Source organism: Luteibacter sp. UNC138MFCol5.1 (assembly GCF_900110505.1).
Taxonomy (GTDB): Bacteria; Pseudomonadota; Gammaproteobacteria; order Xanthomonadales; family Rhodanobacteraceae; genus Luteibacter.
The window spans coordinates 229,668-284,197 of the sequence record NZ_FODZ01000005.1; the positions used below are offsets into that span (position 1 = coordinate 229,668).

General features: G+C 68.1%; 57 protein-coding genes (2 of these 57 cut by a window edge). 33 read left to right on the forward strand and 24 right to left on the reverse strand.

From position 1 onward, the window contains the following. The 3 genes from BMY69_RS15195 to secB all read right to left on the reverse strand — a co-directional run. On the reverse strand, positions 1–708 hold the start of the coding sequence (locus tag BMY69_RS15195) for a DEAD/DEAH box helicase (RefSeq protein ID WP_090057545.1). Its footprint begins 2,304 nt before the window's first position; 708 of the gene's 3,012 nt are visible here — the first part of the coding sequence; it begins with the start codon at positions 706–708; its stop codon lies beyond the left edge, outside the window. Between the two features lie 126 nt (positions 709–834). Further along, complete coding sequence (locus BMY69_RS15200; protein ID WP_090179773.1) at positions 835–1,869, reverse strand: NAD(P)H-dependent glycerol-3-phosphate dehydrogenase; 1,035 nt, start codon at positions 1,867–1,869, stop codon at positions 835–837. 4 nt (positions 1,870–1,873) lie between these two features. After that, a complete protein-coding gene (gene secB / locus BMY69_RS15205) occupies positions 1,874–2,365 on the reverse strand; it encodes a protein-export chaperone SecB (protein WP_090057550.1) in 492 nt (163 codons plus the stop codon). A gap of 304 nt (positions 2,366–2,669) precedes the next feature. Between secB and rpmB the strand changes: the two genes are divergently transcribed. Both rpmB and rpmG read left to right on the forward strand, forming a co-directional pair. Continuing rightward, the gene (gene rpmB / locus BMY69_RS15210; protein ID WP_089981369.1) at positions 2,670–2,906 is read left to right on the forward strand and encodes a 50S ribosomal protein L28; all 237 of its coding nucleotides are present in this window, start codon (positions 2,670–2,672) and stop codon (positions 2,904–2,906) included. 11 nt (positions 2,907–2,917) lie between these two features. Continuing rightward, the gene (gene rpmG, locus BMY69_RS15215) at positions 2,918–3,082 is read left to right on the forward strand and encodes a 50S ribosomal protein L33 (protein ID WP_036109728.1); all 165 of its coding nucleotides are present in this window, start codon (positions 2,918–2,920) and stop codon (positions 3,080–3,082) included. Between the two features lie 101 nt (positions 3,083–3,183). Here rpmG and BMY69_RS15220 read toward each other — a convergent pair whose 3' ends face one another. After that, positions 3,184–4,098: an aromatic alcohol reductase gene (locus tag BMY69_RS15220; RefSeq protein ID WP_090180024.1), complete on the reverse strand. Its 915-nt coding sequence runs from the start codon at positions 4,096–4,098 to the stop codon at positions 3,184–3,186. Positions 4,099–4,245: 147 nt separating this feature from the next. Here BMY69_RS15220 and BMY69_RS15225 point away from each other — a divergent pair, with 147 nt between their 5' ends. Then, positions 4,246–5,148 (forward strand): LysR family transcriptional regulator, encoded by a 903-nt coding sequence (locus BMY69_RS15225; protein WP_090057553.1) that lies wholly within the window; start codon positions 4,246–4,248, stop codon positions 5,146–5,148. Between the two features lie 70 nt (positions 5,149–5,218). Here BMY69_RS15225 and BMY69_RS15230 read toward each other — a convergent pair whose 3' ends face one another. Further along, on the reverse strand, positions 5,219–6,412 hold the full coding sequence (locus tag BMY69_RS15230; protein ID WP_090057555.1) for a DesA family fatty acid desaturase: 1,194 nt from the start codon (positions 6,410–6,412) through the stop codon (positions 5,219–5,221). Positions 6,413–6,433: 21 nt separating this feature from the next. Here BMY69_RS15230 and BMY69_RS15235 point away from each other — a divergent pair, with 21 nt between their 5' ends. The 6 genes from BMY69_RS15235 to BMY69_RS15260 all read left to right on the forward strand — a co-directional run bounded on the left by BMY69_RS15235 (position 6,434) and on the right by BMY69_RS15260 (position 11,838). After that, the gene (locus tag BMY69_RS15235; RefSeq protein WP_255364573.1) at positions 6,434–7,378 is read left to right on the forward strand and encodes an ABC transporter ATP-binding protein; all 945 of its coding nucleotides are present in this window, start codon (positions 6,434–6,436) and stop codon (positions 7,376–7,378) included. Next, positions 7,375–8,130: an ABC transporter permease gene (locus BMY69_RS15240; RefSeq protein WP_090179778.1), complete on the forward strand. Its 756-nt coding sequence runs from the start codon at positions 7,375–7,377 to the stop codon at positions 8,128–8,130. The genes BMY69_RS15235 and BMY69_RS15240 overlap by 4 nt, the downstream gene beginning before the upstream one ends. Further along, complete coding sequence (locus BMY69_RS15245) at positions 8,130–9,476, forward strand: GldG family protein (protein WP_177191196.1); 1,347 nt, start codon at positions 8,130–8,132, stop codon at positions 9,474–9,476. The genes BMY69_RS15240 and BMY69_RS15245 overlap by 1 nt, the downstream gene beginning before the upstream one ends. A gap of 1 nt (position 9,477) precedes the next feature. Then, positions 9,478–9,966 (forward strand): hypothetical protein, encoded by a 489-nt coding sequence (locus BMY69_RS15250; RefSeq protein ID WP_090179783.1) that lies wholly within the window; start codon positions 9,478–9,480, stop codon positions 9,964–9,966. A gap of 39 nt (positions 9,967–10,005) precedes the next feature. After that, positions 10,006–10,818, forward strand: coding sequence for a bifunctional DNA-formamidopyrimidine glycosylase/DNA-(apurinic or apyrimidinic site) lyase (mutM, locus tag BMY69_RS15255; protein WP_090179785.1), 813 nt, complete (start codon positions 10,006–10,008; stop codon positions 10,816–10,818). 93 nt (positions 10,819–10,911) lie between these two features. Further along, positions 10,912–11,838: a PI-PLC domain-containing protein gene (locus tag BMY69_RS15260; protein ID WP_090179787.1), complete on the forward strand. Its 927-nt coding sequence runs from the start codon at positions 10,912–10,914 to the stop codon at positions 11,836–11,838. 4 nt (positions 11,839–11,842) lie between these two features. Here BMY69_RS15260 and BMY69_RS15265 read toward each other — a convergent pair whose 3' ends face one another. Next, complete coding sequence (locus BMY69_RS15265; RefSeq protein ID WP_090057573.1) at positions 11,843–12,616, reverse strand: hypothetical protein; 774 nt, start codon at positions 12,614–12,616, stop codon at positions 11,843–11,845. Further along, complete coding sequence (locus BMY69_RS15270; protein WP_090179790.1) at positions 12,613–13,266, reverse strand: thymidine kinase; 654 nt, start codon at positions 13,264–13,266, stop codon at positions 12,613–12,615. The genes BMY69_RS15265 and BMY69_RS15270 overlap by 4 nt, the downstream gene beginning before the upstream one ends. Before the next feature lie 104 nt (positions 13,267–13,370). Here BMY69_RS15270 and BMY69_RS15275 point away from each other — a divergent pair, with 104 nt between their 5' ends. Beyond that, positions 13,371–15,362: a UvrD-helicase domain-containing protein gene (locus BMY69_RS15275; protein WP_090179793.1), complete on the forward strand. Its 1,992-nt coding sequence runs from the start codon at positions 13,371–13,373 to the stop codon at positions 15,360–15,362. Positions 15,363–15,413: 51 nt separating this feature from the next. Here the strand turns inward: BMY69_RS15275 and BMY69_RS15280 are convergent, their stop codons facing one another. Continuing rightward, on the reverse strand, positions 15,414–16,433 hold the full coding sequence (locus tag BMY69_RS15280; protein WP_090057581.1) for an AI-2E family transporter: 1,020 nt from the start codon (positions 16,431–16,433) through the stop codon (positions 15,414–15,416). A gap of 66 nt (positions 16,434–16,499) precedes the next feature. After that, a complete protein-coding gene (locus BMY69_RS15285; protein WP_090179795.1) occupies positions 16,500–17,519 on the reverse strand; it encodes an AI-2E family transporter in 1,020 nt (339 codons plus the stop codon). Positions 17,520–17,663: 144 nt separating this feature from the next. Between BMY69_RS15285 and BMY69_RS15290 the strand changes: the two genes are divergently transcribed. The 7 genes from BMY69_RS15290 to BMY69_RS15320 all read left to right on the forward strand — a co-directional run bounded on the left by BMY69_RS15290 (position 17,664) and on the right by BMY69_RS15320 (position 29,580). Further along, complete coding sequence (locus tag BMY69_RS15290) at positions 17,664–18,575, forward strand: 5'-nucleotidase, lipoprotein e(P4) family (RefSeq protein ID WP_090179798.1); 912 nt, start codon at positions 17,664–17,666, stop codon at positions 18,573–18,575. 206 nt (positions 18,576–18,781) lie between these two features. Then, the gene (locus tag BMY69_RS15295; protein WP_143070491.1) at positions 18,782–19,750 is read left to right on the forward strand and encodes a hypothetical protein; all 969 of its coding nucleotides are present in this window, start codon (positions 18,782–18,784) and stop codon (positions 19,748–19,750) included. Between the two features lie 17 nt (positions 19,751–19,767). Beyond that, a complete protein-coding gene (plsB, locus tag BMY69_RS15300) occupies positions 19,768–22,380 on the forward strand; it encodes a glycerol-3-phosphate 1-O-acyltransferase PlsB (protein ID WP_255364574.1) in 2,613 nt (870 codons plus the stop codon). A gap of 150 nt (positions 22,381–22,530) precedes the next feature. Beyond that, positions 22,531–25,743, forward strand: a complete 3,213-nt coding sequence (locus BMY69_RS15305) for a dermonecrotic toxin domain-containing protein (protein WP_090179806.1) — start codon at positions 22,531–22,533, stop codon at positions 25,741–25,743. 82 nt (positions 25,744–25,825) lie between these two features. Next, positions 25,826–26,575: a bifunctional demethylmenaquinone methyltransferase/2-methoxy-6-polyprenyl-1,4-benzoquinol methylase UbiE gene (gene ubiE, locus BMY69_RS15310; RefSeq protein ID WP_090179808.1), complete on the forward strand. Its 750-nt coding sequence runs from the start codon at positions 25,826–25,828 to the stop codon at positions 26,573–26,575. 58 nt (positions 26,576–26,633) lie between these two features. Next, complete coding sequence (locus tag BMY69_RS15315) at positions 26,634–28,484, forward strand: M1 family metallopeptidase (protein ID WP_090179810.1); 1,851 nt, start codon at positions 26,634–26,636, stop codon at positions 28,482–28,484. Between the two features lie 97 nt (positions 28,485–28,581). Beyond that, entirely contained in the window at positions 28,582–29,580 is a 999-nt protein-coding gene (locus BMY69_RS15320; RefSeq protein WP_090179812.1) for an alpha/beta fold hydrolase, read from the forward strand. 36 nt (positions 29,581–29,616) lie between these two features. On the opposite strand, the gene BMY69_RS15325 is transcribed toward BMY69_RS15320, so the two are convergent. From BMY69_RS15325 to ttcA, 4 genes are all read right to left on the reverse strand, one after another. After that, positions 29,617–30,384, reverse strand: coding sequence for a M48 family metallopeptidase (locus BMY69_RS15325; RefSeq protein WP_090179814.1), 768 nt, complete (start codon positions 30,382–30,384; stop codon positions 29,617–29,619). 73 nt (positions 30,385–30,457) lie between these two features. Then, the gene (locus tag BMY69_RS15330; protein ID WP_090179817.1) at positions 30,458–31,366 is read right to left on the reverse strand and encodes a recombination-associated protein RdgC; all 909 of its coding nucleotides are present in this window, start codon (positions 31,364–31,366) and stop codon (positions 30,458–30,460) included. A 78-nt stretch (positions 31,367–31,444) separates the two neighbouring features. Continuing rightward, positions 31,445–32,632 (reverse strand): amino acid aminotransferase, encoded by a 1,188-nt coding sequence (locus BMY69_RS15335; protein ID WP_090179819.1) that lies wholly within the window; start codon positions 32,630–32,632, stop codon positions 31,445–31,447. Positions 32,633–32,666: 34 nt separating this feature from the next. Continuing rightward, positions 32,667–33,539, reverse strand: coding sequence for a tRNA 2-thiocytidine(32) synthetase TtcA (gene ttcA / locus BMY69_RS15340; protein WP_090179821.1), 873 nt, complete (start codon positions 33,537–33,539; stop codon positions 32,667–32,669). A 100-nt stretch (positions 33,540–33,639) separates the two neighbouring features. Here ttcA and BMY69_RS15345 point away from each other — a divergent pair, with 100 nt between their 5' ends. Both BMY69_RS15345 and BMY69_RS15350 read left to right on the forward strand, forming a co-directional pair. Next, a complete protein-coding gene (locus tag BMY69_RS15345) occupies positions 33,640–33,846 on the forward strand; it encodes a YdcH family protein (protein WP_090057611.1) in 207 nt (68 codons plus the stop codon). A gap of 5 nt (positions 33,847–33,851) precedes the next feature. Then, positions 33,852–34,448 carry a GNAT family N-acetyltransferase gene (locus tag BMY69_RS15350; RefSeq protein ID WP_177191197.1) on the forward strand — a complete coding sequence of 199 codons (597 nt, stop codon included), beginning with the start codon at positions 33,852–33,854 and terminating at the stop codon, positions 34,446–34,448. A gap of 7 nt (positions 34,449–34,455) precedes the next feature. On the opposite strand, the gene BMY69_RS15355 is transcribed toward BMY69_RS15350, so the two are convergent. The 6 genes from BMY69_RS15355 to BMY69_RS15380 all read right to left on the reverse strand — a co-directional run bounded on the left by BMY69_RS15355 (position 34,456) and on the right by BMY69_RS15380 (position 40,048). After that, positions 34,456–35,466 (reverse strand): HlyD family secretion protein, encoded by a 1,011-nt coding sequence (locus BMY69_RS15355; protein WP_090057616.1) that lies wholly within the window; start codon positions 35,464–35,466, stop codon positions 34,456–34,458. A 12-nt stretch (positions 35,467–35,478) separates the two neighbouring features. Next, positions 35,479–35,676, reverse strand: coding sequence for a DUF1656 domain-containing protein (locus BMY69_RS15360; RefSeq protein ID WP_090057619.1), 198 nt, complete (start codon positions 35,674–35,676; stop codon positions 35,479–35,481). Beyond that, positions 35,666–37,792 carry an FUSC family protein gene (locus tag BMY69_RS15365; RefSeq protein ID WP_090179825.1) on the reverse strand — a complete coding sequence of 709 codons (2,127 nt, stop codon included), beginning with the start codon at positions 37,790–37,792 and terminating at the stop codon, positions 35,666–35,668. The genes BMY69_RS15360 and BMY69_RS15365 overlap by 11 nt, the downstream gene beginning before the upstream one ends. 11 nt (positions 37,793–37,803) lie before the next feature. Beyond that, positions 37,804–38,295, reverse strand: coding sequence for a MarR family winged helix-turn-helix transcriptional regulator (locus BMY69_RS15370; protein ID WP_090179828.1), 492 nt, complete (start codon positions 38,293–38,295; stop codon positions 37,804–37,806). 936 nt (positions 38,296–39,231) lie between these two features. After that, complete coding sequence (locus BMY69_RS15375) at positions 39,232–39,822, reverse strand: NUDIX domain-containing protein (protein WP_090179830.1); 591 nt, start codon at positions 39,820–39,822, stop codon at positions 39,232–39,234. After that, a complete protein-coding gene (locus BMY69_RS15380; RefSeq protein WP_090179833.1) occupies positions 39,815–40,048 on the reverse strand; it encodes a hypothetical protein in 234 nt (77 codons plus the stop codon). Before BMY69_RS15380 ends, BMY69_RS15375 begins: the two co-directional genes overlap by 8 nt. A 299-nt stretch (positions 40,049–40,347) precedes the next feature. Between BMY69_RS15380 and BMY69_RS15385 the strand changes: the two genes are divergently transcribed. Further along, complete coding sequence (locus BMY69_RS15385; RefSeq protein WP_090179835.1) at positions 40,348–40,839, forward strand: SRPBCC domain-containing protein; 492 nt, start codon at positions 40,348–40,350, stop codon at positions 40,837–40,839. A 12-nt stretch (positions 40,840–40,851) separates the two neighbouring features. Here BMY69_RS15385 and BMY69_RS15390 read toward each other — a convergent pair whose 3' ends face one another. The 3 genes from BMY69_RS15390 to BMY69_RS15400 form a co-directional block, all read right to left on the reverse strand. Next, on the reverse strand, positions 40,852–41,619 hold the full coding sequence (locus BMY69_RS15390; protein WP_177191198.1) for an alpha/beta hydrolase: 768 nt from the start codon (positions 41,617–41,619) through the stop codon (positions 40,852–40,854). 135 nt (positions 41,620–41,754) lie between these two features. After that, positions 41,755–42,402 carry a DUF1109 domain-containing protein gene (locus BMY69_RS15395; protein ID WP_090179839.1) on the reverse strand — a complete coding sequence of 216 codons (648 nt, stop codon included), beginning with the start codon at positions 42,400–42,402 and terminating at the stop codon, positions 41,755–41,757. Beyond that, complete coding sequence (locus BMY69_RS15400; protein ID WP_218143205.1) at positions 42,399–43,097, reverse strand: sigma-70 family RNA polymerase sigma factor; 699 nt, start codon at positions 43,095–43,097, stop codon at positions 42,399–42,401. The genes BMY69_RS15395 and BMY69_RS15400 overlap by 4 nt, the downstream gene beginning before the upstream one ends. A 142-nt stretch (positions 43,098–43,239) precedes the next feature. Here BMY69_RS15400 and BMY69_RS15405 point away from each other — a divergent pair, with 142 nt between their 5' ends. The 6 genes from BMY69_RS15405 to BMY69_RS15430 all read left to right on the forward strand — a co-directional run bounded on the left by BMY69_RS15405 (position 43,240) and on the right by BMY69_RS15430 (position 46,747). After that, the gene (locus tag BMY69_RS15405; protein WP_090180029.1) at positions 43,240–43,521 is read left to right on the forward strand and encodes a BufA1 family periplasmic bufferin-type metallophore; all 282 of its coding nucleotides are present in this window, start codon (positions 43,240–43,242) and stop codon (positions 43,519–43,521) included. After that, entirely contained in the window at positions 43,443–44,276 is an 834-nt protein-coding gene (locus BMY69_RS15410) for an HvfC/BufC family peptide modification chaperone (protein ID WP_090179842.1), read from the forward strand. The genes BMY69_RS15405 and BMY69_RS15410 overlap by 79 nt, the downstream gene beginning before the upstream one ends. 11 nt (positions 44,277–44,287) lie before the next feature. Further along, positions 44,288–44,758: a DoxX family protein gene (locus BMY69_RS15415; protein WP_090179844.1), complete on the forward strand. Its 471-nt coding sequence runs from the start codon at positions 44,288–44,290 to the stop codon at positions 44,756–44,758. Positions 44,759–44,847: 89 nt separating this feature from the next. Then, positions 44,848–45,117 carry a BufA2 family periplasmic bufferin-type metallophore gene (locus BMY69_RS15420; RefSeq protein ID WP_090057651.1) on the forward strand — a complete coding sequence of 90 codons (270 nt, stop codon included), beginning with the start codon at positions 44,848–44,850 and terminating at the stop codon, positions 45,115–45,117. A gap of 47 nt (positions 45,118–45,164) precedes the next feature. Beyond that, positions 45,165–46,004, forward strand: coding sequence for an MNIO family bufferin maturase (locus tag BMY69_RS15425; protein WP_090180031.1), 840 nt, complete (start codon positions 45,165–45,167; stop codon positions 46,002–46,004). Beyond that, a complete protein-coding gene (locus BMY69_RS15430; protein WP_090179846.1) occupies positions 46,001–46,747 on the forward strand; it encodes an HvfC/BufC N-terminal domain-containing protein in 747 nt (248 codons plus the stop codon). Before BMY69_RS15425 ends, BMY69_RS15430 begins: the two co-directional genes overlap by 4 nt. Positions 46,748–46,778: 31 nt before the next feature. Here BMY69_RS15430 and BMY69_RS15435 read toward each other — a convergent pair whose 3' ends face one another. Both BMY69_RS15435 and BMY69_RS15440 read right to left on the reverse strand, forming a co-directional pair. Then, a complete protein-coding gene (locus tag BMY69_RS15435; protein WP_090179848.1) occupies positions 46,779–47,189 on the reverse strand; it encodes a DUF4156 domain-containing protein in 411 nt (136 codons plus the stop codon). Between the two features lie 86 nt (positions 47,190–47,275). Then, positions 47,276–50,185, reverse strand: a complete 2,910-nt coding sequence (locus BMY69_RS15440; protein ID WP_090179850.1) for a M16 family metallopeptidase — start codon at positions 50,183–50,185, stop codon at positions 47,276–47,278. 220 nt (positions 50,186–50,405) lie between these two features. Here BMY69_RS15440 and BMY69_RS19945 point away from each other — a divergent pair, with 220 nt between their 5' ends. The 7 genes from BMY69_RS19945 to arfB form a co-directional block, all read left to right on the forward strand. Beyond that, on the forward strand, positions 50,406–50,537 hold the full coding sequence (locus BMY69_RS19945; RefSeq protein WP_255364576.1) for a hypothetical protein: 132 nt from the start codon (positions 50,406–50,408) through the stop codon (positions 50,535–50,537). A 33-nt stretch (positions 50,538–50,570) separates the two neighbouring features. Continuing rightward, positions 50,571–50,765 (forward strand): hypothetical protein, encoded by a 195-nt coding sequence (locus BMY69_RS15445; protein WP_090057661.1) that lies wholly within the window; start codon positions 50,571–50,573, stop codon positions 50,763–50,765. Positions 50,766–50,772: 7 nt separating this feature from the next. After that, positions 50,773–51,240, forward strand: a complete 468-nt coding sequence (locus tag BMY69_RS15450; protein WP_090179853.1) for a tRNA (cytidine(34)-2'-O)-methyltransferase — start codon at positions 50,773–50,775, stop codon at positions 51,238–51,240. A 64-nt stretch (positions 51,241–51,304) separates the two neighbouring features. Next, positions 51,305–51,973, forward strand: a complete 669-nt coding sequence (locus BMY69_RS15455; protein ID WP_090179856.1) for a ubiquinone biosynthesis accessory factor UbiJ — start codon at positions 51,305–51,307, stop codon at positions 51,971–51,973. Further along, on the forward strand, positions 51,970–53,619 hold the full coding sequence (ubiB, locus tag BMY69_RS15460) for a ubiquinone biosynthesis regulatory protein kinase UbiB (protein WP_090179859.1): 1,650 nt from the start codon (positions 51,970–51,972) through the stop codon (positions 53,617–53,619). The genes BMY69_RS15455 and ubiB overlap by 4 nt, the downstream gene beginning before the upstream one ends. Positions 53,620–53,622: 3 nt before the next feature. Beyond that, positions 53,623–54,342, forward strand: a complete 720-nt coding sequence (locus BMY69_RS15465) for a pseudouridine synthase (protein ID WP_090179863.1) — start codon at positions 53,623–53,625, stop codon at positions 54,340–54,342. Positions 54,343–54,489: 147 nt separating this feature from the next. Continuing rightward, on the forward strand, positions 54,490–54,530 hold the start of the coding sequence (gene arfB, locus BMY69_RS15470) for an alternative ribosome rescue aminoacyl-tRNA hydrolase ArfB (RefSeq protein ID WP_090179865.1). It continues 382 nt past the right edge of the window; the window shows 41 of its 423 coding nt (coding positions 1–41); the start codon lies at positions 54,490–54,492; its stop codon lies beyond the right edge, outside the window.

Consider the following 54,530-nt stretch of genomic DNA (forward strand, 5'->3'; position numbering starts at 1 on the left):
GAACACCTGCGGTTCCGGAAGACGATTGCCGAAGCGCGTGCCGTCGCGGCCGGCGATGAACGCAGCGGTGCTCTCCGGCGGCAGCGCCGGGAGGTCGAGCCACGCGCTCTCGGACGGGTCGCCCTCGAGCGGGCCGACCTCGGCGTGTTCGGCATCGAGGTACCAGAGAGAACCCACGCGGAACAGACGCTGGCTCGCAGGCACGTCGGGTAGCAACTTCTGGCTGCCGTCCTTCTCGAGGCTCCAGCGCCAACGCAACGCGTGCGGTTTGCCGCGCGAGAGCTGCAGGCCGGCGACGCCGCCGAAGAAGCACGGTGCGTTGTCGAGCACCTCGGCCAGCAGCTGGTCGCCGAGCGTACCGGTGAAACGGGCGTAGCTCCGGCTCTTGCGCAACGTCTGGGGCAGTCCGAGCAGCGTCGCGGCGAGCCGCTTCTCGGTCACCGTGAGCGCGGATTCCGGCAGGTGGCGACTGTCGAGCGGCAAGGGGCGCGAGTAACGGCCGTCGGCGCTGACGGAAAGCAACACGGGCGCGACGTCCAGCCGGGCGGCCGGCTCGTGGTCGTCGTTGACCGCCTCGACGAAAAAGCCGAGCACGGTGCGGTCGGTCGGCGCCGCCGGGGCCGCGCCGTCGAGCGCGCGCCGCCACGCCTGCGGCAGCGAACCGGCCGGCTCGTCCCCCCTGCTGCGCTTGTCGTCCGGTTGATGCATCCGTACCGATCCTGCCCGCGCGATCAAAACAGGAAGCTTAGCAAACGCAGGATGAGGAACCCGTAGGACTTTTTACCCAGTGGACCGGCCCGGTTCAGCGAGCCGGGCGTCGGCCTGGCCCGCGTCTCAGCGCCGGTTGGCGAACAGGTCGACCGGGTACTCGGCCTTCTGCTCACGGCCCATCAGGCTGCGCAGGCCCTCGGCGGGTGTGACTTCACCATGCAGCACGGCACGCACCGCGGCCGAGATCGGCAGATCCAGCCCGTGGAAGCCGGCGAGCCGGGCCACCTCGTCGGCCGTGACGACACTCTCGACCACCTGGCCGATCTGGCGCACGGCCTCGTCGAGCGGAATGCCCTTGCCGAGGGCGAGGCCCAGCCGGCGGTTGCGCGAGAGGTCGCCCGTGCACGTGAGCACGAGGTCGCCGAGGCCCGCCAGTCCCATCAGGGTCTCGGCGCGCGCGCCCAGCGCCACGCCGAGCCGCAGCATTTCGTTCATGCCACGGGTGATGAGGCCCGCGCGCGCATTGAGCCCAAGCTCCATGCCGTCGGCCACGCCCGTCGCCACCGCGAGCACGTTCTTCATCGCGCCACCGAGCTCGGCGCCGAGGATGTCGTTGCCCGTGTAGGCACGGAAGTTCGGCGCGTGCAGCAGCACGGCGAGCTCCTTGCCGAAGGCTTCGTCGGTCGCGTGCACCGTGACCGCGCTGGGCAGGCCCGCCGTGACTTCGCGCGCGAACGAGGGTCCGGTGACGACCGCCGCGGGGCGTCCCGGCAGCTTCTCGTTGACGAGCTCGTGCAGGAAACGGCCGGTGCCGGTCTCGAAGCCCTTGGTCGCCCAGGAGATCTTCGCTCCGGCCTCGAGCAGCGGCACGATCTGGTCGAGCATCGCCGCGAAGGCGTGGCTCGGCACCACCATGAGGACGATGTCCGCGCCGCGCAGCACCGCCGCGAGATCGGACTCATAGGCAAGCTCGGGCGGAAGGTCGAGATCGGGCAGGTAACGCAGGTTGCGGCGCGCGGCGGCCATGGCCGCGAGCGCGTCCGCGTCGCGCCCCCACAGTCGCGTGGGGACGTCGTTGCGCGCCAGCAGCGCGGCCAGCGCGGTACCCCAGGACCCGGCGCCGAGAACGGCGACGGTGGGTCGGGAAGCGGCGCTCATCGCGTCAGCTGTTGAGGGTATGGGCACCCACGCCTTCGACCTGCTGGCGCTGCTGCTCCGCGTAGAGGGCGTCGAAGTTGATCGGCTGCAGCAGGAACGGGGGGAAACCACCCTCCTGGATCATCGCCGAGACCATCTGGCGGCCGTACGGGAACAGCAGGTTCGGGCAGTAGGAGCCGAGGATGCCGTCGCGGTCTTCGTCGCTGAAGCCGGCGATGCCGAAGATGCCGGCCTGATGCACTTCGGCCAGGTACGCCGTGCGCTCGCCCAGGTTGCAGGTGAGGGTCAGGCTGAGGACGACTTCGAACAGATCGTTGCCCAGGTCCGTCGCCTTGTGGCCCAGATTGAGCTGGACCTGCGGCTGCGCCTCGGTCTCGCCCATTTCCTGGAACACCTGCGGGGCGTTCGGGGCTTCGAAGGAGGCGTCCTTCACGTAGATCTTCTGCAGCACGAGCTGCGGCTGGCCGGCCTGGCCGTTGGCGGTGATTTCTGCCATTGCGTTGTCCTCGGGAAGGCGTCGTCTGGAGTGGGCGTGTGCCGGGGGCACGAAAGCCGGGATTGTTTCATACAACACGGCGCGGCGCACAGTCCGGCTTGCGCGGGCACGTGGGATTCTGAGAGAATGCCCGGCTTCCCTATGCCAACCCGATGCGTCGGGCAGGCCCGTCACGCGATGCGGGCCCTCAGCGGCGGAAGCGCTCCACCCTCCAGCCATCGCGTGGCGCCCGGTCGAACGGCGCGTCGCTGGGCCGTCGCCGTCCTGGCCAAAGGATGGTCCAACGAATCTAGAGGAGGTCATCATGGCCCGTAGATGCCAAGTCACCAACAAGGGTGTGCAGACCGGTAACAACGTCTCGCACGCGAACAACAAGACCCGTCGCCGCTGGCTGCCGAACCTGCACGAGCGTCGCTTCTGGGTCGCTAGCGAGAACCGCTGGGTGAAGCTGCGCGTTTCCAACCACGCGCTGCGCACCATCGACAAGAACGGCATCGAAGCCGTGCTGGCCGACCTCCGTTCCCGCGGCGAAAAGATCTAAGGAGATCGAACATGGCAAGCAAGCGCGATAAGCACCGCCTGATTTCCACCGCGGGCACCGGTCACTTCTACACGACCACCAAGAACAAGAAGAACACCCCGGAAAAGATGGTCTTCATGAAGTACGACCCCGTCGTCCGGAAGCACGTCGAATACAAGGAAGGCAAGATCAAGTGATCTCGCGAAGAAAGCCGCCGAAAGGCGGCTTTCTTTTGCCTTGATAAAAGCTTGCCATCTCGCGATGGCCGGAGCCGCCGAAAGGCGGCTTTCTTTTTGCTTCAACACTCGAGGCGGGATCGCAGGTAGCCCTCGACGTCGACCGTCTCGTAACCGTGCCGCCGGTTGAACGTCCGCGACATCTCCCACCACATCCCGTCACCGCGCGCGAAGGCGGCCCGGTATCGCGCCATCACGTCGTCGGGCGCGTTGGCGAGATCGGCGTGCAGCCTGTCGAGCGTCCACAGCGTCCTTTCGACCTTCTTCCCCGTGACGCGCTCGACCACGTCCGCCAGCTCGCCGTACGAGATCGTGTCGCCGGCCAGGTAGACGACCTCGTTCGCGATCCGAGGCTCGGCCAGAAGAATCTCCGTCGTGAGCCTGCCGATATCGTCGGGCGTGGTGACGGTGACTCGTGTTTCCCAGCTGCCGAGGCCGTTGACCTTTCCCGCGTCGAGGCCGACCACGCCGAACGCCGGCTCGAACAGGAAACTCGTGAACATGCCCGTCGACACGATCACCCATTCGGTTCCCCGCTGCGCACGCAGCACCTGACGGACGTCGTATTGCTCGTCGAAGACGGGCTGCCCACTGCCACGTCCGACGACGTCGTAATCCACCCCGAACTGCCACGGGAAGTAACGGCGAACCCCTGCCGCCAGCACGGCGCGCGTGATCTTCATCTGCGTTCCCGGACCCGCGACGAACCCGGTCGCGTTCAGCACCGTGCGGTACCGCGAGAAGAGCGCCGCCAGCGATGCTTCGTCCGCCATGAGGTCGAAGCCGATGACGTCGACGCCCAACCGTTCGAGCGCCTCCTGCCCCGACGGCTCGGTCAGGCTCGCCGGCGACACCAGCACCGTCAGTCGGTGGCCCGCCGCCCGAGCGCGCGGCGCCAGCGCGCGCAGCACCGCCATGCCCAGCTGTCCCGCGCCGAGGACGAGGACGTCCTTGAGCACTTCGCTTTCGTTCACCATGTTGTTCGCCCTCTTCGATGCAATGACCAAGCCAGCCACCATGGTGCTCGATGAGAAGCCGGTGATAGGCTGCGCGCGCACGACTTCATAGTTCGTCATCGCGCAACAATCCTGGTCGGTGCGCCGGCCGCGCCACGGAGCCCCCGCATGGATCGTCTGCAGGCGATGGAGACCTTCATTCGCGTGATCGAGGCCGGCAGCTTCCGCGGGGCCGCCGAGACGATGCACGTCCTTCCGTCGACGGTGACGCGCACCATCAAGGAGCTCGAAGCGCATCTGGGCGCGCGACTGCTTAACCGGACGACCCGCTCCCTGAGCCTCACGGACGCGGGCCTGCGCTACTTCGACAGCTGCAAGGCGATCCTGCACGACGTGCGGGCGGCGGAGGCCACGGCTCAGCAGGCCGGCGCGCCCCGAGGATCGATCACGATCGGCACCACCCCGTCGCTCGCGACGCATTTCATCATTCCCGCCCTGGGCGGCTTCCACGCACGGTATCCGGGCATCGACCTCGACCTGCACCTGGCGGACGCCACCGTCGACGTCATCCAGCGCGGCATCGACTGCGTGATCCGGGCCGGCGAGCTTCGCCCCTCGCGCCTCGTCGCCCGTCGCCTCGGCGCGTTCCGATGGTACGTGTGCGGTTCACCGGCGTACTTCGAACGTCACGGCATGCCCGACTCCATCGAGGCACTGGGCCGGCACACGGCCGTTGGCTACGTGAACAGCCAGACGGGCCGCTCGATCGCGTGGCCGTTCCGGCAAGGGACGGAGACGGTGAGCATCGCGATGAAGGAACGCGTCCGCGTCAACGACACCGATGCGTATGTCGCGGCCGGCATGGCCGGGCTGGGCCTGATCCGTGCCGCCAGCTACATGGTGCGCGAGCCGCTCGCGGAGGGGCGTCTGATCCGGGTGCTCGCCGATGTCGATGCGCCCCTGGAACCGGTGTCGGCCCTCTATCCGCAGAGTCGCCACCTCGCCCCCGCCGTGCGCGCCTTCATCGACTGGGCCGTCGAACTGTTCGCCGACGCGGCACGACACTGGTGATCGTCCACGCATGAAAAAGGCGCCGACCCTCCCGAGTCGGCGCCCTTTCGGACCCGCGTGGCGCTTCGATTCAGACGCCGACCGCGGAGTACCCCTTCAGGCGCTGCGCGAACTGCTGGAGCGAACGAATGCCGCTCTGCTCCGCCTCGACGATCCACTGCTGGAGCGCCTTGAGCGACTTCTCCGCACCGCGCTCTTCCATCAGCGCGACGAGGCGAGCGCGGAACTCGCACACGGTCTGCAGCGCGGGGCGATTGGCGAGCGCGGCATGCATGCGCTCGCGGGCGTCGTTGTCCAGCCAGCGGCCGCCATCGGCCAGCGCGCGGCGCAGGCGACGCGGAATGGCCTTGATGCTCTCGCCGGCCTGGCCGACTTCCTCGCGCATCGTCGGCAGGATGACGTTGCGGTAGTAATCGGTGGTGGCCTGGAACCGCAGCGCGAGCACGCCCTTGAGCGTCTCGGCGTCCGGCAGGTGGACGTTCGGGCGGATGTTCAGCGTCGGCGCGACGCGGAGCACCTTTGCGAGGCCGAGGAAGCGCAGGCCGCAGATGGCCGCCCAGCCGATGTCGAACTCCCACTTGCGCAGCGCGAACTTCGCCGAGCTCGGGAACGCGTGGTGATTGTTGTGCAGCTCTTCGCCACCGATCCAGAAGCCCCACGGCGAGATGTTCGTGGCCGTGTCGGAGCTCTCGAAGTTGCGGTAGCCCCACCAGTGGCCGATGCCGTTGACGAAACCGGCGGCCCAGAACGGGATCCAGATCATCTGCACCGCCCAAAGCGCCATGCCGACCACGCCGAACAGCGACAGGTCGATCACGGCCATGAGGACCGGACCCCAGTACGGGTGCTTGCCGAACAGGTGACGCTCGAACCAGTCGTCGGGCGTGCCGCGACCGTACTTCTCCATGTCGGCCTTGTTTTCGCTGGCCTCACGGTAGAGGGAGACGCCGTCGAGGAAGACCTTCTTGATGCCGAAGATCTGCGGGCTGTGCGGATCCTCCTCGGTCTCGACCTTGGCGTGGTGCTTGCGGTGGATGGCCACCCACTCCTTCACCACCATGCCCGTGGTCAGCCAGCCCCAGAAACGGAAGAAGCCGTTGAGGGTCCAGTGGAAATCCACGCCGCGATGGGTCGCGCTACGGTGGTAGTAGAGCGTCACCGTGAAGATGGTGAGCTGGGTGACCACCAGCATGTACACGACGATCTCGCCCCAGCTTGCGCGGGTGAGGCCGTTGGACAGGAAATCGAGCAGGGTGTCGAGCATTCAGTCGGTACCGCGCGGGAAGTGAAGGGATCGTGCCTGACCAGTCTAACCAGCCGGTTCCATACCCACCAGCACGGTTTCCGGCGATTTGTGAAAACGGCGGTTGTCGGATCCGGCGGCCATTCCGCACAATCGCGGGATGACACCGACGCCCACCGTTCATCCGCCCGCCGCCCCGTCGACACGATGGGAGCAGGATTCTGCAAGAAGCGCGGCGATGGGCGACGTACGGGCATGATCGGAGACGGCTTGCTGAACGTCGAAGGCGTTTCACGCCGCCGCGCCGGCCGCGCGGCGGTCGCCGACGTCTCGTTCCGCCTGAACGGCGGTGAAGTGCTTGGCCTGCTCGGCGTCAATGGCGCGGGCAAATCCACGACGCTTTCGATGCTCGCGGGCGCCCTGCGACCCGATCGCGGACGGATCCTCCTGGCCGGAAAGGATTTCGTGGCCCACCCCGGCCTGGCACGCACGCTCGTGGGCTGGCTCCCCGAAAGCGCCCCCTTGTGGCCCGAACTTTCGGTCGACGAGCACCTGCTGGCGTTCGCCCGGCTGCGCGGGGCGACGCGCGCGGCCGCTCGCCGGGCGGCCGATGCGATGGTCGCGCGCCTCCAGCTGGAGCCGCTGCGGCGGCGGATGGCCGGAGTCCTTTCCCAGGGCCAACGCCAGCGGCTGGGGCTGGCGTGCGCCCTCGTGCACGATCCGGCGTTGATCATCCTCGACGAACCGGCGAACGCGCTCGATCCCGTCCAGGTCGGCGAGTTGCGCAAGCTCATCCGCGAGCGCGCCGCCGCCGGAGCGGCAATCATTCTTTCCACGCATGTGCTCGGCGAGGTCGTCGCCGTGTGCGACCGGGTGGCGATCCTCCACCAGGGCTCGCTCCGCCATGACGCCCCGCTGCAGGGCGACGAAGGCGGCAAGGCGCTGGAGGCCACCTTCTTCGGCATCGCCACGGGGAACGCGGCATGACCGTCCTCGCCGTCACGCGACTCGAACTCCGCCGCCTCGCGGTCCGTCCGCTGGCCTGGGCGCTCGCCGCGCTCACCATCGCCTGGCTCGCGTGGACCTTCATCCTCGGCCTCGGCCAGTTCGTCGCCCAGCAGGTGAAATACGCCGCGGTGGCCGACGCGCCGGGCTTCACCGATCTCGTCGCCATTCCGCTGCTGGCCGAGCTCGCCAAGCTCGCCTTCCTCGTCGTGCCGCTGATGACGATGACGCAGCTCGCCGGCGAGCGCCGGAACGGCACCCTCGCCCTCCTCGCCTCGACCGGCCTGCCGCCGTGGCGGATCGTGCTCGGCAAGTACCTCGCGGTGCTCGTGTGGCTCGCCCTGTGGCTGATGGCGACACTCGCCATGCCGCTTGTCGTCGGCCTCGAGTCGACCGCCGACTGGGGCAAGCTGGCCTCGGCCACCCTCGGCACGGCGCTGATGCTGGCCACGCTCGCCGCCATCGGCATCGCCTGCTCGGCGGCGACGAGCTTTCCCGCCATCGCCGCCGCCATGGCGCTGATCGTCACGCTCGCCTTGTGGACGATCGACCGGGGCGCCCAGGCGGCCGGCGTGAACGGTGGGTTCCTCGAGTGGCTGACGATGGCGACGCACCTGCAGAACCTCCTGCGCGGCCTCGTGACCACCGCGGACCTCGCATGGTTCGCGCTCGCGATCGCATTCGCCCTGACCCTCGCGATCCGTCGCCTGGGCGCCGACCGGGAGCGCCAGTGATGCGCCGTCTCGACCGCTGGTTCGTGCTCCTCGGCCTGATCGTCGCGACCGGCTGCCTCGGCTTCCTCAGCGCCCGGCACAGCTGGACGTGGGACTGGACGCGCGGCGCGCGCGCCAGCCTCGCGCCGGAGAGCGTCGCCGTGCTCGGAAAACTTCCGGGCCGCGTCGAGGTCGTCGGCTACCTGTCGCCAGCCGGCCCGCTGCGCGAGCAGATCGCCGGGGTGATGGAGCGCTACACGCGCGCGAAACCCGATCTGGTCCTCTCCTTCGTCGATCCCGACCTCGATCCGGCGGCCTCGCGGCAGCTGGGCATCGCCGGCGACGGCGCGCTGCTGATCCGTTACCACGGCCGCGAGGAACGCGTCGAAAGCCCCATCAACGAACGCAACCTGTCCAACGCGCTCGAACGCCTCGCGCGCGGCGGCCAGCGCATCGTCGCCTTCGTCACCGGCGACGGCGAGCGCCAGGCCGACGGTCGTGCGAATGCCGACCTCGGCACGTTCATGCGCCAGGTGGAACGGCGCGGCATCCGGGCCGTGCCCCTCAACTTCAGCCAGACGCGCGGCGTTCCCGAGCACACCGACCTCGTGGTGCTGGCGAGCCCGGTGGCCGCCCTGCCCGCCCAGAGCGTGACGGCGCTCGTCGACTACGTGCGCGACGGCGGCAACCTGCTCTGGCTCACCGAGCCCGCGAACGACGACCTCGGCACCGGCGCGCTCGCCGACGTGCTCGGCGTGCGCGTGCTGCCCGGCGTCCTCGTCGATGGCCAGGGCAGCACGCTCAACGTCAACGATCCGCGCCTCGTGGTGGTCGGTGATTATCCTTTCCATGCGATCACGCGCGCGTTCCGCGAAACGACGCTGTTCCCCCAGGTCGCGGCGCTCGCGCAGGTATCCGATCACGACTGGGCCGTGGTGCCCTTCCTGCGTTCCGGCGAACGCAGCTGGACCGCGTTCGGAGGCATCGACAACGACAAGCCGTCGACGGTCGCCTTCCATCCCGAAGCCGGCGAACTGAAGGGACCGCTCGATTTCGCGTTCGCGCTCAACCGCCTCTCGCCCAGCCCGGCGAAGAGCGAACAGCGAGCGGTCGTGATCGGCGATGGCGACTTCCTCTCCAACACCTATGTCGGCAACGGCGGCAATCGCGCGCTCGGCGAGCGCATCCTCGACTGGCTGCTCGGCGACGACGTGCTCGTCGATCTGCCCGCGCGCGGCGCGCCCGATCGCGTGATCTCGCTCTCGCAGGACGGCCTCAACGCCGTGACCTTCGGCTTCCTCGTCTTCCTGCCCCTCGTGCTGCTGGCGCTCGGCGTCGGCATCGCATGGCGGCGCCGGCGGCGCTGACGTGCTCGCACGCGTCGCCGGCATCGTCGCGTTGATCGCGCTCGTGGGCGCGGTGGCCTGGCAATGGCATGCCGACGATGCCGAAGCGCGCGCGCATCTGCTGACGCCGCTCGATCCGGACGCCGTGGCGCATGTCGAGGTGTCGCTCAGAGGCCTGCCCGTCCAGCGGTTCGACCGCCACGACGGCCGCTGGACGAACGGCACCGGCGCCGTCGATCAGGGTCGCGCCGACGAACTCGCGTCGCTGGCGGCCACGCCCGTCGCGGACTGGCGGCCGGCGAGCGCCTTCGACCCCGCGAAGATCGGCCTGGCGCCCCCGCTGGCCGAGTTGCGCCTGGACGATACACGGATCGAGTTCGGCGAGATGACCGCCCTGGGCAAGCAGCGCTACGCGCGCATCGGCGACCGCATCGCCATCGTCCCCGCGCAAGCCCTGCCGAGGGCGCCGCGCACGTCGTCCTTGCCCACATCGGCCTCGACGGCGCCGTGACCGCTTGCCCGGAACGCCGCGAAACCCCATCTTTCGCGCATGCCTGAACTGCCCGAAGTCGAGACCACCCGCCGCGGAATCGCACCGCACGTCGAAGGGCGACGGGTAACCGGCGTGGTCCTGCGCCGTCCCGATCTGCGCTGGCCCATTCCGCCGGAGATCGCGACGCTGCTGCCGGGCCAGGTCGTCGACGCGGTGGAACGGCGCGCCAAGTACCTCCTGTTGCACACGGCGGCCGGTACGGCACTGCTGCATCTGGGCATGTCCGGCATGCTGCGCGTGCTCCCCGCCGACACGCCGCCCGGCAAGCACGACCATGTCGACATCGTGCTCGACTCCGGCCGCGTGCTCCGCTTCACGGATCCGCGCCGCTTCGGCGCCCTGCTCTGGCAGATGCCGGACGAAACGCACGAGCTGCTCGAAGGCATCGGGCCGGAGCCCCTCACCGACGCGTTCGACGGCGACCTGCTGTGGCGCCTCTCGCGCGGTCGCACCGCGGCCGTGAAGACGTTCCTGATGGACAACGCCGTGGTCGTCGGCGTCGGCAACATCTATGCGAGCGAAGCCTTGTTCGCCGCCGGCATCGATCCGCGTCGCGCCGCCGGGAAGGTCTCGCGCGAGCGCTACGCGTGGCTCGCGGTGGAGGTGAAGCGCATCCTCGCGTACGCCATCGAACGGGGCGGCACGACGCTGCGCGACTTCCTCGCGCCGGACGGCGCGCCGGGCTACTTCTTCCAGGAACTCAACGCCTATGGCCGGGCGGGCGAGCCCTGCAAGACCTGTGGCGCAGCCATCCGCGTCGTGACGCTCGGCCAACGCGCCTCGTTCTACTGCCCAGGCTGCCAGAAGTAGCCAGGACTACACGAACCCGGGTAGTGAACCGACGGCGACGCCCGGGCACCGCTTCATAGACTTTCTCCATGCCTTGCCACATGGAAGTCTCCCGTGCCCACCACCATGCACACGCGGCTCGCCGGACTGACGGTATTCGCCATCGCCAGCCTGCTGGCCCATGCGGCAAATGCCGACACGCCGACCGACCTGAGCCGCCCCTTCGACCGCTACAGCTGGGTGACGACGCACAACGCGTTCAGCAGCAACGGCTTGTTCCCGAACCAGCGCCAGACGATCGAGGAGCAGCTCACCGCGGGCGTTCGCGCGTTCATGCTCGATCTGCATGAACACCGCGGCCGGGTGAGCCTTTGCCATAACCGGTGCACGACCCCGCCTACCCACTTCGCCGATCTGGTCAACGGAACGCTGCTACCGTTCCTCGAGCGCGATCCGTCGGCGGTGCTGATGCTCCATCTGGAAGACTTCACGACGCGCGACGCGCTCGTCGCCGAACTGGAGAGGGCGCCCGCCCTGGCGGCGATGACGTTCGATCCCGACGCGTGGGACACCGATGGCTGGCCGTCCTACGAAGCGATCGTGCAGAGCGGCCGGCGCATCCTCGTCTTCACTCTCGCCAACGAGCAAAGCGGCCGCATCGACACGCAGGCGGGGCCGGTCCACTTCATGCGTAGCGACGCGTTCACGGTGGAGAATTACTGGAGCCTCGGCACACCGGTCATCGAGCACAATTACGCGTGCTACACCCGATGGAACCACGTTCCCCTCTCGGAACCGGAGGTCGCGGGCAAACCGGGATGGCGCCGGCTTTTCACCATGAACCATTTCCACGACGCGTCGACGCCCCTGACCGACTGGCACGTGGCGGCGGACAACGCCTTCGACCGGCTACACGTCCGCTACGTCGACTACTGTCGTCCCGCCGCGGGGCGCAAGCCGAACTTCGTCGCGGTCGACATCCACGAGGACGGCGACACGGCAAAGTTCGTGCATTGGCTCAACGCGTTCGCGCCGGACTGACGCGTCAGTCCGGCCAGCGCATCGCCGCATGGGAGTTGTTGAAGCGTGGATCTTCCTCGTCGCCGGAAAGCACGACGGCGAGGCCGCCCGGCACGCCGTCGACCTCGAGCGCCTGCCCGTCGTCGAAGCGCGAACCCAGCGCCCCGAGCTCCACGAGGCGCTCCGAGAGCGCGCCCGCGCGGTCGACTTCGCGATCGGGCACGTTGGTCAGGCTGATGTCCGGGCGCCCGAACTTGCGCATGCCGCGGGTCCGGATCCACGAACGACCCTTGGTCTCTTCGGGACTGCACAGGATCAGCACGTGGTTCCGCGGCGGCGCGCCGCCCTGCACGAGGTAGTGCTCGCGCCAGGCGCCCTTGTCGAACAGGGTCAGGATCTGCGGATCCACCACCGCGGTGCCGCCGACATCGAGCAGCCCCGCCACGACGCCCAGGGTGTCGCGCAGGTAGTCGAGGGTGTCGCGGTCGGGGAAGCGCCCACGGATCGCGATCACATGCGGTGCGGCCTTCGCGGCCTTGAAGGCCTCGGCGTTGTCCTCGCGCAACAGTTCGCCGAGCGCGCCGGAAAGCGGGTAGCCTTCCCAACGCGCGAGCACGGCGTTCTGGAAGCGCTGCAGCTCGACGCCCTCGGGCAGGCCCGGGCTACCGTACTTCGCGGCCGGAATGGCGAGGTCCTCGGGGAAGGCGCCGAAGACGAAGAACAGGAGCACGGCCTGCTCGTCGCTTTCCTGCCAGTAGGGGCGCGGCCATTCGGCGGCGGGGGTCGTCGTCTCGGTCACGCGTGGGATCCTTCTTCGGGGTCGGTTTCGCCGAGGGGCAGCACGGGCTGCTGAAGCTCGATACGTCCGTCGCCGCCGGTGATGCTCTTGAACTCGGCGCGACTGACGGAGACATAGCGGTCGTTTCCGCCGATCTCAACCTGCGGGCCCTGGGTCACGGCGCGCCCGTGCTCGTCGACACGGACGACCATCGTGGCCTTCTTGCCCGAGTGGCAGATCGTCTTGATCTCCTCCAGGTTGTCGGCCCACGCCAGCAGATAACGGCTGCCCTCGAAGAGCTCGCCGCGAAAATCGGTCCGCAGGCCGTAGGCCAGGACCGGGATGCCCAGGCGGTCGACCACGTCCGACAGCTGCCAGACCTGCGCCTTGCTCATGAACTGCGCCTCGTCCACCAGCACGCAGTGGAGCGCGCCGCGGTTCGCGATGTCCTTCTCGACGATCGCGAAGATGTCGTCCTCCCCCGCGAACCGCATCGCGCGGGCCTGGAGGCCGATCCGGGAGGCCACGACGCCTTCGCCGTAGCGGTCGTCCAGCGCCGGCGTGAGAATCAGCGTCCGCATCCCGCGCTCATGGTAGTTGTGCGCGCTCTGCAGCAGCGTGGTGGTCTTTCCGGCATTCATCGCCGAGTAGTAGAAGTAGAGCTTGGCCATGGACTTTCCGGTACGTGACGGTCCAGTTTACCGCTCGCGAGCCCGGGGCCTCCACCTGCTACCATCGGGGCCCTCGTCCGCCTGTCCTAGTGGCCGATCCCACGATGCTCAACCCGCAACAACACGCGGCCGTCGAATACTGCGACGGCCCCCTCCTCGTGCTGGCCGGCGCCGGCTCCGGCAAGACCCGTGTCATCACGGAGAAGATCTCGCACCTGATTTCCCGCCGGCATCTCGCCGCCGAGAAGATCGCCGCGATCACCTTCACCAACAAGGCGGCGAAGGAGATGCGCGAGCGCGTCTCGAAGCTCATTTCGGACGATGCCGCCCGGGCGCTGACGGTGTGCACCTTCCATGCGCTGGGCCTGAAGTTCCTGCAGATCGAGCACGACCGCGCGCAGTTGCGCCGCGGGTTCTCGGTGCTGGACGCCGACGACAGCGCGAACATGATCAAGGAGCTCTCGCCCAAGGGCGTGAAGCCCGAGGTGATCCAGGGCATTCGCAACCTCGTCGGCCGCGCGAAGAACGCCGGCCTGACGCCCGAGGAAGCGATGGCCTCCGCGCGCAGTCCGCGCGAGATCGAGGCCGCGACGATCTACGATCTCTACCAGCAGCGCCTCGCCGCCTTCAACGCGGTGGACTTCGACGACCTCATCCGGCTGCCGCTGCGCATCCTCGAGACGGACGACGAGGCGCGCGCCATCTGGCAGGAGCGCCTGCGCTACCTGCTGGTCGACGAATACCAGGACACCAACGACGCGCAGTACCGCCTGCTGAAGGCCATCGCAGGCCCGAAGGCGCGCTTCACCTGCGTCGGCGACGACGACCAGAGCATCTACGCGTGGCGCGGTGCGAATCCGGAGAACATCGACCAGCTCGGCCGCGATTTCCCCAACCTGCGCGTGATCAAGCTGGAGCAGAACTACCGCTGCGCGAAGCGCATCCTGCGTGCCGCGAACCAGCTGATCGCGAACAACCCGCACGTGCACGAGAAGAAGCTCTGGAGCGACCACATCGAGGGTCCGCCGATCCGCGTGCTCGAGTGCAAGGACAACGAGCACGAGGCCGAACGCATCGCCGCCATCGCATCGAACCTGCACGAGAAGTACAAGGAAAAGGGCGTTCGCTGGGACGACTTCTGCATCCTTTACCGCGGCAACTTCCAGGCGCGCGTGATCGAGAAGGCGCTGCGCCTGGCGCGCGTGCCGTACCACCTCAGCGGTGCGCTGTCGTTCCTCGACCGCGCCGAGGTGAAGGACATCCTCTGCTACCTGCGGCTGATCACCAACCCGACCGACGACGCCGCCTTCCTGCGCGTCGTCAACGTGCCCAAGCGCGAGATCGGCGCCACGTCGCTGGAGAAGCTCGGGCAGATCGCGCAGACACGCAACGCCTCGCTCCTCGACGCCGCCCGTAGCGACGCGGCGCTGAAATCCATCAGCCCCCGTCCGGCGGGCGCGCTTGCCAGCTTCGCGCGGCTGATGGACGAACTGCGCAGCCACGCCGTGCACGAAAGCGCCGCGGACCTGGTGAACACCGTCATCGAGAAGACCGGATACGGCGCGCAGATCGCCGCCTCGACGCCCGACGAAGCGCTGCGCGAACGTCGGCTGGGCAACCTGCGCGAACTGACCGACTGGTTCCGCGCGATGGGCAAGGACGGCGGCCGCACCGGCGACATCGCGGCGCAGCTGGCACTCCTCAGCCATGCCGACCGCGACGATCCGGGCAACGCGCTGCGCATGATGACGCTGCACTCGGCCAAGGGCCTCGAATTCCGCTTCGTGTTCATCGTGGGCTGCGAGGACGGCACCCTTCCGCACGAGGGTGCGATCGACGAAGGGCGCCTCGACGAGGAACGGCGCCTGATGTACGTCGGCATCACCCGCGCGAAGGAGTTGCTGACGCTCTCCTTCGCCGCGAAGTCGCGCAAGTACGGCGAGATCCTCACCAACGATCCCAGCCGTTTCCTCGACGAGCTGCCGCAGGACGACCTGCACTGGGACGGCAAGGATCCGGAAGCCGACGCCGAGGTGAAGAAGGAGACGGCGGCGACGCACATGGCGCGCATCCGCGCCATGCTCGCCGGCGGCTGACGCCATCGCGAGCACCCGATCGCATCGGCGATGCCGCGCAGCGGCGCGGGATCACACCAGGCCTTCGGCCTCGAGCTCGCTCTTCAGGTAGGCGTAGTAGATCGGCGCGGCCACCAGCCCCGCCAGGCCGAACGCGGCCTCGAAGGCGAGCATCGCGACGAGCAGCTCCCAGGTGCGCGCCCGGATCTGTCCGCCGACGATGCGCGCGTTGAGGAAGTACTCGAGCTTGTGCACGACGACGAGGAAACCGAGCGCGGCCACGCCCACCCATAGCGATACCGATAGCGCCGCGATCGTCACGAGCGTGTTCGAGATGAGGTTGCCGACGACGGGCAGCAGGCCGGTCACGAAGGTCACGATCACGAGCGTCTTCGCCAGCGGCACGTGCACGCCGAACAGCGGCAGCGCGACCAGCAGGAAGAGACCGGCGAGGGCCGTGTTGATCGCCGAGATCTTCAGCTGCGCGAAGATGATGTTGTGGAAGGCGCGCGCGAGCCGCGCGGCGCGCGTCGCCAGCTCCGACGACAGCGGACGCGACGGCCGGTGTCCGGCACCGTGACTCACGGCCACGATGGCGCCGAGCACGAGGCCGATCAGGACATGGGCGAAGACGCGCGCGGCGGTCGTGCCGACCAGGCGCAGGTCGCCGGAGTGCTCGTGGGCCCAGGCCATGCCCTGCTCGCGAAAGTCGATGAAGCTGTCGGGCAGGTTCGACGTGAGCCAGGCGGGCAGCTGCTCGTGCGCCTTGGTCAGGAGCGGCAGCAGCTTGGCATCCCACAGCGCCTGGGGATCGCCCAGGTCGCGACGGTAGAACGTCAACGCGGCCACGACGATCCCGATGATCGCGCCGACGACCACCACGGTGACCACGCCGACGGCGAAGAAGCGGGCGCGCTCGCCGGGGACGACCCGCCGGATCAGCGGCGTCAGCGTTTCCACGACCTCGTAGACCAGGAGCCCCGCCAGAAGCGCGGAGATGAGATGGAGCATCAGGATGCCCCATAGCGCGAGCGCCGCCAGCACGTACGTGACGATGCGGATGGCGCGTGCGTTGTACGGGGTATCCGGCATGAAGGGCTCCTCGGGGTGGCGCGATTCCAGCAGCACGGCGATGAACGCGGCATCAAGCCCGCGAGGTCAGATCAGCCGTTCGGCTTCCAGCTCGGCTTTCAGGTAGGCGTAGAAGATCGGCGCCGCCACCACGCCGGGCAGCCCGAACGCCGCCTCGAACAGCAGCATCGCAACGAGCAGCTCCCACGCGCGCGCACGGATCTGACTGCCGACGATACGCGCGTTGAGGAAGTACTCGAACTTGTGGATGACGATCAGGAACGCCAGCGCGCCGAGACCGACGTACAGCGATACCGACAGGCCGACGACGGTGATGGCCGTGTTGGACAGGAGGTTGCCGATCACGGGCAGCAGGCCCACCACGAAGGTGATCACGATCAGCGTCTTCGTCAGCGGCAGGTGCACGCCGAACATCGGCAGCACGGCGAGCAGATAGATCGCGGTGAACAAGGTATTGAACAGCGAGATCTTGATCTGCGCGAAGACGATGTTGTGGAAGGCGTCGGCGAGGCGCGCGGCGCGCAGGCTCAGCTCCGCCGCGAACGGCCCGACCTGGTGCGTCGGCCGCGTACGGCTGAGTGCCACGATCGCGCCCAGCACGAGGCCGATCAGGATGTGCACCACCACGCGAGCGGCTTCCTTGCCCGCCAGCTGCAGCGTGACGGCGTGCGAGCGCGCCCAGTCCATCGCCGTCACGCGCAGCGCCTCCACGCTGTCCGGCAGGCGGTCGACGATCGCGGGCGGCAGCTGCTGTCGTGCGCGCTCGACCAGCGGCATGAGCCGGTTCTGCCAGAGGTCTTCCGGATTGCCGATCTCGTTGCGGAAGAAGCTGATGCCGCCGAACACGAGGAGCGTGAGGAGGCCCACCACGAGCACGCCGACGAGGGCCACGACGAGCACGCGCGCCCGGTCGCCCGAAAGCCGGCGGCCCATGAGCGGCGCGGTCGACACGACCACCTCGTAGACCAGGAGTCCGGCCAGGAGCGCCGGCAACAGACGCAGGTAAAGGACGAGGAACAGGCCGAGTCCGGCGGCGATATAACTGGCGATGCGCACGGCGTGCAATCGCGAGGTGGCGACTTCCATGGACGGTTCCGTCGTGGATGAGGGCGCAGTCTGTCAGCAGGTGGGCCCTTTGCGCCAGAGGCGTGCCGCCGTCGTCACGCTGTCGTAAACTGCCCGCAGAATCGCCGCGCCACGGGCGCGGTGCCCGTCTCCACAGGGGTTTGCATGATCAGGTTCGCTCCGGTCGCACTCGCGGCCGCGCTGTCACTCGCGGGCTGCGCTCACACGCCGAAGGCCACCGCGCCGATGCCGGTTCCGGCGTCGAGTGCCAGCGCGTCCGCGCCGGCGCCGGCTGGCCCCGCCGCCGACGACAACCTCAACGCCGTGGCCTGGTCGCAGAACGCGAGCGAGCACGATTTCATCTATCTGCAGACCTACCGCGACGCGACGGAGAAACTCCTCAGGGCGAAGAAGGACCCGACCTGGGACGCCCTGCCGAAGGCGGACCGTGCCGCGCACCCGTCGCTGAAGGGTCTGAAGCCGGCCGTGATCCTCGACATCGACGAGACCGTGCTCGACAACTCGCCCTACCAGGCCCGCCTCGTGCGCTCGGGCGGCGAGTTCGACGAGGCCGCATGGGCGGCGTGGTGCAAGGAGGCGATCGCCCGTCCGCTACCCGGCGCGCTCGAATTCACGAAGTTCGCCGCCGACCATGGCGTGGCCGTGTTCTACATCTCGAACCGGGCGAAGGATCTCGACGAGGCGACGCTCGCCAACCTCCGTTCGGCCGGTTTCCCGGTCGCGGGCAAGTCCTCGTTCCTGGGCCTGGGCACCTTCGTCGAAGGATGCGAGCAGGCGGGGAGCGAGAAGGGCTGCCGCCGCCAGCTGGTCGGCAAGGACCATCGCGTGCTGATGCAGTTCGGCGATCAGATCGGCGACTTCACCGACGTGTATGGCAACAACGCCGAAGGTCGCGCGAAGGCCATGGCGCCGTACACCGCGTGGATCGGAGAGCGCTGGTTCGTGCTGCCGAACCCGACGTACGGCGCCTGGGAAAGCGCGCTGTTCGACAACGACTACGGCCTGCCGCGGTCCGAACGCCGCGCGAAGAAGATCGAATCGCTTCGCACCAACTAAATCAGTGAGTTACGGCGCATAACCTGACATATTGCTTTAGCAATGTGAGCCAACTATCATTCCCCTCGCCGAAACCTGCGGTGCCCAAAGCAAAGCAGGCAAGGCCATTTCCCTTTCCGGCTTCGGGCTGGATAACCCCGTGAGGCCTCCGGCTTCCGGGGTTTTTTCTTGTTACGCTTCCCGATCCCGTTGTCGACATGCGTGCCATGCCCCGCACTTTCCCGAAGACCCTGGCCCTCCTGCTGGTCCTCGCGCTCGTCGCGGCCTGCAACCGGCAGAAGGAAGCGCCCGGCACGCCCGGCGGCGGCTCGCCGGAGGACGCCACGCGCGAATCGCTGCAGCTGCTGCGCGACGGTAAGTTCGACCTCTTCTGGAAACACGCGCTGCCGCCCGCCGACTTCGCGACGCTGCGCGCCGACTGGCCGCGCCGCAACGCCGCGAACGAGCCGATGTCGGACGAGGACCGGGCGAAGTTCGAGAACGGCGTGAAACGGCTCACGGAGCCCGACGCCGAGAAGAAACTCTTCGCCGACCTGCGGCCGACGCTCGTCCGCTTCGACCGCGACTACAAGGACCAGATGCCGCTGATCGCGGGCATCGGCCAGTCGATGGCGCTCACGGCCATCGACCAGGCGAAGGACCTGACGCTGTCGCAGAAACGGCAGCTTCGCGAGGCCGTGAACATCGTCGGCCCGTGGGCCCAGACGGTGTCGTGGGGCGATCAGGCGAAGGCGAAACAGGCCATCGCGACGGTCGTCGACACCGCGCGGCAGGCCCATCTCTCGACGCCCGACGCGCTGCATGCGATGAACTTCGAGCAATCGATGGCGACCTGGTCGACGGCGTGGCTGGGCTTCAAGCGCCTGCTGGACGTGTACGGGCTGTCGATCGACAAGACGTTCGACTCGGTGAGCATCGACACGCTGGAGCGCGGCGGCGGCTCCGCCCACGTGAAGATCACCTACACCCTGCTCGACAAGCCCATCCAGACCGACGCCACGATGGTGCTGCTCGACGGCCGCTGGTACGACAGCGATCTCCTGCAACGCGTGCGCGACGAGCACGCCCGCCTCGCCCCGCCCGCGCCCGCTCCCGCTCCCGCAACCAGCGTTCCCGCGCGCCCCGGCACCGCCGCCACCCCCGCGCCGCCCGTCGCGGACGCCAGAGCCCGCTGAGGCCTTACAATCGTCCGATGCCTGATATCCCGATGAGTGCGGATCCGCACGTCCATGTCGCCCGTTCGCCCTGGTGGTTCAAGCTGCTGGGGCGCATGCTCGAACCCTGGGTGCGTATCAAACGCGATCCCGCGGAGCCCGCCACGCTGCTCGGCAGCGGGGCCGCGGTCTGCTACGCCATCGAACGCGACGGCACGTCCGACGCCCTGATCCTCGAGCGCGCGTGCCGCGAAGCCGGTCTGCCCAGCCCGATGCAGCTGCTCGACCTGCCCGGCCGTCGCCGTCGCTCGGTGTTCTCGTTGAGCCGCCGCCACGGCTGGCTGTTCGGCCGGACGGACGCACGGGGGCCCAGGGAGCCGATCGGCCAGCTCATCCGCGCACTCGAGGACGATCCGGAGCGCGACATCCAGATCGTGCCCGTTTCGATCTACGTCGGTCGTGCGCCGAACCGCGAAAGCGGCTGGTTCAGCGTGCTGTTCGCCGAGAACTGGCTGGTCGTCGGCCGCTTCCGCCGCATGCTCGCGCTGCTGCTCAACGGCCGCGACACCGTCGTGCACTTCTCCGCACCGGTGTCCCTGCGCAGCGTGCTCGCCGAATCGGCCGGCATCAGCCCGGAGCGGCTGACGCGCAAGATCGCGCGCGTGCTGCGCACGCACTTCCGCCGCATCCGGGCGGCGGTCATCGGCCCCGATCTGTCGCATCGCCGCACCGTCGTCGACGCCGTGCTGAACACCGAGCCCGTGCGCGACGCCATCGCCGCCACCGCGAGCAAGGAGAACATTCCCCTCGCCAAGGCGGAGCGCCGGGCACGGGATTTCGCGCTCGAGATCTCCGCCGACTACTCGCACCCCGTGGTGCGCTCGTCGTCGTTCCTGCTGTCCAACTTCTGGAACAAGCTCTACGACGGCATCGCGATGCATCACTTCGACAAGGCGCGCGCCGCCGCGCCGGGTCACGAAGTGGTGTACGTGCCCTGCCATCGCAGCCACACCGATTACCTGCTGCTCTCCTACCAGCTGCACCACTCGGGCGTGGTGCCGCCGCACATCGCGGCGGGCGTCAACCTCAATCTGCCGGTGGTCGGCCCGATCCTGCGCCGCGGTGGCGCCTTCTTCCTCCGCCGCAGCTTCAAGGGCAACGCGCTGTACTCGGTGGTGTTCAACGAATACCTCGCCCAGCTCGTCGATCGCGGCGTGCCGCTCGAGTATTTCATCGAGGGCGGCCGCTCGCGCACGGGCCGGCTGCTGGCGCCGCGCGCCGGCATGCTGGTGATGACGCTGCGCGCGTTCCTGCGCGCGCCACGTCGCCCGGTCCTCTTCCAGCCGGTGTACATCGGGTACGAGAAGCTCATGGAAGGCAAGTCGTACATCGGCGAGCTTTCCGGCAAGCCGAAGGAGAAGGAATCGCTGCTCGGCCTGATCCGCGGCCTGAAGGTGCTGCGCCAACGCTACGGCCACGTCACGCTCAACTTCGGCGAGCCGATCCTGCTCACCCCGATGCTCGACGCGGCGGCGCCGGACTGGCGCGAGGCCGGCGCCGATCCCGATACGAAGCCCGAATGGATGAACCGTGTCGTCGACGACCTCGCCGAACGCATCCAGGTGAACATCAATCGCGCGGCCGACGTGAATCCGATCAACCTGCTCGCGCTGGCCCTCCTCGCGACGCCGAAGCACGCGATGGCGGAAAACGATCTGCTCGCGCAGATCGAGCTTACCAAGGCGATGCTGCAGGAACTGCCCTACTCCGACCGCGTCACCATCACGCCGATGAATCCGCAGGGCGTGATCGCCTATGGCGAGCAGATGGGCTGGATCCGTCGCGTGCGCCATCCGCTGGGCGACGTGCTGGTGACGGAAGGCGAGCAGGCCGTCCTGCTTTCGTACTTCCGCAACAACGTGCTGCACCTCAACGCCGCCGCGGCGTGGGTGGCGGCGTGCTTCCTCAACAATCGCCGCATGTCGCGCTCGTCGGTCGTGCGACTCGGCCGCATCATCTACCCCTTCATCCAGGGCGAATTGTTCCTGCCGTGGGACGAGGACGGTTTCGCCGCCCAGGTTCAGGACACCATCGAGTTCTTCGTGCGTCGCGGTATCCTCGAGGCCAGCGCGGAGGGCCGCGTGCTCGAGCGCGGTCCCGGCCAGGACGATGGCGCCTACCAGTTGCGCGTGATCGCGCGCAGCATGCTGCAGGCGTTCGAACGCTATTACATCGCCATCGCCGCGCTCGTGAAGAACGGTCCGCACACCATGACGGCGGGCGAGCTCGAAACGGCCTGCACGCTCACCGCGCAGCGCCTCAGCCTGCTCAACGAACTCTCGGCGCCGGAGTTCTTCGACAAGGCCCTCTTCCGCGGCTTCATCCAGAAGCTGCGCGAAGCCAGGGTCGTCTGGACGGACGAGGCGGGGAAGCTGGATTTCAGTGAGGCCCTCGAGGAGATGGTCCGGGACGCGCGCGTGATCCTCGCGCGCGAAGTGCGCCATTCGATCCTGAAGATCACGCCGGGTGGCGAGAACGATCGCGACGTCGATGCGCGGCCTCCCGTCGATCCCGACGACGGTTCGGCGGGCCCGTCCCTGCACGATCGCCATGTGACGAACGAGCGGGAACGCCATCACGGCCAGCACTGACGTCTTCGGGGCGTTCCGGGCGATCAGTCGACGCTGACAGGCAGACGAGGGCAAACGATGACTCGCGCGAGGCACCCGCCTCGCGCGTCATTCCAAGGGCAGTTCCTACACTTTGCGCCGGTTCACCCACGCAAAGGAAAGCTCTTGGACATGCTCCCCCCGCAGGCACCGCCTGCACACATCCAACACGTCTATCAGGAAGCACAGCAGGCGTACGATCGCATCGTCGGCGTGCATGCATGGCTCGCCAACGAGCGTGCCGCGTTGCCAGCCACGCCCGAGTCGATCGACGCCGTGCCGCTGAACTCCTTCATCGAGGCACACAGGGCCTATTGGTACGGACCGGCGACCGACGGCGGCACCGCGCGGACGCGTCGCGACGCGTTCGCCGCGCGTATCGCCGACGGTGCGCGCGCCCTCGCCGTCCTGGCCTACGAAGACGGCACGCTCGACGCCGACGCGCGTGACCTCGCGCGTTCCGTCACCATCGCCGGCGGCGCGGCCGAGTCGGTGGTCGTTCGCGAACTGCGGATCGGCGGCACGGGCTACGCGGGCGTGCTGCTCGTGCAGGACCTCGCACGCGACAACCGCGTCCTCGCCTTCTCGACCCAGACGGGCTGGGAACCGTTCGACGACCTGGAAGCGGCCTACGCGGCGTTCGAAGCGCGCTTCCGCGCCATGCTCGTGACGTCCAGCGACCTGCCCGGGCTGGCGCGACGGTATGCCGCGGGGATCGCGGAGGGCCGTTTCATCGACTCCCGGCCCATGAGCAGCGATCCTTTCACCGCCGTCGTCAATCGCTTCGTCGGCGTACAGCGCGAGAAACTCAACCAGGCGTGGTTCGAGGCGAAGCTGGCCGGCGACGCCGACCGTTCCTCGCGCCTGCTGGTCGATGGCGTCACCCACGCCCTGCGCGACGACTACCTCTTCGACGCCACCGCCCTGCTCGCGATCCGCCAGGCCGCGGTCGTCGACGCGGTGAACGAAGCGCGCCTGGCCCGCGTGCCGGCGAACGTCGCCGCCGACTGGCGCGACGCCAGCGAGCACTTCCTGGCGACGCACGATCTGCTCGCCGCCGACGCGGGCAAGCCGCATGCGGCACCGGTCAAGGGCCTCTACACGTTCACGCACGACGGCCTGCGCACGCGCCTGAAGGCACTGGGCGTCACGCTCGATCCCAGCGACATCCGCATCGACATCGAGAATTACCACAGCCTCCTGCCGCAGTCCGTGCTGGACTTCCTCGCCGGCGGCAAGCCGCCCTCGCTGAGCCTCGTCGACCTCGCCTACCGCAACATCGGCGGCACCGATCCGGTACGGATGAAGGCCATCGGCCCCGACGGCGCGCCGGTGGCGGGACTCGACGACGCGGCGCTACGCGTGATCGTCAACGACCTCGACGTCCATCGCACGTACCCGGCCTACCTCGATACCGCGCTGCGCAGCGGACCGGACGCCACCGCGCGGCGCGACGCCACCACCTCGTTGCAACTGGCGCAGATGCGCCTGCTCGCCAACGAGGCGCGGCTGTCGTATTTCCTGAGCGACCTGCCGCGCTCGTTCCAGAAGGACCATGCCTACCGCGGCTACCGCTGGGTCGAAGCGGTGCTGGCCAGTCCGTCGGAAGCCGGACGCGCCCGCGTCGAGAACCACGATATCCAGGTCAGCCAGCTCACCTACCAGGGCGTCGCGCTGCGCGACGTGTTCATGGTCGGCGTGCGCGATCCGCGCAGCGTGTCCACCATCGTCCTGTACACGCCCGAGGCCCCCGACGGTATCAGCTTCCGCGAGTTCGGCAGCCGCGCCGAGGCCGCGCGACAGTTCCTCTACGCACCGCGGTTCCGCGAGTACCTGCTCGATCGACTCCCGCTCGAGCACGCCGCGGTCCGTCCCAACGGCACGCGCGTCTTCGCCGGCGACCGGCTCGCCAACTGGATCCTCGGCTCCTCCGCATCCGCCGCGGACGTCACCTTCACCGCCGAGCCGTTCGACGAGCGCCGTGTCACCGGCGACTTCCTGCACGCGCTCTACGAGACGGACGTCCAGCTCGGCCAGCGCAACGCGCGCACGCTGACCACCAGCACCGACGACGCGAAGCGCCGCTGGACGGAAGAGTACGATCGCCGCGTGCTCGAGAGCCTGGGTCGCGTCGTGCGCGATGTCGTCACGGCCCCGGTGCATGCCGCCTCCGCCGGCTGGCGCCTCTACGACAGCGTCAAGGCTGGCGACACCCGGCAGGCCTTCGTCGACTTCACGGAGCTCTACGTCGCCTCGCTCTGGGCCGCGCCCGGCGCGCAGCAGTTCGTGAAGGTCGCCGCGGGCCGGGGCTTCGTCGGCGGTCGCTTCCGCGCCGGTGGCACGCTGGTCGAAGGCCGCGCACCCGCGCCGCAGAAGGTCGTCTTCGAATCGCAGTATCGCGCTCCGAACGTCCGCAAGACCGGCCAGGCGAGCAGCGAGGGCGTCTACACGATCGACGGCAAGCAGTACATCGAGCATGACGGTGGCCTCTACGGCGTGCGCTTCGACGCCGACTACGGCACCTGGCGACTCGCCCGTCCGGGCGCCGCCTCCGGCGCTTGGGGACCTGCCATCGAGCGCGGCGCAAGCCAGGGCTGGGCGTTCCGGACCGTGGGCCTGCGCGGCGGCTCCGGACGCGGTGCCGGCGTGCGGCCCACCGATCTCTTCGACGACTACGCCGACGAGATCGAACGCGCCTTCCCCGATCCGGTGGAGCGCGAGCGTGTCGCCACGGCGATGCGCGCCGAGCTCACCGAAAACATTCCGGCGATGATCACGCCCGCACAGCGCGCGGCATGGGAGACGGCGGCCCTGCGAGGTGCCGGGCGCGCGATCCAGCGCGACCCGTGGGTGGGTGGGCTGCCGCGATCCGTCGCGATGGACCTGTCGCAACAACCGCTTCCACCCGGCATCCGGCGTGTACCCGCCCACGAGGTGCCGCCGCAGCTCTGGTTCTACGACGAACTGCCCTTCAAGCGAAGCCGGCTCACCCGGTCGATCCTCGTGGGGAACCAGGGCTATTCCAACAACGCGGGCACCATCCGCACGACTCTGCTGAGGGATGGCTTCCCGGTGGTACGCGCGACCTCGTTCGATCTGAGTGCGCCACATGACCAGATCATCGCCGCGATGGGTCTCCGCGGTCTACCGAGGTCAAAGACGTTCGCCGTGGAATTCAACGCCCGCAGCCTCGCGGAGCGGCCTCCGCACCTCGCGCGTCCGGCGGTCGAAGTCTTCGCGCCAGTCGACGGACCGGCAGGCACGTATTACCTCATGCCCGCCGACGGGGCCACGGAACTTCGCATCTTCAACTTCCATGTCTACAACACACTGGGGCCGCGCTGACGCTGGCCGCCCGGTCGGCGGCGTGTGACGAGGTGGCGTCGCGGAAGCTGCGAGGGGCACGGGTTCGGGATACCATGGACGCATGGAATCCCAGAAAACCACCCATTTCGGCTTCCGCGACGTTCCCGTGGCCGACAAGCAGAAGCTCGTCGGCCAGGTCTTCACGTCCGTGGCGCGCAACTACGACCTGATGAACGACCTGATGTCGTTCGGCATCCACCGGCTGTGGAAGCGTCATTTCGTGGCCGTCAGCGGCGTTCGCCGCGGTGACCGGGTACTCGACCTCGCCGGTGGCACCGGCGACATCGCGGCGCTGCTCAAGCCCGTCGTGGGCGACGAGGGCGAGGTGGTGGTGGGCGACATCAACGCCGCGATGCTGGGCGTGGGCCGCGACCGGCTCACCGACCGCGGCCTCGTCGCGGGCCTGCGCTGGGCCCAGATGAACGCCGAAATGCTGCCGTTCCCGGACATCAGCTTCGACGCGGTCACCATCGCCTTCGGCCTGCGCAACGTCACTGACAAGGACAAGGCGCTGGCGGACATGCACCGCATCCTCAAGCCCGGCGGCCGCGCGCTCGTGCTGGAGTTCTCTAAGGTGCAGAGTCCGCTGCTGTCGAAGCTCTACGACGTGCACTCGTTCCGGATCCTGCCGCGCCTTGGCCGTCTGTTCGCCAACGACGCCGACAGTTACCAGTACCTGGCGGAATCGATCCGCAAGCACCCCGATCAGGAAACGCTCAAGGGCATGATGCTCAACGCGGGTTTCGGGCACGTGGAAGTGCGCAACCTCACCAACGGCATCGTGGCGATCCACCGGGCGTACAAGCTCTAGGGAACGGAACGCGGCGCCCGGTGGCATACTCGGGGCTTCCCCCGTACGGAACCCTGCGATGCGCCTGCTTCCCGTCGTTGCCCTGACCATGACGTTTCCCGTCGTGGCCTTCGCCGCCGATCCGCATTCCTATGCCCAGCCCGACGCGGTCCGGGTCACCCATCTCGACCTCGACCTGAAGCTCGACTTCGGCAAGCGTGAGCTCGCGGGCAACGCGACGCTCAAGCTCGACTGGAAGGACGCGAAGGCGAAGGACCTCGTCCTCGACACGCGCGACCTCAAGATCGCCGGCGTCGAAGCCGTCGATGCGACCGGCAAGTCCTCGCCGCTGAAGTTCGCTCTCGCGCCGCGCGACAAGGAGCTCGGTTCGAAGCTGACGATCCAGGCCCCGGCGCACCCGGCGAGCGTCCGCATCACGTATGCCACCGTGCCGGAAGCCTCCGGCCTGCAGTGGCTGACGCCCGACCAGACGGCCGACAAGAAGCAGCCCTTCATGTTCTCGCAGTCCGAGTCGATCCACGCGCGTTCGTGGGTGCCGCTGCAGGACTCGCCGGCGATCCGCTTCACGTACGACGCGCACGTCACCGCGCCGAAGGACGTCCGCGTCGTGATGAGCGCGATCAACGACGCGAAACATCCGCTGGACGGCGACTTCCGCTTCGACCAGCCGCACCCGATCCCGTCCTACCTGCTCGCCATCGCCGCGGGCGACCTCGCCGTCAAGGAAACCGGTCCACGCAGCGCGGTGTATGCCGAGCCCAGTGTCGTCGGCAAGGCCGCGCACGAGTTCGAGGACACCGAGAAACTGATCGAGACCACCGAGAAGCTCTACGGTCCCTATGCCTGGGGCCGTTACGACATCCTCGTGCTGCCGCCGTCGTTCCCGTTTGGCGGCATGGAAAACCCGAACATGACGTTCGCGACGCCGACGGTACTCGTCGGCGACAAGAGCCTCGTGTCGCTGGTCTCGCACGAGCTGGCGCACTCCTGGTCGGGCAACCTCGTCACCAGCGCCGCATGGCGCGACATCTGGCTGAACGAAGGTTTCACCACCTACGTGCAGGGACGCATCACCGAAGCCGTCTACGGCAAGGCGCTCGCCGACGAGGAAAGCCTTCTCTCCGCGCGCGAGCTGCAGAAGACGATCGGCAAGATGCCCGAGAACGTCCAGCGCCTGACGCCCGAGCCGCGCGGCGTGGGTGCCGACGATTCGCTTTCGTCGGTGGCTTACGACAAGGGTTCCTGGTTCCTGCGCACGCTGGAAGCCCGCTTCGGGCGCGAGACCTTCGACACGTATCTGAAGGGTTATTTCGCGCACTTCGCGTTCCAGAGCATCGATACCGACACGATGTTCGCGTACCTGAAGGCCAACCTGCTCGACAAGTACCCGGGCAAGATGAGCGAAGCCGAGGCCCGCGCGTGGATCTGGCAGCCGGGCATTCCGAAGGACGCGCCGCTGCCCGAATCGCCGCGCTTCGACGCGATCGACAAGGAGCGCGAGGCGTTCCTCGCCGGCAAGCTCGCCGCGGACAAGCTCGATGCGAAATCGTGGAACACCCAGGAATGGATGTACTTCCTCGATCGCCTGCCGGACGTGCCGCCGCTGGCGAAGATGAAGGAGCTCGACGCCGCGTGGCATCTCACCGGCACGCCGAACGCCGAGATCGGCATGCGCTGGTACGCGCACGCCATCGCCGCGGGCGACAAGGACGTGTGGACGGCCGCCGCCGAGCACATGACGCGCATCGGCCGCCTGTACCTGACGACGCCCGTCTACCGCGCCTTCGCCCGCACGCCGGAAGGCCTCGCGTTCGCGAAGGCGACGTATGCCAAGGCGAAGTCCGGCTACCACCCGATGACGCAGCAGGCCGTCGAACGCATCCTCGCCGGTACCGCGAAGAAGCCGTGACGCACGATCTTGCGGCCGCGAAGGCGGCCGCAAGGGTTGCATCCTCCTGCGACGCCCCGCATCTTGCGGGGCGTCCACCGTTACGAAGCCCCCATTCATGGCCAAGACCCCCACCCTCGCCTCGTCCGATCGCCGCCCGCTCTGGCAGCGCCTGCTGCTGCGCCGGCTGAAGTTCCTCGTCATCGTGGCGGTCGTGCTGGGCCTGGGCGCGGGCATCGTCTACCTCTTCGCGCCCTCCCTGCTGCTCAAGGCCGACGCGGCCCGGCAGGCGCTGAGCGCGCACATGGAGAAGAAGACGATCGTGGCGGGCGACACCACGTGGTCGTATTACGAAGGCGGCCAGGGTCCGACGATCGTGCTGCTACACGGCTTCGCCGCCGACAAGGCCACCTGGCTCGAAACCGCCAAGGCGCTCGGCGAACATTTCCACATCCTCATTCCCGATCTTCCGGGCTGGGGCGATTCGTCGCGCATCGACACCGGCGACTACGGCATTCCCCAGCAGGCCGCCCGCCTCGAGGCCTTCGCGGCCGCGGTCGGCGCGCAGCGTTTCCTGCTCGTCGGCCATTCGATGGGCGGTGCGATCGCTGGCGTGTACGCGCAGCAGCATCCCGAGCGCGTGGCGAGTCTCGTGCTGATGAGCTCGCTCGGCCTCACGTTCAAGGACAACGACTTCACCCGCGACGTGAAGTCGGGCAAGAATCCGTTCCTTCTCGAGGATCGTGCCGATCTGGAAGCTCTGCTCGCGCGCATGTTCCTCAAGCCGCCGCAATTCCCCGGTCGCATCGAGGATGCGCTGGTCGCACGCAACCGCAAGGACCACGCCTTCATCGAGCGCGCGTTCGTCGAACTTAAGCAGCCGGCGCAGGCGTTCGCGCTCGACCCGGTCATCGGCAAGCTGCAGATGCCCGTGCTCGGCCTGTGGTGCCGCGAGGACAAGATCATCGACGTGTCCGCGCTGGACACGCTGCGCGAAGGCCTGAAGAGCTCGCCGTCGATCGGCGCCACGGTGCTGAACGGCTGCAACCACATGCCGATGCTCGAGAAGCCGGAAGACACCGCGCGCGTCCTGACGGGTTTCGCGCTGGCGCATTGATCGCCAACGCGACCGGCGCCCGCCGGCGGGCTAAGCTCAGTCCGCCACGTCGGCGATCAGACGATCGAGCTGCATCTTCAGCCCGCTGCCGTTCGCGCGCAGCCACGTGCGCTGTTCCTTGTAATCGGGAAACACGGCTTCCACCCAGTGCCAGAACTTCGCCGAGTGGTTGCGCACCTTCAGGTGACACAGCTCGTGCACGAGCACGTAGCGCAGCGCCGCGGGCGGGGCGAGCGCGAGGGCGAGATCGAGGTTGATCCTGTCGCGCGTGTCCAGGCTTCCCCACAGGCTCTTCAGCGGCCGGATGCGCAGGGCGGTCGGCGCCGCGTTGATCTGCGGGATGTAGGCGGGCAGCCAGCGCGAAACGTCGCGCCGGATCTGCGCCTCGAAATGCGTCGCGAGCAGCCCCCGGGCGACGAGCAACGCGCGGGTGTGCGGGCGCGGGATGCTGAGGGTGAGCAGGCCCGGCTCGTGCTCCACGCGCGGATAAGGGCCCTCGGCCCAATCGAGGGTGACGTCCTCGCCGCGGAATGGGAACGTGGTGGGGACTCCCACGCGCAGCGGCGGCAGGGGCTCGGCATCGAGGTTGAACTCGCCGAGCTTCTGCTCGAGCCAGTCGGCATGGTGGCGCAGGAACGCGGTCATCTGCGCCACATGCGTGCCGTTGGGATAGGTGAGACGGGCCCCCTTTGGCGTCACCGTCAGCCGCAGGCGGCGCGCACGGGGGTGCGCCGCCTTCAGTACACGGATCGTGGCGCCCGTGGGGGTCGCCAGTTCCAGCCAGTCGCCTTCTTCCGATGCCATGAGCCGAGTCTCGTTGCGATCCCGACGAACATCCCACCAACTCATATCAGACACTGCGACTGGCGGGCCGGGATCATTCCGGGCGAGGCAGCGTGAACCATTCGGCGAGCTTGCCGAGCAGGCGTTCGTATTCGAGCGCCATCAGGGCGAAGTTCGCGTCCATTTCCGCCGCGGCCGATTCGGGGCTGTCCGCCTGTTCGTCGAGCACGACGTCCGTGAACTTGATTTTACGCAGGATCAGGTCCTCGCCCAGCACGAACGATATGCGGTCGTCGAACACCAGACCCAACTGGAACACCTGCTTGCCGGTTCGGAGGTGCTCCCGAATCTCATCGGTGTCGAGACCCTGGCGGCGGCAGCGCGCGATGGCGCCCGAGGCCGTCGCCGGGTCGCGGAGTTCGCATTCGTCGCCGAGGACCAGGCCGGCCGGCAGCTCGCCCGAGGCGACCCAGTGGGTCATGAGGATGCGCGGGGACTCTTCCGGCGCCAGCGGGGCGGCCGGGAAGCTTCCCAAGGCTTCGCGGATCTGGCTCAGCGTATTCTCAGCCGACTTGCGACTGGAGGTATCCAGCACGAGCCAGCCGTTCTTCTTGTCCGCGTAGGCCTTCATGCGCGAGCTGCGCACGAAGGCGCGCGGCAGGAGCTCGTTCATGACGTCGTCCTTGAGCTTCTTGCGCTCGCGGCCGCCGACCTTGCGTCCCTCTTCCTCGACGATCTTCTCGATGCGATTGGCCAGCTCGTCGTTCACGACGGCCGATGGCAGGAGCTTATCCTCGCTGCCCACCGTGACCATCGTGTTGCGGCCGACCGTATGCGTGAGCGCTTCCTCGTTGCGGCCGAGCGGCGAGACGAAACCGCGCGTCGAGAGCTCCATCGGACCGACGGGACGCAGACGGTGTTCCGGCAGCGCCTCGTCGAGACGGTCGAGATCGGCGGCGACGGGTTCGGAAAAACGGAAAAGCGTCAGGTTGCGAAAGAACATGTATCGACAAATCTCTTGCGAAGGGGTGGCCATGACGGACGCGCATGCGTCCGCCGGCGAAACACGATGGGTGCGAGGTCAGACCACGCGGGCGATGGCGTCGGCCACGCGCTCGATATTGCCACCGTTGAGGGCGGCGACGCAGATGCGGCCCGTGCCGACGGCGTAGATGCCGAACTCGCTGCGCAGGCGCTCGACCTGGGTGGCGGAGAGTCCCGAGTACGAGAACATGCCGCGCTGGCGCTCGATGAAACCGAAGTCGCCGGCCTTCGCCAGGCGCTGCGTCAGTTCGCTGCGCATGCGACGGATGCGCTCGCGCATCTCGCCCAGTTCGGCTTCCCACGTCGCGCGCAGGTCGTCGTGGTTGAGCACGGCGGCCACCACGGCCGCGCCATGCGTCGGCGGATTGGAGTAGTTCGTGCGGATGACGCGCTTGACCTGCGACTGCACGCGCGTGGCTTCGTCGTGCGAACCCGTGACGATCGACAGCGCGCCGACGCGTTCGCCGTACAGCGAGAACGACTTCGAGAACGAGCTGGCGACGAAGAACGGCAGACCCGCGTCGGCGAACTGGCGCACTGCGGTCGCGTCCGCCTCGATGCCATCACCGAAGCCCTGATAGGCGATGTCGAGGAACGGCACGAGGCCGTGCTCGCGCACCGTCTCGATCACGCGCTTCCAGTCGTCGGTGCCGAGGTCCACGCCCGTGGGGTTGTGGCAGCACGCGTGCAGCACGACGACGGCGCCCTTCGGCAGCTTCGCGAGGTCGGCGAGCATGCCGTCCACGTCGACGCCATGCGTGGTCGCGTCGTAGTAGCGGTATTCCACGACCTCGAAGCCCGCGCTCTCGAACAGTGCGCGGTGGTTCTCCCAGCTCGGATTGCTGATCGCGACCGGCACGTTCGGATTCAGGCGCTTGAGGAAATCGGCGCCGACCTTCAGCGCGCCCGTGCCACCGAGGGCCTGCGCGGTGACCACGCGGCGATCGGCGAGCAGCGCGGAATCCGCGCCGAAGAGCAGCTTCTGCACCGCGGTGTCGTAGAGGGCGATGCCGTCGATCGGCAGGTAGCCGCGCGGCAGCTGCGCTTCGAGGCGCGCCTTTTCGGCTTCGCGCACGGCGCGCAGGAGCGGCACGTGGCCGTTCTCGTCGTAGTACACGCCGACGCCGAGGTTCACCTTGTCGGCGCGCGTATCGGCGCCGAAGGCTTCGTTGAGGCCGAGGATCGGATCGCGCGGCGCGAGTTCGACGGAAGAGAACAGGGTCATGATCGGAGGGCCTTGTAGACGTTAAGGGGAATGATCAGTCGGTTTCGTCGTGACCGTCGCCGCCGGCGAGCCACGCGTGCGCGTCGGGCCGCGACGCGTCGTCGCGTGCGCCGAGCGAGGCGAAGTCGAAGAGCGAGCGGTCGGTCAGCTGCGACGGCGCGATGTTGCCCATCGCGCGGAAGATGGTTTCGCTGCGACCGGGATGCGCCTTCTCCCAGTCGGCGAGCATGCGCTTGACGACCTTGCGCTGCATGTTCTCCTGCGAACCACACAGGTTGCAGGGAATGATCGGGAACGCGCGCGACTCGGCATACGCCGCGATGTCGTCTTCACGGCAATACGCGAGCGGACGGATCACGACATGGCGGCCGTCGTCGGAGAGCAGCTTCGGCGGCATCGCCTTCAGGCTGCCCTGGTAGAACATGTTGAGGAAGAACGTGCCGAGGATGTCGTCGCGGTGATGGCCCAGCGCGATGCGCGTGACGCCGTTGTCCGCGGCCCACTGATAGAGCGCGCCGCGGCGCATGCGCGAGCACAGGCTGCACATCGTCTTGCCCTGCGGGATGACGCGGGTGACGACGCTGTAGGTGTCCTGTTCGATCACGTGGAACGGCACGCCGCGGGCCGTGAGGTACTCCGGCAGCACGTGCGCGGGGAAATCCGGCTGCTTCTGGTCGAGGTTGACCGCGACGATCTCGAAGCGCACGGGAGCCTTCGCCTGCAGCGAGAGCAGCATGTCGAGCAGGGTGTAGGAATCCTTGCCGCCCGACAGGCAGACCATGACCTTGTCGCCCTCCTCGATCATGCCGTAGTCGGCGATCGCCTGGCCGACCTGGCGGCGCAGCCGTTTGGCCAGCTTACCGGCTTCGAAGGTCTGCTTGCGGGTGGCGTCGGGGGAGGCGGACATGAGGGTGGCACTTCGGGACGGGCGAGTCGCCTATTGTAGCCGCTGCGGCCGGGCGCGCCGGGAGTTACAATCGCCCCTTCCCCCCGACCGGCCGAACGCCATGCAGGTCCAGGATCCGATGCAGCTCTCCCAGCGCCTGGCCGAACTGAAGGTCGAGCACCGCGACCTCGACGCCGCCATCGACCACCTGGCGGCCGCCATCAGCCGCGACGAACTCCAGCTGACGCGCCTGAAGAAGCGCAAATTGCTGCTGAAGGACGCCATCGCCCGCATCGAAAGCCGGCTGATCCCGGACCTGGACGCCTGAATCCCATGGATACGGTCCGCCTCGAGAACCGCTGGGTCACGCTGGAACCGCTCGCGCTGAACCATGTGGCCGCGCTGGAGAGCGCCGCGGCCGACGGCAACCTCTGGGATCTCTGGTTCACCTCGGTGCCCGCCCCGGGCCGAATGACCGACTACGTCGAGGCCGCCCTGCGCGGGCAGGAAGAAGGCCGGATGTCGCCCTGGGTGGTGCGCGAGAACGGCAGCGGGCAGATCGTGGGTTGCACGCGGTACTACGACATCGTGCCCGACCCGTCCCGCCTGGCCATCGGATACACGTGGTACGCGCGGCGCTGGCAGCGCAGCCACGTCAACACGGCCACCAAGCACCTGCTGCTCTCGAACGCGTTCCAGGAGGTCGGCGCGGTGGCGGTGGAATTCCACACCGACGCCTACAACCAGGATTCGCAGCGGGCGATCGAGCGGCTCGGCGCGAAGCGGGAAGGCATCCTGCGCGCGCACAAGCGCCGCAACGACGGCTCCCTGCGCGACACGGTGTGCTACAGCATCCTCGCCACCGAATGGCCGGATGTCGACCGCTGGCTGCAGCACCGCCTGCGGCGGCTGGCGCCAGCGGAAGCCTGACACCCCCTCAGCGGGCCGCCACGCCCGCCGGATGCACCACGAGCGTCGCGGTCATGCCCGCCGCCAGCACGGTGCCCTGCGGCATGTGCGCCGTGTCGATCTTCACGCGCACCGGCACACGCTGCGCCAGCCGCACCCAGTTGAAGGTCGGGTTCACGTCGGCCAGCAGATCGCTGCCGGTGGGATTGTCGGCGTCCGTGATGCCGCGGGCGATGCTTTCGACGCGGCCCTGCAGACGCACGCCGCCGCTCATCAGGCGGATGTCGACGGGATCGCCGATGCGCAGGCCCGGGAGTTTCGTCTCCTCGAAATACCCGTAGATCCAGTAGGAGCCGCTGTCGATCAGCGCCATGCGCGCCGTGCCCGCGCTGGCATAGTCGCCGATGCGCACGTCGAGGTTGGTGACGTAGCCGTCCACCGGGGCGCGCACTTCGGTGCGATCGAGGTTGAGCTGCGCCGACGCCAGTTCGACCTGGGCCTGCGCGACCGCCGCCAGCGCCTGCTGCTGCGACGCGCTGGCCTGCTTCGTGCTCGCCTGCGCCTGCTGCCATCCGGCACGGGCCGCGTTCGCCGCCGCCACCGCGTTGGCCTTGTCTTCGGCGGAGATGACGTTGTTGATCAGCTTCTGGCGACGCTCCGACTGCGCCTCGTACATCTCGTAGTTCGAGCGGCTCTGCTCCGCGCCGGCGAAGGCCGCGTTGATGTTGGCACCGGCGGCGCGCGCCGCGGCCTCGGCGGCGTTGAGGTTCGCCTTCGCCTGCGCCACCGCGTTCTCGTAGCGCGCGCGGTCGACGACGAAGAGCAGGTCGCCCTTCTTCACCGTCTGGTTGTCGATCACGCGGACATCGGTCACGAGGCCGGACACGTCGGGCGCGATGCGCACGATCTCGGCGCGCACGCGGCCGTCGCGCGTCCATGGCGAATACATGTAGTGCTTCCACAGGGCTAATCCGACGACGACGCCGACGACCACGACGAGCGCGGTGATGGCGAAACGGACAAGGGAGGCGAGTTTCATGACGGCATCACTCTAATTCAGGAGCAGCGCGAAGGCGCCGAAGACACAGACGAAGACGGCGAGGCGGAAGAGCGGCGGGTGCCAGACGAAGCGATAGAGACTGAAGCGGCCCGCGATCGCGTCCAGCAGCCAGATGACCGCGATCGCGAGGACGAACAGGATCAGCAGGCCCGGGACGAGCGCGTCGCCCAGAACGATCTCACGTGGCATGGACGATCTCCTTGCTCAGCGGGGTGTCCGGCATGTACGCGGCGAGGATGGACTCGCCATCGAGCAGCGCCATGCGGACGAGGTGCAGGTGTTCGATGAGGTGCGCGCTGTCGTCGTGCTCGCCCACGCTCGCGATCGCCGTGGCGACCGCGTCGCGCGCCAGCAGGTAGCCCGGCGCGTCGGGCTTCTCGTAGAAGCGGGCGAGGCTGCGCAACGCCGCGTCCAGATAGGGCTTGAGCGTCGACGGCACGCCGCGACGGACCATGTCGTGGCGCAGTTCGATCAACGCGCGTCCCGTCTCATGCACCGCGAGGGCCCAGGCGAACAACGCGCGCGAGTCGCTGCTGCCGGGCTCGGTCTGGGCGGCGATCTGGCTGACGAGATCGTGGTTGACGCTTTCGAAGCGGTGGCGCAGACCGGGCAACGGCGCCTCCGCGGCGAGCGCCACCTGCGCGCGCAGGCGCGCGAGCTGGCGGCGCCGCAGCCAGGCGCTGCCGATCGCGGGCGGGATCACGATGAACGACACCGCCGCCGCCAGCAGGCCCACGATCTGCGCGACCGCGTCGTTGATGAAGTGCGCGGGGTCGTAGGTCTGCGTGTTCTTGAACGCCAGGATGTAGACGAGGCCGAGCGCCCAGCCCAGGCCGAGGCCCGCCCAGCGCGGGCTCGCCATGAGCATCACGCCCACCACGATGAATGGGAACACGCCGGCGACCAGCAGACCGTAACCCTCGAGCTGCGTCAGCACGAAGAAGTTGCAGACGAAGCCGAGCACCATGCCGATGAAATAGCCCCAGGTCAGCTCCCAAGTGGCGCGCGTGGGATTCGGGATGGTCGCGAACAGGCCGGCGAAGATCGTCGCGTTGAGCATGGCGCCCCCGCCCTGCGGCCAGGCGCTCTCGATCCAGTACACACCGAGCGCGAGCATCGCCAGCGTCGTGCGCAGCGTCGCGATGCCGGCCCCCACGAAGTCGTTGCCGCGATCGAAACGCACGCGTTCGGCGGACCCGGCGATGACGCGCGGCGCCTGCAGCGCCACGGCGGTGTCGACGTAGTCGTGCAGCTCATCGACGAAGCGCCGCAGCAGCGACGCGCCGGTGTCGAAGTCGCGCAGGTCGTGCGCGTCGTCGAGGGTGGCGCGCAACGCGGCGCGCGACGAGGCGATCGCGTCGCGCGCGGCCGTCAGGCGGGGCAACAGGATGCGCGCGGCCGAACCGGCCTCGATCGGCGCGTCCAGCGCCTCCCCGATCGGCCTGTACAGCTGGATGAGCGTGTCGGCCGCGCGGTCGCGACGCGCGCGCTTGAGGCGGTTGATCAGGTGATGCAGCGACTGGAAGCTGGTCGAGGCGGCCATGAACCGCTGGTTGAACAGGCGCATCTGGTTGCTGCGGGCGCGAGCATCCGCGTCGGCGAAGATGACCGAGCTGCGCAGGTCTTCCAGCGTGACGGACGCGCGCACGAAGCGCAGGTGGGCCTTTTCCATCGATTCGCGCGGGATGGCACCGCCGACGCTGTCGCGGACGAAGCCGAGGAAGTGCGCGAACTGGTCGCGGGCCGTGCGCCGCAGCACGTCGCGCATGCGGCTGGGAAAGACCACGTCGCTGATCACGCCGCTGACGAGGACGCCGAGCAGCACTTCGCTCAGGCGCGCGACGGCGGAATCGAAGACGCCCGGCGGGTTGTCGATGACCGGGATCGCCACGATGGCGGCGGTATAACCCGCAAGCACGAACGCGTAGGCCTTGAAGTTGCGGTAGAGCGTCGCCCCGCCGGCGCAGAGGCCGATCCAGAGCGACAGCGCGACGAGCAGGAGGTCGCGCTGCTGCGGAAACGTTGCCATGATGGCGATCGCGCCGAACGCGCCGGCAAAGGTACCGAGCGTGCGATAGAAGCTCTTCGCGAGCACGAGGCCCGACTGGCGGTTGGCGACGATCAGGGTCGTGATCATCGCGGTGGACGGCGCGGGAAGGTCCACGCGCATCGCGATCCAGCCCGCGACGAAGAGGGCCGTCAGCGTCTTGGCGACGAACAGCCACACCGACGCTTCCTCGCGCAGCGTGTTCGCGAGAACGTCGTGGGTGAGCGGAACCCTGGTTGAGGCCGTCGATGCGGACATGGCGCGCTCGCTTACTCCCCGAACCCACCAAGCATCTTCTTCAGCAGGACCTCGAGCTGGCCCTGCTCGTCGGACGTCAGGTTACGGGTCTGCCGGTGAAGGAGCGTGACGATGTCGGGAAGGAAGCCCTCGATCGCCTCCACGCCCTCGGGGGTGAGCGTGAGGGTGACCTTGCGCCGGTCGTCCTCGCTGCCGGAGCGGACGATGTAGCCCTTGTCGCAGAGCTGACCGGTCAGGCGCGTGACGTTCGCCGACTTTTCCCCGGCGACGTCGGCCAGCTCGGACGGATGGAGGCTGTTGTCGGGCGTGCCGTACAGCATCATCAGGATGTTGTACTCGGGGTGGTTCAGGCCGTACCGGCGCATCGCCGCGTTCGCGTCGTCGTTGATCTCCTTGAAGAGATGCTTCACCAGGCGCGTGACGATCGCAGGCTGCCGCGGGAAGGCGGGGTACTTGGCGATCGTGATATCGAGACGGGCTTCGGTGGTGGCGAAATCGCGCATGGCGGCGCTCCGGCGGTGGTTACTCCATAAGTATATAGTTCATTTGTGTATATTCAATATGTGTAATTGATCCGACTTATCGCGCTGCTTCGACTCTTATTTCGCCAGCCGCTCGCGCCGGTAGCCCGCGTTGAACCATGCGCCGAGTCAGCCGGGCGCGGCGGTCCAGCCATGGGCCTCTGGCCGCCGCCCCGGCAGGCTAGCCGCCAAGGTGACGTACAGGATCAACGGTTGGCCCACCACCGGCAGGTCACGAGTCCGCCGCCGCACGGGCTCGTACGTGCATAAGCCCCCGGTGCCACAGCCACCACCGACCAATCGGAACTAGGCACCAGAATGACCTGCATCTGGCCATTGCCCAGCTTCGCTACGTCAACAATGAATCTCTCCCAGAACGGGAGGGACCGGCCTGCCCGATAGCGCTGACAGGACTCCCGTGATGTCCGTCGTCGATTTGGCTAGACCATGTGCTTCTTGGCGTTGCTCAATTATTAGTGGCCCACGGGCCGAGATGGCCCAATTCAGTCCGGCACGGCGACGTCAACCACCTTGCCTCTTGACCGGAACGCGAGCGATCGCCTTGCAATCACAAACGCTACCGACAACGTCGATCCGGCGACGAAGTATGTTGCTCCGGCAGCTGGCCCCTGCATGTGCGGCGAGGTAACTACCGACAGGATGGCCGGATACAGCGATGAGCATGGCCCGATTATTCAATGATCCGATCAAACGAACATTCCATCCAGCCGGAGTGACGCCCTGCATCATGTGTTCGCAAGCTTGGGGATTTCCAGAATTGCTGCGGTACATGGCCACAAGCTTCTCGGCCACCTCAGCGCCTGGGCCTGTCGCCTCTATATCGGCATTCAGGCCAGGGTTCGGCATCGTCGGTTGCCGACGCGGCAGTGACGCTTTCGATCTCAATGGTTTCCATGATCATTCTCCTTTCGTCACCAACGAGCTTATTTTTTCTAGGAACCGTGGTACCTGATTGATTGTCTGTAGGCCTTGGACGCGCTCAAATCTGAACCACTCCGCGCTGGAGGCTTCGGTCTCGTCGAGCACCACCTCACTAGGATGATCGATAAAGGCTGGATACCAAAGCGATGCATCCTCGTGGCACGCAGCGATATCGCCTAACGTTTGGGCGAGGCCACAGAACGCGGCCGCTTCGCCTGCAAGGGACACGCTGATACCGCACTCTTCATGCAGTTCACGTTCCGCTGCCCGATACGGTGGTTCGCATATATCGACGTGGCCGCCTGGAGGGAGCCATATCCCCGACTTCCGGTGAGAAATTAAGAGCACATGTCTTATGTGCCGGATCACGGGCACCGCATACACGACGAGATGGCGCGAAGGGATGTTAGGAGATACACGCCGGTAGACGTCGTTGGTCGAGTTCAGCCAGGCGAGCACATTTATCGCATCCTCGCGTTCCTGCTGGTCCCAGGGCGTTATGATGCGCAAAGTGTCCCGCAGGTGGGCGACAGCTTCCTCGATATCTTCAGTGCTATGACTATGCATTTATGAGAGACCAGTTTTCCCGCTGTTTTGATTTCAGAAGCTCAACCCCGATGTGCCGCCTTTCATCGTCAGTCAGATCCTCGTCCATTTCGTCGAGTATTTCCTCAAATTCGTTGATCATGGGCGCGTAGCAATAATCAGGACAGCGCATGAGCGCGTCGGCGACATCGATGATGTCGGCATTGACGCTCTGACGCAATTGAACGACCTCGTCATCGTTGATCAATCCGCATTGATTGCTAGTAACGGCTTCGGTTCCTGTGAGGCCTTACTCTCCTGGTACCCGTGTCGACTCAGGATCCTCTCGAGTGGCCTTTCGCGTCGGGACGGGTCAATCTCATAGTCTGCAAGGATAAGGACTGCACGCCGATGGAGCCGACGATCGCCAACGTGACGGAGGGCTACAGGGGCGCAAGGGAGAAAGCCGCGTTGCAGAAAGGGCATGGCGCCACCAACCCAACGATGCGCCCGTTCGACCGCGCGAAATAGCACAACTCAATCACCTGCAACGCAAGGGAGCCACCGATGCCTGAGAAGACGCCCGCCCCGTCCGCCGCCACGACCGTGGAACGCGAGTCCGATCGCGCGCTCGTGGTCCGGCGCACGTTCGCCGCACCCGCCCGTCAGGTGTTCGAGGCCTGGCGCGATCCCGATGCGTTCATCAGCTGGTGGGTTCCGAAGGCGTTCGCTTCCGCCCTGCTCTCCCACCGGCTCGACGTGCGCGAGGGCGGTTCGTATCGCCTCGAGTTCCGCAACCCGGAATCAGGCGAGCCGATGGCCTTCTTCGGCACGTACAAGGAGGTGATCCCGAACGAGCGCATCGTCTGGACGAACGAGGAAAGCGACGATGGCGCGCTCACCACGGTGACGTTCGAGGAGCGCGACGGGAAGACGCTCGTGACGTACCACGAACGCTATCCGAGCAGCGAAGCGCTGGAAGACGCTCTCGCCGGATCGGCCGAAGGGCTTCCCGGGCAGTTCTCGCAGCTGGACGATTTCCTCAGCGGCCGCGCCTGACCGGGCCGGAAATCAGGGCTTCGGGCACGCCGCCGGCGTCGTTCGCGGCGCGTCGCCCGCCCTGGCGAACACCTGCGCCGCCAGCGGGGTCCATGAGCGCCAGGCATGCACGCCATCCCCGCTGATCACGTGAGCGTCGGGCACCGCGGGTCGCAGCAGCGGCATGTTGCGGGCGAATTTGTCGTCCGCGCCCCACGCCAGCCAGACGCGCGGATCGCCGCCCTCCATCGACCACGCCTTCGCGCGGCGCCACAGTTGCTCCTGCCAGTTCGCGGCGTCGGGCGGCGCCGCGACGGGCGCCTGCCAACGCGCGAGACCCCCGGCGTCGCGGATCCGACGAAGCATCGCGTCGTCGCCCAGGTACGGCGCGAGCAGCACGATGCCGTCGACGTCGCACGGATACGCCGTGTCGTAGAGCAGCGCACCCATGCCGCCCAGCGAGGCGCCCACGAGCCATACCTCCGCGTGCCGGGCGCGCTCGTGCTCCACCAGCGCGTGCAGGTCGGGCATCGCGCGCTCGTCCTTGTAGTAACCGATGGTCATCTCGACGAACACGACGTCCGCGTCGGGCCACGCCGAACGAATCGCGTCACCGACGCCACCCGCCTGAAGGGAGTCCAGGTTGTCCCCGATCCCCGGCAAGACGAGGACGACGCGACGCGGCGCCTGCTCGGCGGCAAGGCGGCGCACCGCCGGCGGCTTCGAGGTATCGCGTACCGGATAGCACGCGCTGGCCGAGATACAGGCAAGCGCGACGGCGATCCATCGTAGGAGGTGCATGATCGGCTCCGGGCATCGGTTCGTCGCCATGCATACGCATGACCGCCCCCTTCCGGATGCATCCTGAGGGCCATGCCGTGCATGGCCGATGATCGCGACACGCGGTGACGGGTCAGACCGGGAATGGCGGCACGATCACCAGCGCAGCCAGCGCGGGCCGGCGAGCGCGCCGATGCCCGCCGCCACCAGCATGCCGACCACGTACCAGATCGCCCAGAACGGCGGGGCCATTTCGGGGCAGTGGAAGCAGTAGCCCATCGCGGCGATCGCGCCGGCGAGGAGCCCCGCGACGGCGCCGGCGAGGCGCAGGCGGACAGGCGCCATGCCGCGGATACCCCAGAACACGGCGACGATCGAGGGCAGCGACAGCAACGTGATCAGCACCGAGCAGACTTTCCACGTGTGTCCCAGGACGAGCGCGCCGCGCTGCGCGGCCTCGGCACCGCCCAGAACGATGGCGGCGAGCATCCACGCGAGCAGGAAAGGCAGGCCGAGCGCGAACCATCGCGGCGTGCCGATGCGCGCCGCCGGGCGGGACAGGCGCAGGCTCACCAGCAGGGCGACGACGGCGACCGCGGAGGGGAGCGCGAGGCGCACCCAGAATGCGGGGTCGTGGATCACGGTCGACAGATCGGGGCGCACGCCGAGCAGCACGAACATCAGCGCGGTGGATGCGGCCGTTCCGGAAGCGAGGCCCAGGACAAAGCGGCGCCGCGCCTCGCGGCGAGCCGGCGCGGGCGACGGTTCGCGCGCTAGGAGGGCAACGAGGTCGTCGGTCTTCATGCGCCACCCCGGATGCGGGCGGCCAGCGCCTTCAGGCCGCGATGAATGCCGACCTTGATGGCGGATTCGGACAGGCCGCTACGTGCCGCGGCTTCCGCGACGGTCAGTCCCTGCAGTTTGACCAGCTGGATGGGCAAGCGATGACGGTCCGGAAGCATCTGCAGCAAGTGTCCCACGTCGCGCCGCGCGTCGGCCGGCTCGTCGTCGGAAGCGACGAACAGGTCGTCGTCGCCGATCGGATCGTGCAGCGCTTCGCGCCGGGCGTGCGCCCGGAAGAAATCGACGAGCTTGTAGCGGGCGATCGCATGGATCCACGCGGTGACCGGCTCGCCCGCCCGGTAGGTGTGCCGCGCGTTGTGCACGGCCAGCAAGGTGTCCTGGAGGATGTCCTCGACGTCTTCGAGCGCCCGCGGCAGGCGCCGGCGCAGATAGGCGCGCAGGTAGGAGGCCAGCCGATCGAGGAAGCCGCGATACGCGACGCCGTCGCCAGCCATGCCGGCGATGAGGCGAACGCGCAGTTCATCCTCGACCTGCGCGCGTCGTTCGGCCGCTGGGTCGCATGTCCGCTCGGGGATCATTGACGCTCCGTCCAGGGGGATGCGCGCCATGCGGTTCACGGCGCCCGGCAGTGTAGACCAGGCGACGCGACGATCCGCATGGCGAGGCATGAGTCGCGTGATCGGCATGGCGTCCATGATCCCGAGTTCGTCCGGCGCCGCCCGGCGGTTACAGCGCGACGAAAAATTTTTTCTCGATGGCCGGCTGTAACCGTCGCGACCCGGCCGACGAACTCGTCCATGAAGCCGGCCACCCGGGTCCGGCATGACGGGAGTTCCCATGTCACACCGTTACGTCACGTCGCTCGCTTTCTCCGTCGCCGCCCTCGTCGCGGGCGTGGCGCATGCCGATGAGAAGCAAAGCGGCAAGCAGCCGGCCGTCGAAAAATGCTGGGGCGTCGCGAAGGCGGGCCAGAACGATTGCGCGGCCGGTCCGGGCACCACGTGCGCCGGCACCGCGAAGGCGGATTACCAGAAGAACGCATGGAAGAACGTACCCGCCGGTACCTGCACGTCGATCAGGACGCCCAAGGGCAACGGCTCGCTGACCAAGGCGGGCTGAGCGTCGCCGTGCCTCGCCCGGCGGCCTCCCTGTCGCGGTTCCAGCGCTCGTTCCAGGCGGCGCTGGTGGGCGAGGCGCCCGCGGCGCCGTGGGAGGGCGTACGAGGTTTCGCCGTGCACTACGGCACCGCGCGACAGGCCGCGATCGACGCGCTCGAGGCCAACTATCCGGCCGTCGCTTGCCTCGTCGGCGCCGAGTGGTTCCGATCCGCAGCTGCCGCCTATGCCGTGGCCTGCCCGCCGGGCGACCCTCGGTCGAGCACCTACGGCGATGCGTTCCCGGCCTTCCTCGCCGCGGCACCCGCCGCGCGGCACCTGCCTTACCTGGCCGATGTCGCCCGGCTCGATCGCTTCTTCCTGGAAAGCCAGTTCGCCGCCGATGCGCGGTGCCTCGATGTCGCGGCCCTGCGCGCGCTCGACGCCTGCGCACTGGGCGAGCTGGCCGTCGCCCCTCATCCCGCGACGCGCGTGCTTGCCGCGGCGACGCCCGCCTTCGCCATCTGGGAGGCGAGTCGACAGGGGCGCGCCGTGGGTGACGACCTCGCATGGATACCGCAGGTCACGCTGATCACCCGTCCGCTGCACGAGGTCGAGGTGACGACCACGGAAGGCGCGGCACTCGACTTCCTCGACGCGTGCCGTGGAGGCGCCACGCTGGCGCGCTGCATCGATCGTGTCGCCTCGCTGCACCCGACGGTCCCCGCCGATCGGGTTTTCTCCCACCTGCTCCAGGCGCGCGCACTGACGACCGCCTGAAGGAAACGCCCATGAACCCAGCCACCGCCCTCGCCGGCCGCCCCCGCTCCTTGCGGGATCGATGGAATCATCTGACCGCGCACCTCGAACGATGGATCGGAGGCGACCTCATCGCGCTGACCGGACGAGTCGCCATCGCGGCGATCTTCTTCCAGTCCGGACGCACCAAGGTCGAAGGCTTCCTGACGATCACCGCCAGCACCTACGAGCTGTTCCGCAGCGAATACGCGCTGCCCCTCGTCCCGCCCGAGATAGCGGCGCACGCGGCCGCCGCGGTGGAGACGTTCGTGCCCGTGCTGCTGGTGCTCGGGCTCTTTACGCGCCTGTCGGCGTTCGTGCTGCTCGGCATGACGACGATCATCGAAATCTTCGTCTACCCCGACGCGTGGCCGACGCATCTGTCATGGGCGGCCATCCTGCTCTACCTGATCGCGCGCGGCGCGGGGCGCTGGTCGGTGGATCGCGCCATCGGCGTGCGCTGACGACATCTCATCGCGCTGTAACCGGGCGCCATCGCCGGACGAACTGATGTGTGCCGGTCCGGCATTCCTTCACATGATGGAGTATCACCATGCATACCGCTTCGCAAAGTATCGCTGCCGCCGCGGCGCTGTTCGCCGTCTCCACCGCCGCCATCGTCGCGCCCGCGCAGGCGGCCGAACAGGCGGCCGGCAAGACCGTCCACTGTTACGGCATCAATTCGTGCAAGGGCACGTCGGACTGCAAGTCCGGCAGCCACGAGTGCAAGGGCCAGAACAGCTGCAAGGGCCAGGGTTTCAAGGAGGTTTCCGTGCAGGAGTGCAAGGCGCAGGGTGGCAGCACCACGCCGCCGGCGGGTTGATGGAGCCGGCCCGGCCGCTCGTCGGCCGGGCCTTCGAGGAGAGCACGATGGCACCGTCCGCACTTCCTTCCTTCGCCGGTTTCGGCCTCGGCTTGCGCGTGCCGCACTACGCGGACGTGCTCGAAGCCCGGCAGCCGCTCGATTTCGTCGAGGTCATCTCGGAAAACTTCATGGTCGACGGCGGCAAGCCGCTGCACGTACTCGAGCAGGTGCGTACGCGCTACCGCCTCGCGCTGCACGGTGTGTCGATGAACCTCGGCGCCGTCGACGGGCTCGACGCGACCTACCTTCGCCGCCTGCGCCTCCTCGCGGACCGGTTCGATCCCCTTTGGGTCTCCGACCACGTGTGCTGGACCGGCGTCGATGGCATCCACACGCACGACCTCCTTCCCTTGCCGTACACCGACGAGGCGCTGGAGGTCGTCGCACGCAACATCATGGTGGCGCAGGAGGCGCTCGGCCGGCCCCTCGTCGTCGAGAACCCATCGACCTACCTTTCGTTCGACGGCGCGATGACCGAAGCGTCGTTCCTCGCCGAACTCTGCGCCCGCACAGGGTGCTATCTGCTGCTCGACGTCAACAACATCGTGGTCAGCGCGACGAACCATGGCCAGCGTGTCGAGGACTGGCTCGATACGCTGCCCGTCGACCGGATCCGGCAGATCCACCTGGCCGGCCACAGTCGGGGAGAGGATCTCCTCGTGGACACGCACGATGCGCCCGTCCCGTCACCGGTGTGGGATCTGTATGCCCGCTTCATGGAACGCCTCGGCCCCGTCGCGACCATGATCGAGCGAGACGGAAACATTCCGCCCCTGGCGACACTACTCGACGAGCTCGACGAAGCACGTCGCATCGCCGGCGCGTCGGCCCGCGTGGCGGCATGACCCTCGCCCTGCTGCAGCGCCGGTTCGTCGGCTCGCTCCTCGACGGCGGCGAGCCGCCGGTCGCCGATGCGCGCGGATGGCGCGTGCATCTCGGCAATTACCGCGGCGGCCTCGTGGAAGCCCTGCGCGACACCTTCGAACGCACCGAACGCCTGCTTGGCCACGAGCGTTTCGCGGCCATGGCCCATGCGTACGCGGAAGGCCATCCCTCGCACGCGTGGAGCCTCAACGGCTATGGCGCCACGTTCCCGGATTTCCTTCAACGTTCGGGGGCGACTCTAGCGGTCGCCGAGGTGGCCTGGATCGACGAGGCACTCAGGGATGCCTTCTATGGCCCCGATGTCCCGTCCATCGCACTGCGCGACTGCCCCGTGGATGACTGGAGCGAGGCGACGTTCCGCTTCGTGCCGACGGTACGCCTCCACCGACTGCACACGAACGCCGCGACGATATGGGCCGCGCTCGCCGCGTCGTCGCCCGCTCCGGATGCCGTCACACTGACGGAACCCGCCACGGTACGCGTGTGGCGCCGGCACCTCGCCCCACGTTTCGCCACGCTGCCGTCGCGCGATGCCGCCTGCCTGTCGCTGGCCATGTCGGGGGCGACGTTTGGCGAGGTATGCGTCTGGCTCGGCACCCAGGTACCGGCCGCCGACGTGGCGGCCGAGGCCGGCACGCTGCTGCGCGAATGGTTCGACGAAGGCCTCGTGCAGGGTTGTTCGGCGGCCGGCGCGTCACGCTGACGCGCCGGGTCGCGAGCGAAGCGCTCCGGAATCAGTTCTTAAGCGGAACCGTTTCGAAACCGCCCTGCGGTGCCGGATTGGCGGGCTGCGTTGCCGGTGCCGCCGACGGGGACGCCGGCAGGCTACGGGTGCCACAGGTGTAGGCCGCCCAGTCCTGCGAGCCGTCGCGCGGCTCGCCGAGGGGCTTGATCGTGTCGGCGCCCATCTTCGCGGCTTCGTTGCGCGCAAGGACTTCGAGTTCGTCGCGCACCTTGAGGTCGCTGCGATCGACGGGGCCGACGCGGTTCATCACCGACACTGTGACCTTGCCCTGCTCCCGGCAGCTGCCGACGTCGCCGTTCCATGCCGTGCGGATGTTGCGTGCGTTGTCGTCGAGCTTGATGCCCCAGTTACAGGCGGAGAGTGCGAACGGAAGGGCGAGGAAGACGAGGTACTTGCGCATGGCGGAACTCCGGGGAAATCGATCGGCGCTAATGCTAACGGGATGAGGGCGGTGGCGCGACGCTTGCGATCGCGCCACCGTGTCGCTCACTCTCCCGCGGCGGGCGTCGACGGCGTGTGCTTTGCCGCCGCCTTCGAGTCGACGGGTGACTTGACCGGCTTCGCAGGATTGCCGTCTGCGTCGATCACGTGCACCTCGCCGAGGTTCAGCGCGCGCACCGGCGCCTCGATCTTGCGCAGGTCGCCGACGATCACCCACGTCATCGCGTCCGGCCGGATCACCGCGGACAGCGCGGCCTCGGCATCCTTGCGGTCCACGCCTTCGATGCGCGACTTGAGCGTCTGCACGTAGTCGTCCGGACGGTCGTAGATCACGATGCCGGAGAGGGCGCTGAGCACGGCGCTGGTGGTCTCGTAGCTGCCGGGCAAGGCGCGCACGCGCTGCGCGCGGATCTTCGCGATCTCGTCGTCCGTCAGCGGCTTGGCCCCGATGACGTCCTTCGATTCCTTGAGGATTTCCGCAGCGGATTCGGCGGTCTTGTCGGTCTGCACCGGAGCGTAGAAGAGCATCGGGCGCTGGCCCTTGGCATCGGAGAGCATGCTACCCGCGCCGTATGCCCAGCGCTTCTCCTCGCGCAGGTTCATGTTCAGTCGCGACGTGAACGTGCCGCCGAAGGCGCCGTTGGCGATGCCGAGGTCGAGCGCGTTCGGCGCCTTGGTCGACGGCGCGAGCAGGCCCGCGAGGATCAGTGACTGCGGCGCGTCCGTGCGGTTGATGAGGAACACGCGCGGCTTCGGCTGGACGGCGACCTGACCGATGTTCTTCTTCGGCACCGGCGTCGCGGGCGGCGTCCAGTCGCCGAACACGGCGTCGAGTTGCGGCAGGATCGCTTCCAGCGTCGTGTCGCCCGCGACCAGGATGCGCAGGTTGTCGGGCCGCAGGTAATCGCGCTGGAAAGCGACGAGGTCGGCGGCCTTCAGCGACTTGATCGCCGATTCCGTGCCGCTACCCGTGAACGGAATGCCGTACGCGTGATCCTTGCCGTAAAGCAGCGGCGGCAACGAACGCAGCGCGAGGCCGGTAGGCTCCGTCTTTTCCTGCGCGATGCCCGCGAGCCACTGGCCGCGGATGCGCTCGATGTCGTCCGCCTTGAACGCGGGGTTGCGGACGATGTCCGCGAACAGTTCGAGCGACGGCGTCAGCTGCTCGTTCAGCGCGTTGAGGCCGACGCCGCAGGTGTCGAGCGTGCAGTTCGCGCTGACGAAGGCGCCGAGGCGCTCCTTGCGACGGGCGACTTCCACCGAATCGAGCGAGGTCGTGCTTTCCTCGAGCAGGGTCGACGTGAAGCTGGCGGTGCCGAGCTTGCGGCCCTGGTCCGCCGCGTAGCCGGCGTCGAAGAGGAGCTGTACCTGCGTGATCGGCACCGTATGCCGCTCGGCGAGGATCACCTCGATGCCGTTCTTCAGCTTGCCGCGCTGCAGCTTGGGAAAGACGAGGTCGGGGAAGGTGTCGACCGACGGCACGCCCTTCGAGCGATCCACGGTGGACTTCGCCACCGTGTAGTCGGCCGGCTTCGGCATGACGGCGTCCGGGCGATGGTCCGCCGGCCCCAGGCCCTTGACCGCCTTGTCCTCGGCCGCCGGATCGAAGCCGGGTGCGGCGGGCAGCACGGTGAGGGTGTAGTCGCCCTTCGCGAGCCAGGTCTTCGAGGCCGTCAGCACCGAGCCGACCGTGGCGGCCTGCGCGCGGGCGAGGTCTTTCTTGTACGCCGAGGGATCGTTCCGGTAGACCTGGCCCTCGGCCAGGATCGCCGCCTTGCCCGAGCCGCCCACCTTTTCCAGCCCGCGCACGAACCCGGCGCGGTTGACGACCTTGGCGCGAGCGAGCTCATCGTCCGTGGGGCCCTTGGCGAGATAGTCCTTCCAGACTTCCGCGATGGCGGCTTCCACCTTCGCGGGGTCGACGCCGTTGCGCACGTCGACGCTCAGCTGCACCTGGCTGGCGAGCGCGAAGGGCGAGATGCCCATGCTGACGTCGTCGGCGAGCTTGTCCTGGTAAACGAGGCGCTGATAGAGACGGGAGGTCTTGCCGCCGCCGAGCACGGTGGTGGCCAGGTCGAGCTGGATGGCGTCGTCGGTGCCGAGCTGCGGCACGACCCACGTGCGCAGGATGCGCGTCTGCGCGACCTGATCGTGCTGGGTGCCTCGCGTCGACGTCTGCAGCGGCGTGATCCACGCCTGCTGGCGCGGCACCGGCGGGCCGGCGGGGATGTCGCCGAAGTATTTCTCGGCCTTGGCCTTCGCCTCGGCGACGGTGATGTCGCCGGCCAGGACGAGCGTGGTGTTCGCGGCGCCGTAGTAGTCGTGGAACCACTTCTTCACGTCCGCCAGCGAGGCCGCGTCGAGGTCGGCCATCGAACCGATGGTGTCGTGGTGGTAGGGATGGTTGGCCGGATAGGTGTTGACGAGGATGTTCTCGTCCACGCGGCCGTAGGGTCGGTTCTCGCCCTGGCGCTTCTCGTTCTGCACCACGCCGCGCTGCGTGTCGAGTTCCTTCTGGCCGATGGCGCCGAGCAGGTGGCCCATGCGATCGGACTCCATCCACAGCGCCATGTCGAGCGCGGTGGTGGGCACGGTCTCGAAGTAGTTGGTGCGATCGAACCAGGTGGTGCCGTTCATGTCGGTGGCGCCGGCGAGCTCGAACGGCTGGAAGTAGGTGCCCTTGCGGTTTTCCGAGCCGGAGAACATCAGGTGCTCGAACAGGTGCGCGAAGCCGGTCTTGCCGGCCGGCTCGTCGGCCGAGCCGACGTGGTACCAGATGCTGACCGCGACGACCGGCGCCTTGTGGTCCTCGTGGACGACCACGGTGAGCCCGTTCGGAAGCTGGAGACGCGTAAAGGGGATATCGGGGATGGCATCGGAGGATGCGGGTGCGGCGAAAGCGTTGCCGACCAGGAACATGAGCCCTGCCGCGAGCAGGGCATAGCGTTTCTTCATGTAGCACTCCTCGAGGGACCCTCGTGGTCCCGACCGTCGGAGGCTAGCCCGCCCGGTCCTCCGGACGCAATCGGCGTCATGACAGGTGTACGGACGGTGTCCGTTGACGCGTGGTCAGTGTCCGCGGACAGCCCGCGCACGCGGACCGACCTGACAAACCTCATGCGAATCAGCTGATTGCAGCCTCTTAAAGGCTGGCACGGCGTTTGCGTTACTAACCGTGCCAAGCCGGTCGGCTCTCGACCCGGCACACGATGAGGAGAACGCCATGAAGTACGAAATGCTGATGCTGCGCAGCCTGCTCGTGACCTCGATGCTCGTCTGCGGCCTGACCCTCGGCCAGATGTTCTGACCTCCAAGAATCTTCGATCAAGGAACCGACACCATGAAACACGAACTCCTGATGCTCCGCAGCCTGCTCGTCGCCTCGCTGCTGGTCTGCGGCCTGATCCTGGGCAACATGCTCACGTACGCCGGCGAGCCCATCCAGCTGGCCGGCGTCGGCCAGACGGCCACGCTGACGGCGACGAGCTGCGCCCTGCCGCCCGACGGCATCGTCTGCCCGCGCTCGGCGTCATAATGGGGGCATGCCCCACGTCATCCTTTTCCGCCCCGAGATACCGCCCAATACGGGCAACGTGATTCGCCTGTGCGCCAATACCGGCGCGGCTTTGCACCTGGTACGACCGCTTGGATTCGAGCTGGACGACACCCGCCTGCGCCGCGCCGGACTGGATTACCACGAGTTCGCCCGCGTCGCCGTGCACGACGACCTCGACGCCTGCCTCGCCGCGATCGGGCACCCACGCGTCTTCGCGTTTTCGACCCGCGGCCGCCGGCTGCATACGGCGCCCGTCTACAGCGACGACGACGCCTTCCTATTCGGCTGCGAGACCGCGGGCCTGCCGGATGAGGTGATCGACGCCCTGCCCGAGGACCAGCGCATCCGTCTGCCGATGCGTCCCGACAACCGCAGCCTCAACCTGTCCAACGCGGTGGCCGTGGCGGTGTTCGAGGCATGGCGGCAGAACGGCTTCGAAGGCGCCGCGCCCTAAACCCGCGACACCGTGCACACCGCCTCCACGCATGGGAGCGGACCCGCCAAGCTACAATCCGGGCATGACTCCCGATCGCCCGAAGGCCGACGCCGGCCCCACCTCGTTCCTGCCCCGCCCGCTACGCGTCCTCGCGGGCCGGGCGATGGAGGCCGCGCTGAACCGCGCCGTCGACCTCGACCCCGACACCCGTGCCCGCCTCGACGCGCTCGACGGCCGCAGCGTGCAGGTGCACCTCAGCGGACCGGAGCTCGCCATCCGGATCTCGGTCGAAAAGGGACGCCTGCGCGTCGGCCCGACCGAGGAAGGCGGCAGCCTGCGCGTCACGGCGTCGCCCGGCAGCCTGCTCGCCATGGCGTTGCGCGGCGACGACGACAGCGTGGCCCCGGGCAAGGTGGATATCGCGGGCGATGCCGAACTGGCGCGGCGCCTCGAACGCCTCGCCCGGCAGTACGCGCCCGACGTCGAGGAAGCCTTCGCGAAGACGTTCGGCGACGTGATCGGCGTGCCGCTGGCCAGGGCGTTCCGCGAGGGGCTCGGCCATGCGAAGGAAACCGCGTCCCATCTCACGGGCGATACGGCCGACTGGCTTCGGGACGAAGCGCGCGTGGCCGTGGCACCCGGTGAGATGGACATCTTCCTCGACGGCGTCGACGCGCTGCGCGAGCGCACCGAACGGGCGGAGGCACGCCTCGCCCGGCTGGAGCGCACATTGAAGGGAGGCGGCGCATGACGTCGCTGCGCCTCGCCCCGCGTCTCCTCCGCGTCGCGGCCGTCCTGCTCAAGTATCAGCTCGACGAACTCGTCGACGGCGCGCACCTCTATCGCCCGCTGAAACTCGTCCGCCCGTTCTTTCCTGGCGCACCGGCCGACACGCGCGGACTGTCGCGCGGCGCGCGGTTGCGCCTCGCCCTCACGGAGCTCGGCCCCATCTTCGTCAAGGCGGGCCAGGTGCTTTCGACGCGGCGCGATCTCGTTCCGGCGGACGTCGCGGACGAGCTGGCGCTGCTGCAGGACCAGGTGCCGCCGTTCCCCGGCGCCGAGGCGCGCGCCATCGTCGAACGCGAACTCAAGGCGCCGGTGACGACGCTCTACGCGACGTTCGATGAAGTCGCGCTCGCTTCCGCATCCATCGCGCAGGTGCACGCCGCCACGCTCCACGACGGCCGGGAGGTCGTGGTGAAGGTGCTGCGTCCCGGGATCGACAAGCGCATCGCCCGCGACATCGACCTGCTGCATGCGCTCGGCGAGCTCGCGCAACGCTGGCATCCGAACGCCGACAAGATCCGGCCGCTCGAAGTTGTGGCGGAAGTGGAGAAGATGCTCTCCAACGAGCTCGACCTGCAGCGCGAAGGCGCCAGCGCGAGCCTGCTGCGACGCAATTTCGCGAGCGGCGTCGACCTGTACGTTCCCGAGGTCCACTGGGATTTCAGTACCGAGCGCGTGCTGACGCTCGAACGCGTGCGCGGCGTCAGCGCCGACGACATCGCGGCGATCGACGCCGCCGGCCTCGACCGCAAGCAGCTCGCCGAAAAGGGCGTGCGCCTGTTCTATGAACAGGTGTTCCGCGACAACTTCTTCCACGCCGACGCGCATCCCGGGAACATCTGGGTGGACACGTCGCGCATCGAGGAACCGCGCTTCATCGCGCTCGACTTCGGCATCATGGGATCGCTGCCCGAGGCCGACCAGTTCTGGCTCGCGGAGAACTTCATCGCGCTGTTCGAACGCGACTACGCGCGCATCGCGCAGCTGCACGTCGCCGCCGGCTGGATGCCCTCGACGATCCGCCTCGACGAGCTCGAAGCCGCCGTGCGCACCGTGTGCGAACCGTACTTCACGCGCCCGCTCTCGCAGATCTCGATTGCGGAGCTGGTGGTGAAGCTGTTCCAGACCGCGCGCCGCTTCGAGCTCACGCTTCAGCCGCAACTGATCCTGCTGCAGAAGACGCTGCTGAACATCGAAGGCGTCGGTCGCATGCTCGATCCGGACATCGACATCTGGGCCGTCGCGCATCCCGTGCTGCGCCGGATCCTGCGTGAGCGCTACAGCATGCGCGCGACGCTCCGCGACGTGCGCCGGCGCCTGCCCGAGTGGGTGCAGTCGGCGCCGCGGATGCCGGAGCTCGTACGCGACGCGCTTCGCCAGGTCGCGCGCGGCGAGCATCGCCAGGTGGCCGATCCGCTGGCGATGGCCCTCGCGCGGGACGACGCGCAGCGCATGCGCCGGCTCGTCGCGTGCGGCCTGCTGGGTGCGTCGTTGCTCGTGTGCGCGGCGCTCATCGGCACGCTCGCACCGCGCGGCACCTGGCCCGCCGCCGTCACCGCGATCGCCGGTGTGCTCGCGTTCGTCGCGGGTTGGCCGCGCCGCGCGTCCTGACCGGTGCTCGGCATCCTCTATCAGGACGGCGACATCGTCGCCGTCGACAAGCCCGCGAATCTCGCCGTTCACCGGTCGAAGTTCGTCGGTCCCGACGACGCCTTCCTGATCGACCTTCTGCGCGAACAGGTGGAAGGTCCGCTGCACCTCGCGCACCGGCTGGATCGTGCGACATCGGGCGTCCTGCTCGTCGCGCGCTCGGCCGACATCGCCGGCCGTCTCGGCGAACAGTTCATGGGTCGCACCGTGCACAAACGCTATGCCGCGGTCGTGCGCGGCTGGCCCGAGCCCACCGAGGGGACGATCGACTATCCCCTGCCGGGCTCGCGCGAAACCGGGCCACGGCGTGACGCGACCACCGACTACGAGCGCCTCGGCACCGTCGAAGTCGACATCCCGCTCGGCCGCTACGAGAAGCAACGCTACTCGCTGGTCGCCGCCGAGCCCCGGACGGGGCGCTTCCGGCAGATCCGCAAGCACTTCGCGCATATCCATCACCCGATCGTCGGCGACAGCCAGCACGGGCGCGGCGACCACAACCGTCTGTTCAAGATCCACTTCGCGTCGCACCGGCTCCTGCTGCACGCGGCGTCGCTCTCGTTCGAGCACCCGGTGACCGCGGAGCGGATGATCGTGCGCGCCGGGCCCGATGCCACGTGGACGCGCCTGCTCGACCAGTTCGGCTGGCGCGAGGCGTACGGCCGCTGGCACGACGCGGCCTGAGCGCAAGGTCTTCCCCGTTGGAGCGCACCCGGGCGCGATAGGGGTGCTCGCGGCAAGCACCCCTATCGCGCCCAGGTGCGCTCCAACAGCGGTGCGCAGCGACGGTCACGCCGCCTGTCCGCCCCTCGCTGCTAGAATCCGCGCCACATGCTCATCGTGACCGCCACCATCGCGATTCCCGACAGCGA

Excerpts from the sequence above, each read along its gene's own strand:
- BMY69_RS15200 (WP_090179773.1), bottom strand. The coding sequence starts at position 1,869 with ATGAGCGCCGCTTCCCGACCCACCGTCGCCGTTCTCGGCGCCGGGTCC.
- secB (WP_090057550.1), bottom strand. The coding sequence starts at position 2,365 with ATGGCAGAAATCACCGCCAACGGCCAGGCCGGCCAGCCGCAGCTCGTG.
- rpmB (WP_089981369.1), top strand. The coding sequence starts at position 2,670 with ATGGCCCGTAGATGCCAAGTCACCAACAAGGGTGTGCAGACCGGTAAC.
- rpmG (WP_036109728.1), top strand. The coding sequence starts at position 2,918 with ATGGCAAGCAAGCGCGATAAGCACCGCCTGATTTCCACCGCGGGCACC.
- BMY69_RS15220 (WP_090180024.1), bottom strand. The coding sequence starts at position 4,098 with ATGGTGAACGAAAGCGAAGTGCTCAAGGACGTCCTCGTCCTCGGCGCG.
- BMY69_RS15225 (WP_090057553.1), top strand. The coding sequence starts at position 4,246 with ATGGATCGTCTGCAGGCGATGGAGACCTTCATTCGCGTGATCGAGGCC.
- BMY69_RS15230 (WP_090057555.1), bottom strand. The coding sequence starts at position 6,412 with ATGCTCGACACCCTGCTCGATTTCCTGTCCAACGGCCTCACCCGCGCA.
- BMY69_RS15240 (WP_090179778.1), top strand. The coding sequence starts at position 7,375 with ATGACCGTCCTCGCCGTCACGCGACTCGAACTCCGCCGCCTCGCGGTC.
- BMY69_RS15245 (WP_177191196.1), top strand. The coding sequence starts at position 8,130 with ATGCGCCGTCTCGACCGCTGGTTCGTGCTCCTCGGCCTGATCGTCGCG.
- mutM (WP_090179785.1), top strand. The coding sequence starts at position 10,006 with ATGCCTGAACTGCCCGAAGTCGAGACCACCCGCCGCGGAATCGCACCG.
- BMY69_RS15270 (WP_090179790.1), bottom strand. The coding sequence starts at position 13,266 with ATGGCCAAGCTCTACTTCTACTACTCGGCGATGAATGCCGGAAAGACC.
- BMY69_RS15275 (WP_090179793.1), top strand. The coding sequence starts at position 13,371 with ATGCTCAACCCGCAACAACACGCGGCCGTCGAATACTGCGACGGCCCC.
- BMY69_RS15280 (WP_090057581.1), bottom strand. The coding sequence starts at position 16,433 with ATGCCGGATACCCCGTACAACGCACGCGCCATCCGCATCGTCACGTAC.
- BMY69_RS15285 (WP_090179795.1), bottom strand. The coding sequence starts at position 17,519 with ATGGAAGTCGCCACCTCGCGATTGCACGCCGTGCGCATCGCCAGTTAT.
- BMY69_RS15290 (WP_090179798.1), top strand. The coding sequence starts at position 17,664 with ATGATCAGGTTCGCTCCGGTCGCACTCGCGGCCGCGCTGTCACTCGCG.
- BMY69_RS15295 (WP_143070491.1), top strand. The coding sequence starts at position 18,782 with ATGCCCCGCACTTTCCCGAAGACCCTGGCCCTCCTGCTGGTCCTCGCG.
- plsB (WP_255364574.1), top strand. The coding sequence starts at position 19,768 with ATGCCTGATATCCCGATGAGTGCGGATCCGCACGTCCATGTCGCCCGT.
- BMY69_RS15305 (WP_090179806.1), top strand. The coding sequence starts at position 22,531 with ATGCTCCCCCCGCAGGCACCGCCTGCACACATCCAACACGTCTATCAG.
- ubiE (WP_090179808.1), top strand. The coding sequence starts at position 25,826 with ATGGAATCCCAGAAAACCACCCATTTCGGCTTCCGCGACGTTCCCGTG.
- BMY69_RS15315 (WP_090179810.1), top strand. The coding sequence starts at position 26,634 with ATGCGCCTGCTTCCCGTCGTTGCCCTGACCATGACGTTTCCCGTCGTG.
- BMY69_RS15320 (WP_090179812.1), top strand. The coding sequence starts at position 28,582 with ATGGCCAAGACCCCCACCCTCGCCTCGTCCGATCGCCGCCCGCTCTGG.
- BMY69_RS15325 (WP_090179814.1), bottom strand. The coding sequence starts at position 30,384 with ATGGCATCGGAAGAAGGCGACTGGCTGGAACTGGCGACCCCCACGGGC.
- BMY69_RS15330 (WP_090179817.1), bottom strand. The coding sequence starts at position 31,366 with ATGTTCTTTCGCAACCTGACGCTTTTCCGTTTTTCCGAACCCGTCGCC.
- BMY69_RS15335 (WP_090179819.1), bottom strand. The coding sequence starts at position 32,632 with ATGACCCTGTTCTCTTCCGTCGAACTCGCGCCGCGCGATCCGATCCTC.
- ttcA (WP_090179821.1), bottom strand. The coding sequence starts at position 33,539 with ATGTCCGCCTCCCCCGACGCCACCCGCAAGCAGACCTTCGAAGCCGGT.
- BMY69_RS15345 (WP_090057611.1), top strand. The coding sequence starts at position 33,640 with ATGCAGGTCCAGGATCCGATGCAGCTCTCCCAGCGCCTGGCCGAACTG.
- BMY69_RS15350 (WP_177191197.1), top strand. The coding sequence starts at position 33,852 with ATGGATACGGTCCGCCTCGAGAACCGCTGGGTCACGCTGGAACCGCTC.
- BMY69_RS15355 (WP_090057616.1), bottom strand. The coding sequence starts at position 35,466 with ATGAAACTCGCCTCCCTTGTCCGTTTCGCCATCACCGCGCTCGTCGTG.
- BMY69_RS15360 (WP_090057619.1), bottom strand. The coding sequence starts at position 35,676 with ATGCCACGTGAGATCGTTCTGGGCGACGCGCTCGTCCCGGGCCTGCTG.
- BMY69_RS15365 (WP_090179825.1), bottom strand. The coding sequence starts at position 37,792 with ATGTCCGCATCGACGGCCTCAACCAGGGTTCCGCTCACCCACGACGTT.
- BMY69_RS15370 (WP_090179828.1), bottom strand. The coding sequence starts at position 38,295 with ATGCGCGATTTCGCCACCACCGAAGCCCGTCTCGATATCACGATCGCC.
- BMY69_RS15375 (WP_090179830.1), bottom strand. The coding sequence starts at position 39,822 with ATGCATAGTCATAGCACTGAAGATATCGAGGAAGCTGTCGCCCACCTG.
- BMY69_RS15385 (WP_090179835.1), top strand. The coding sequence starts at position 40,348 with ATGCCTGAGAAGACGCCCGCCCCGTCCGCCGCCACGACCGTGGAACGC.
- BMY69_RS15390 (WP_177191198.1), bottom strand. The coding sequence starts at position 41,619 with ATGCACCTCCTACGATGGATCGCCGTCGCGCTTGCCTGTATCTCGGCC.
- BMY69_RS15395 (WP_090179839.1), bottom strand. The coding sequence starts at position 42,402 with ATGAAGACCGACGACCTCGTTGCCCTCCTAGCGCGCGAACCGTCGCCC.
- BMY69_RS15400 (WP_218143205.1), bottom strand. The coding sequence starts at position 43,097 with ATGGACGCCATGCCGATCACGCGACTCATGCCTCGCCATGCGGATCGT.
- BMY69_RS15405 (WP_090180029.1), top strand. The coding sequence starts at position 43,240 with ATGTCACACCGTTACGTCACGTCGCTCGCTTTCTCCGTCGCCGCCCTC.
- BMY69_RS15410 (WP_090179842.1), top strand. The coding sequence starts at position 43,443 with ATGGAAGAACGTACCCGCCGGTACCTGCACGTCGATCAGGACGCCCAA.
- BMY69_RS15415 (WP_090179844.1), top strand. The coding sequence starts at position 44,288 with ATGAACCCAGCCACCGCCCTCGCCGGCCGCCCCCGCTCCTTGCGGGAT.
- BMY69_RS15420 (WP_090057651.1), top strand. The coding sequence starts at position 44,848 with ATGCATACCGCTTCGCAAAGTATCGCTGCCGCCGCGGCGCTGTTCGCC.
- BMY69_RS15425 (WP_090180031.1), top strand. The coding sequence starts at position 45,165 with ATGGCACCGTCCGCACTTCCTTCCTTCGCCGGTTTCGGCCTCGGCTTG.
- BMY69_RS15430 (WP_090179846.1), top strand. The coding sequence starts at position 46,001 with ATGACCCTCGCCCTGCTGCAGCGCCGGTTCGTCGGCTCGCTCCTCGAC.
- BMY69_RS15435 (WP_090179848.1), bottom strand. The coding sequence starts at position 47,189 with ATGCGCAAGTACCTCGTCTTCCTCGCCCTTCCGTTCGCACTCTCCGCC.
- BMY69_RS15440 (WP_090179850.1), bottom strand. The coding sequence starts at position 50,185 with ATGAAGAAACGCTATGCCCTGCTCGCGGCAGGGCTCATGTTCCTGGTC.
- BMY69_RS15445 (WP_090057661.1), top strand. The coding sequence starts at position 50,571 with ATGAAACACGAACTCCTGATGCTCCGCAGCCTGCTCGTCGCCTCGCTG.
- BMY69_RS15450 (WP_090179853.1), top strand. The coding sequence starts at position 50,773 with ATGCCCCACGTCATCCTTTTCCGCCCCGAGATACCGCCCAATACGGGC.
- BMY69_RS15455 (WP_090179856.1), top strand. The coding sequence starts at position 51,305 with ATGACTCCCGATCGCCCGAAGGCCGACGCCGGCCCCACCTCGTTCCTG.
- ubiB (WP_090179859.1), top strand. The coding sequence starts at position 51,970 with ATGACGTCGCTGCGCCTCGCCCCGCGTCTCCTCCGCGTCGCGGCCGTC.